Origin of the sequence: Variovorax boronicumulans, assembly GCF_009811375.1 — a bacterium.
GTDB lineage: Bacteria > Pseudomonadota > Gammaproteobacteria > Burkholderiales > Burkholderiaceae_C > Variovorax > Variovorax boronicumulans.
Window position 1 is genome coordinate 226,635 of the sequence record NZ_BKDH01000003.1, and the last position, 56,171, is coordinate 282,805.

The following is a 56,171-nucleotide window of genomic DNA, read 5'->3' on the forward strand; positions in this document are numbered from 1 at the left end:
CGCGTGTAGCCCAGCTTCTCGCCGTGCTGCGCCAGCGACAGCGAGTTGCGGAACGACTGCGCGGCATCGCTGCCTTCGGTGATCGGGGAAAGGTCGAGGATCGAAAGCGGAATCATGGCGCGATCATGGCGCGAACCGCCCGATGCCGTCACGCGCGGGGCTATTCGGTTTGGTATAGCGTCGCGACGCTCGCGAAATCGCGCCCGTGCTGCGTCACATGGACCTGGAAGGGCACGCTCTCGCCCGGCGCGATGGCCGGCAGGTTCTCGATCAGCTTGAAGCCGGTCAGCTGGTCGTTGCGGTCGCGCAGGCTCACCCACAGCCGCACCTTGGCCGCGATGGCCGTGCCGGGGTTCTTCACCGTGCCCGTGACCTCCACGCTCTTGTAGGTGAAGCGCTGGCTGAAGTTGAGCAGCACGCTGCCGGTGCCGGCCTGGGTGCCCGTCACCTGCACCTCCAGCGGCTTGCGCGGGCCGGGCAATGCGGCGCGGCGCATCGGCTTCCACTCGACGCGGGTCTGCGTGATGCGGTCCACGGCCTTGGGCTCCAGCAGGACCGGAAAGCGCTCGCCCGGGTACAGATAGGCCAGCGCATCGAGGCGCGTGGTGCCGTCGGCCGTGCTGCCGCCGAAGCGCGAGATCACGGCGCCGGGCGCAATGGCGATGGCGTCGGTGCTGCGGTTCACCAGCTCGGTCATGAACAGCGGCCGCTGGATCGTGCTGCGCCCTGCCACCAGTGGCAGCAGTTCGAGCTGCCGCGGGTCGAAGCGCTCGCTGTCGTCGGCCAGCAGGTCTTCGGTGCCCAGCCGCAGGTCGGGGTGGAAGGCCTCCGGCGCGCCGGCGGTGCGGATCACGCGGTCGGCGCTCAGCACCGTGGTGCGCGCGCCCGAGGGCGTGTCCGTGCGGTAGCCGATGCGGTAGTCCCAGGCCGCGATGGCGGCGCCGCGGCCGAAGCGGCTGAGGTCGACATCGATCGCCGTGCGTGCGCCGGGCGCCAGCTCGGACCCCGGCGCATGGCCGCGACCGACGCCGATCACCTGGCCCGCGTCGTCGTACAGCGTGACCAGCGCCTCGATGCTGCCGAACGCCGGCGCACCGGGCGCACCCGCATGCACGAGGCGCCCGACCAGGCGCACGCGCTCGCCCTGCTGCACCAGCCGCACGCGCGAGAACGCCAGGCGCGGCCCCTCGGCGGCGCTGCGCGGTTCGGACAGCTTCTCGACCGTCACGTCCTGCCGCGTGACGTTCTGGCCCGAGGGCAGGTCGACCAGCATCGGCGCGGACTCGCCGGGCATCAGCACGTCGATCGGCAGGGATTCGCTGCGCTCGTTCAGCCGCGTGTCGCCGTCGTGGAACACCACCTTCAGGCCGGGCCGTTCGAGCGGCCGGCCGGTCTCGTTGCGCGCCAGCACCAGGAGCTTCGGCCGCTCGCCGACCAGCACCTGGCGCGGCTCGGAGAGCTTCAGGCCGTCGGTCGCGATGGTGCGCTCGACGATCGCGCGCGCCACCGAAGGCGTATCGCTGCGCTTGCCGGAGCCGAACAGCAGCATCGCGACCTGGACGGCCACCGCCACGCCGAGAAAGCCGATCACGACGAAGCCGATCGTGCGCACCATCTGCTTCTGGCGCAGCGCCTGTTCGGCCGCGATCTGCTGGCCGGCGTGGTGCTTGACCTGCTGCAGCACGCGCTCGAGGCGGTCGGACACGTCGTCTTCCACCAGCGACATCGAGCCGCAGTGCGAACAGGTGTATTCGTTCAGGCCGGTGCGGCGCAGCGCGCTGCTGCCGCACTCGCCGCATTTGAGGGTCTGCAGGTCGATGCTCATGTGTTTTCTTTTTTGTCTTACCAGCCGAACACGTCGACGACGTTTTCGGCTGCTGCGGCACTGCCCAGCAGCGGCACGAGGCGCTCGACCAGGCGCGCGCGGTGCACCGGGTCGACCTCGCAGTCGTCCTCGTCGGTGAAGATGGCGTCGCCCGCTTCGTCCCACACCTGGCCGATGGTGCCCAGGCAGGCGGCCATCTCGAAGATGTCGGCAAAGAGCGGCTCGTCTTCCTCCCAGGCGCCCGTGCCGTGCATCGCGAACTGGATCGCGCCGGTGCGCAGGTCGAAGATGAACGGATCGGCGCCCTGGTCGGCCACCACCAGCCAATGCGCGGGCCAGTCGGCGATGCGCTCGCCGGTGATGCCGTGCCAGCGGTAGCCCGCCTGCAGCTGCCACAGGCGCGAGAGCGCGGGAATGCTGAACGGGTTGCCCGTGGTCGGCACCGTGAGGCCCGCGTAGCCCACGCGCTCGTTGACCCACTCGCCGAGCGGGCCGACCTGTTCGTAGAAGGTAGCGAGGGCGGCGGGCAGCGCCAGCTCGCCGTGCCAGTGCTCGGCGGCGGATTGCGGCGCCAGCGCGCCATGGGAAGCCAGGGCCGCGCGGGCCTGTTCGATCGATGCCACGAGGTTGTTCTCCGTTCAGGTCAGGCGGGCGGCTTGCTGCAATGCGGTGCGCAGTGCGTCGATGTCGCCGGGTGCGACCTCGTGCACGCCCGGCACGCCGGCCAGGCCGCAGGCCGTCGATGCCACCACGGGCACGCCGGCCGCCACGGCGCGCAGCAATGCGCGCGGGGCGTGCTCGACGTGCGCGGGCAGCACGACGACGCTCGCACCGGCCAGCACGTCGCCTTGCCAGTTCATGTGTTCAATGGGTTCGATGCCCTGCCAGAGCCGCGCGTCGTCCGATGGCGCGCCCAGCACGCGCAGGCGGCACGGCCAGCCTTGCAGCGCGGCGGCGAGCTCGCGCGCGCCCTTGCGTGCCAGCGCGCTGGCGGCGAACACGACGAGCGGCGGCTCTTCGCGCTTGCTGTGCGCGGCCTTCACCTGCGGCAGCGCCCAGTCGAGCCGCTGCAGCGTGGCCTGCGGCGCGTACGTCGCCATGGCCTGTGCCACTGCAGCATGCGGCGTGACGACGACCGCCGCGCGCGCGAGCGCCAGCGCTTCGTCGCGCACCAGCGATGCATCGGCGCGGAAGTCGCGCAAGGTGGCGTCGCCAGGCCAGCGCTGCGACGCGGCATCGAGCTTCTTTTCAATGTCGGCCATCGGCAGTGCGCTGGCCAGCACGGTGATGCGGCGCCCGTCGAGCACGCCGAGGCGCTGCAGATGCGGCAGCAGCGATTGCTCGACCACCAGATGCGTGTGCGCAGGTACCAGCCGCGCGGCGAAGGCCTGCGCGAGCCAGCGCTGGCCGTCGATCAGGCTGGCCTGGCGCCGGCCCGCCTGCCGCGCCCAGAGCCGCTGCCACACAGCGCGGCGCAGGCTCGCGGCCCAAGGCGTGGTCACCGCTGCGTTCGTCGCGGGCTCGCGATGCCAACCCACAGCAGGCACGCGCCAGAACGCGAGCCGCAGCGGCACGGGCTGCATGCGCTGCGCCTGCGGATGCGCCTCGCGCAGGTGGCGCGCGAACTCCGGCGTCCAGCCATCGACGAGCACGGCGGTGCGCCCTGCGGCGCCGACATCGACCGGCGGACGGTGGCGAAAGCACGCCGTCTGGTCGCAGCTCAGGCAGCCGCGCGCCAGCGGCAACGCGGTAGGCGTGTCGTCGTTCGTGCGCCGCAGCGTGACGGGCTCGGCCGGCACCGCCCGCGGCGTGCGCGCGCGGATGCGCACCACGAGCTCCGTATCAGTCAGCGCCACTTCGAGCCGCCAGGCGTGCCGGGCGCGCAGCTTCACGTCGACGTAGTTCCAGAACACCGTCGCATCGACGGCATCGCTGTCCGGCGCATCGGCCTGCTCGATGCGCGCCGTGTGGCCGTGGCGCTCGACCAGCTCGAAGCCCGCGCGCACGGCCACGGTGGCCAGTGCGTTCGACAGCTGGCACAGCCCGCCGGCCAGCGTCGGCACCACGCAACCGCCGCGCACCTCGCGCCCGACCACGAAGCCGCGCCCGGCGCCCGGTCGCCCCAGCTGGCGCCAGAAGCTCAGCACCTCGCCGGCCGGCACCTCGATGGCGTCGAAGGCCGGCCGCGCCACGCGCAGGTTGTGCACCTTGCCGGCGACCAGCGGAAATTCGTCGGCCCGGCCGTCGGACCACAAGGGGGTTCGGTGCTGCGCGAGCACCGGCGCATCGGCCAGTGCATGTTGGCCTGTGGGCCAGCGCCGGGCCGAGGGCCGCAGGGTTTCGCGCAGGGCATGGGCCGTGGCGAGCAGCCGCGAGCGCAGCCAGAAGTCGATCGCGTCGATGCGGCGCGGCGGCTGCCAGGCCTGCGCACTCACGCGGTGGGGCCTCGCTTGCGCCATTGGCCGAGGTCGGCTTCGATGCGCTCGTTGATGTTGCCGCTCCATTGCGCGCCGAAGCCGGCGTCGCGCAGCAGCTCGACGATGCGGCGACCGACCACGACGGTGTTGGCTTCGCGCTGCGCGATCTCGGGGATCATGCCGCCGCTGAAGGCGAGGTACAGGCGGCCGGAGCGCACGGCGCCGTCCAGGTCCTGTGCGTGATAGAAGCAGCAGCCGCGGATGCCCGACTCGAGCCGGCCCGCCGCGCGCCACTGCTCGCGCACGTCGTCGTGCCCGTCGGACAGCGTGTTGCCGGCGCGGTGCAGGGCGATGATCTTTTCGCTGCGCAGCTGCGCGAACACGGCCTCGAGCCGGTCGTACTCGGTCTGCGCGGGCCACTGCGCCTCGGCGGCGCGCTTGGCGGCGCAGGCGCGCGTGGTTTCGGCCTTGATCCAGGCGCGGTCCTCGGGCGTGAGCTCATCCGGATCGAGGTACTCGTCGGTGATCATCCAGCCGATGTCGGCATCGGCATGGAAGCCGCTCCACACCAGGTCGTGGATGCGTCCGCGCGTGTCTTCGGGGTCGAGAGTGAGGGCCATGCGTAGTGGGTCGTCGCTTGGTTGGCGACGGATCGTGCTTTCATTTTTCGCGGTCGGAACGACGCTCGATTCTCGCGTGTCCGCACCACGGCGATGCGTTAATGCGAAAGCATGCGCTCTGGCGGCCATCCCTCCCGCGCCCAAATCATGAGGGATGCGCAAGGCCAAGGCAATGTGACTTTCGGCCAAGAATTCACGGTCATGGCCCATGAAAAAAGCCGGCCCTGCGTTGGCAGGGCCGGCTTTTCATGAGGACCTGGAACCTTCGCCGATCCCGTCGGCGAAGCATTCGGGCTGTTGCTTACAGCGGCAGTGCGTCGCCGTGGGCAGCAGCGCGGGCTGCGGCGCGAACCGCAGCGCGGTCGACGGTGCTGGCGACGATCGGGGCCACGCCCGACGAAGCGCCTTCGGCGTACGGGTCGGCGCTGTGTGCGGCGACGACAGCGTCGGCACGCACGGCGGCGCGGCTGGCGGTCGACACGATCACTTGCGCGGGGCCTGCGTTGGCGCCGGTGGCGTAGGGGTTGGCGCTGTGCGCGGCCACGACGGCTTGGGCGGCGACGTCGGCGCGGCTGGCGGCCGAGGTCAGTTGATGCACGCCTTCATAGCTTTCGGCATGGGCGGCGCCGGCAACGGCCATCAGGGCAACAGCAACGGCGGAGAGGATCTTCGAGGCGGTCATTTGGATTTCTTCCTTCTTCAATTCAGTTCAAGTTCTTGCTTTGGATGTCGAACCGGTCTTGGGTGGGTCACCGCCCCTCTGTTCTTTTTCGGAGGGCGGCCACCTCGCTCGGGGCCCTGTTCACCCAGATCAGCTTTGAGGGCTGGTCCGTGAGATGAATTGTGCGCCTCGATCTAGGTAAAAACCCGTAGCAAAACGAACCGCGGTGTTCACGGATTCGAAACAATTGAAGGCCGTGGGCGCGCCTCAGGCGTTCGCGACCGCACTGCCGAAGAGCGCCAACGCCGGAGCGATCCGCTCGGCGGGCGTGTTGCCGAAGCCGAAGACGAAGCCGGTGCGGACCTGCTCGCTCAGGCAGTAGGCGGAGATCGCGGGCACGTCGATGCGGTGCGCCAGCAGCGCCTGGGAAACCGCCGCATCGTCGATCGGCGTGCGCGAGATGGCCGACAGATGCAGCCCCGAGCCGGTGGTCGACAGCTCGAAATCGCGCCCCACCAGCGTCCTGAAGCAGTGCTCCATGAGCTGCGCGCGTTCGCGATAGCGCACGCCCATGCGCCGGATGTGGGCCGCCAGCTGCCCGCTCGCCATGAAGTCGGCCACCACGCCCTGGGTCGGCATGGACGCCTTGAACGAGAAGATCTGCGTGGCGCAGGCGAAGGCGTCCGCCAGGTCGGGCGGGACCACCAGGTAGGCCAGGTTGAGCGCGGGCGAGATGGAACGGTTGAAGTTCCCGATGTAGATGACCCGCCCTCCGTGGTCCAGCGCCGCCAGCGGAGGCAGCGGCCTGCCCCGGAAATGGAAGGCGTTGTTGAAGTCGTACTCGATCACCCAGGCGTTGCGCTCGTGCGCCCACTGCAGGAGCGAGAGGCGCCGCTCCAGCGGCATCGTGCTGCCGAAGGGGAACTGGTTGGTGGGCGACGCCACGATCAGCCGCGCGTCGGGCGCATGGCTGTCGAACCGGCTGCTGTCCAGGCCCTGCAGGTCGATGGGCACGGGCACCAGGTCCGCGCCGAAGCCCATCAAGGCGGCAAGCCGGGTGATGTAGCCGGGGTCTTCCACGATGATGCGATCGCCGTGGTCGGTCAGCACCTGGCCTGCCAGCACGAAGCCCTGCGTCGTGCCGTCGACCACGAGCACCTGGTCCGGCAGGCAGGAAATGCCGTGTGCCTCGCCCACATAGTCCGCGATCTGCTGGCGCAGTTCGGGCAGCCCCATCGGCGCGCCGTAGCCCAGCTCCGCGGCCGGCGCCGAGCGCCAGTACTGCGACGAGACCTTGGCGAACTGCTCGAACGGCAGCTGGTCGAGCGCGGGAACGGTCGGGCTGAGGTCGAACGTGGCATTGCGCTCGGGCGGCAGCGCCAGTTCGGACATCGCCTGCGCGCGCCGCGAGATGTGCCGGGGCGCCGGCGCGGCGACGGGGGCGTTCGACGGCGCTCCGGCCGGCGCGCTGCGCTCCTCGGGCAGCATGGCGGCAATGTAGGTGCCCGCCCCGACGCGGCCGCTGACATAGCCCTCGGCCAGCAGCCGTTCGTAGACCAGGACCACGGTGTTGCGCGACACGCCGAGTTCCGCGGCCAGCTGACGGGTGGGCGGCAGCCGCGAGTTCTTGGAGATCCGGCCCTGCACGATGGCCTGGCGGATCTGCTCGAACACCTGGACGTGCAGCGGATCGGAGCCGCTGCGGTCCAGCGAGAGCGAACTCCAGGTCGGGTAGTTGAAGTGCCGCGGCATACGAGATCTCCATGCCGCCCGTGCCGGACAGGCTGCGGCGGCCTTCGAATATACGGCCCGGTCGCCCGCGCTAGGCGCCCGCAAGCATGCGCAGGACCTCCTCGTGGCGGCGGGGGTTGCCCGATGCGACCAGCCGATTGCCGGAGTAGATCGTGAGCGGGCGCCCCTCCCAATCGGTGATGACGCCGCCGGCGCCCTCGATCACCGGCACCAGCGCGCAGTAGTCGACCTCGCGGTGGCGGCCGCAGTCGATGCCGATGTCGATCGTTCCGTTGGCGATGCAGCCGTACGCATAGCAACTCGATCCGTACACGCACCACTTGGCGGCGCTGCGCAGCGTCTCGAACGCCTCGCGCTCGCGCGGACCGAAGGGCTCCGGGTTGCTGCACGACACCAGCGCGTCGGCCAGCGACGGGCATTCGCGGCTGCGGATGCGCTGGCCATTGAAGGTGGACGGCTGGCCCTGCGCCCCGGCCCATCGGTCGTTGGTGATCGGATGGTCGATCACGCCGATGATCGGCGTGCCGTGGCGCGCCAGCGAAATCAGCGTCCCGTAGATGGGAATGCCCGTGATGAAGGCCTTGGTGCCGTCGATCGGGTCGAGCACCCAGACGTACTCGGCATCGAGATCCTGGCCCTCGAACTCCTCGCCGAGGATGCCGTGCGAGGGATAGCGGTGGCGGATCAGCGTGCGCAGCGTCTGCTCGACATGCTTGTCCACGACGGTGACGGGGCTGTCGTCCTCCTTGGACTCGAAGCCCCTGCGGCTGTACAGGTTCTCGCGCAGGATGGCGCCGCTGGCGTCGGCCAGCCCATGGGCGAAGGCGAGGAATTCGGCCATCGCCGACTCGGGAACGGAAGAAGTGGACACGCGGTCTCCTGGATCAAGTGGGCATGGGCCCGGTGCCGTGCTGCGCCGGCAAGTGGCGAAGATGGCGAGACATGCGGTGCTCCAGCCGCCGCACCAGGTGGTTGGCGGCGAACGCGAAGGCAAGGTAGATCAACCCGGCCGCAATGAAGATCTCGTAGGGGGCGAAGGTGCGCGCCACCAGGGTGTTGGCCACGCCCGTCAGCTCCGACAGCGTGATGGCGCTGGCCAGCGAGGTGCGCTTGATCGTCTTGATCACCTCGTTGCCGTAGGCTGGCAGCGCCAGCAGCATCGCCCGCGGCAGGATGACGTGGCGGTACAGCGCACCGAAGGACAGCCCGAAAGCCTGGCCGGCCTCGACCTCTCCGTGCGGCACCGCCTGGATCGCCCCGCGGAAGATGTGCACGGCGTAGGCCGTCGTGTTCAGCACGAAGGTGATGACGGCGCACCAGTACGGCTTGCGCAGGTAGGGCCAGGCCCAGCTGTCGCGCACCGCATCGATCTGGGCAATGCCGTAGTACACGATGAAGATCTGCACCAGCAGCGGCGTTCCCCGGAAGACCTGCGAGAACACCTCGACGGGCCAGCGCAGCCACCAGGCCTTCTGGACGCGCACGATGGCCAGCGGCACCGCCAGCAGCGTCGCGAGCACCATCGTGATCGCGAAGAGTTCCAGCGTGAGCAGCGCGCCCTGCCAGAGCACCGGAAGGCTCTCGACAATGAGTTCGACATCCATGGTCAGGCCGTCCTTTCGCCGCGGGAACCGCGGCGCTCGAGCTGATGCAGCACGAGCGAACTCAGCACGGTCAGCGTGAGGTAGATGGCGCCGGCACTGAGGTAGAAGAACAGGGCGCGGCGCGTGTCGCTGGTGGCCAGTTCGGAGGCCTTCATCAGCTCGCTGAGCCCCACGATGGAGATCAGCGAGGTGTCCTTGAGCGTCGAGATCCAGATGTTGCCCAGGCCCGGCAGCGCCAGCCGCAGCATCTGCGGGCACTGGATCACGAAGAAGATCTGCAGGGTGCCCATGCCCACGGCCATGCCGGCCTCCACCTGCCCGCGGGGAATGGCCGTGAGCGCGCCGCGGAACACCTCCGAGGCGTAGCCGCCGAAGATCAGTGCCAGTGCAAACACACCCGCCGGATACGGCGGGATCTCGACCATGCCCGCGTCGGGCCTGACCAGCGCGAGCAGCCGGCTCAAGACCACCGTGCTGCCGAAGTACACCATCAGGATCAGCAGCAGTTGCGGGATGCCCCGTATCGCCGTGATGTAGGCCTCGGCCAGCCAGCGCACCGCCTTGAAGCGGGACAGGCAGGCCGCCGCGCCCAGAAGCCCCAGCGCGATGCCGAACACCGACGACACCAGCGCCACCTCCACGGTCGTCCAGGCGCCTTGCGCGATGGTCGGCCCCCAGCCGTTGAACATGTCCATGGTGTCGTCAGCAATCAGTGAGCGGATTCGGTGGCGCGACGGCGTCAGTGCCAGACCGCGGGCAGCACACTGAAGCTCCAGTACTTCTGGTTGATCGCCTTGAAGGTCCCGTCGGCAAACATGCCCTTGAGCGCCGCGTTGATCTCGTCGCGCAGCGCCGTGGCCCCCTTGGGTAAGCCGACGGCCACGCCTTCGCCCAGGTACTTGGGCGCCTCGATCTCGGGGCTGACGAACTCGTAGTTGCGCCCTTCCGGCTTCTCCAGGAAGTCGGTGCGAACCTTCATGGGACTCACGAGCATGAGGTCGATGCGGCCGGCCACGAGGTCCAGCAGCATGTTCTCGGCCGAGTCGTAGCGCGTGATCTCGACGCCGGAGAACTCGCCCGCAAGGTAGCTGTCGTTCGTGGTGGCCCGCTGCACGCCCACCACCTTGCCCTTGAGCGCACCGGCGTTGGGCGTGTGGTCGGGCTTCATCGGGAGCAGCCCCCCGTTCTTGCGGCCCACGAAGCGCGCCGTGGAGGCCCGGTAGGGAACGGAGAAGTCGATGCTCTTCTTGCGCGCCTCGGTGATCGACAGGCTCGACGTGACGACGTCGATCTTCCTGGAAAGCAGCGCGGGAATCAGGCCGTCGAACCCCAGGCAGACGAACTGCACGTTGGCGTTCATCCGCCGCCCGATCTCGCGGGCGATGTCGATCTCGAAGCCCTTCAGCTCGCCCGACGCATCGCGGTAGTTGAAGGGCGGATAGGTGCACTGCACCCCGGCCTTGATCTCGCGGCCCATGGCGGCGACGGAGCACGCGGCCAGCAGGCCTGCGAACAACCATTTCTTCATTTCGTCTCCAGTTCTTGGTTCGTGATGTCGTGGCTACAGAACGCTGTCGAGGAACTTGCGGCAACGCTCGCTGCGCGGGTTGCCGAACACGTCGGCAGGCGCCCCGCGTTCCTCGATCTTTCCCTTGTGCAGGAAGGCGACCTCGGTCGAGACCTCGCGTGCGAACGCCATCTCGTGGGTGACCATCACCATGGTGCGCCCCTCCTCGGCCAGCAGGCGGATCACCTTCAGCACCTCGCCCACGAGCTCGGGGTCGAGCGCGGACGTGGGCTCGTCGAACAGCAGCAGCTTGGGCTCCATGGCCAGCGCGCGGGCGATCGCGCAGCGCTGCTGCTGGCCGCCCGAGATGTGGGCCGGGTAGTGCCGCAGCCGATCGCCGAGCCCGACCTTCGCCAGCAGTGCTTCGGCCCGTTCCGTCGCTTCGCGGCGCGACAGCCCCAGCACCTTCATGGGCGGCATGGCCACGTTCTCCAACACGGTCATGTGGCTCCACAGGTTGAAGTTCTGGAACACCATGCCGATGCCCGCGCGCAACCGGTTCACCTGGCTCTTGCTGGCAGGGCTCGCCTGCCCTGCCGACGACCGGCGCATGCGGATCTCCTCGCCATCGATGGCGACGGTGCCGGCGTCGGGAACTTCGAGCAGGTTGAGGCAGCGCAGGAAGGTGCTCTTGCCCGAGCCGCTGGCGCCGATCAGCGTGACCACGTCGTGCTCGTGGGCGCACAGGTCGATGCCGCGCAGCACGTCCAGTGCGCCGAAGCGTTTCTCGATGCCGGTGGCAGACACGATCTGCCTGCCCTGTTGTCGTTGGGGGTCGCTCAAGTGAGTTCCTTTTGAACGGTGCTGGCGCTTCGCCTAGAAGGTCCCGGGATAGGCCCCGCCGTCGAGCAGCAGATTCTGTGCGTTGATGTAGCCGGCATGGGCACTGCACAGGAAGGCGCAGGCGCGGCCGAACTCCATCGGATCGCCGAAGCGCGCGGCCGGGCTGCGGCCCTGCCATTCGGTCTGCTCGGCCTCGAACGAACGCCCCGACCCGGCCGCGGCAGCCTCCACCGTGGCGCGCAGGCGATCGGTGGCGAACGAGCCGGGCAGCAGGTTGTTGATGGTGACGTTGCGATGCGCCGTGCGCCGCGCCAGGCCCGCCACGAAACCGGTGAGCCCGCTGCGCGCGCCGTTGGACAGGCCCAGGATGTCGATGGGCGCCTTCACCGAGGACGAGGTGATGTTGACGATGCGGCCGAAGCCGCGCGCCATCATGCCGTCCACCGTCGCCTTGATCAGCTCGATGGGCGTCAGCATGTTGGCGTTGAGCGCCACCATCCAGTCGTCGCACGTCCATTGGCGGAAGTCGCCCGGCTTGGGGCCTGCGGCATTGGTCACCAGGATGTCCGGCGCGGGGCAGGCCTCGAGGACGAGCGCCCGCCCCTGCACCGTGGTGACGTCGGCGGCCACCGTGCGCACGTGCACGCCGGTGGCCTCGCGAATTTCGTCAGCGGTGGCCTCGAGCGCTTGTGCGCCGCGCGCCACGATGGTGAGCGATGCGCCGTCTTCCGCCAGCGCGAACGCGCACGCCCGGCCCAGCCCCTTGCTCGCGGCGCACACCAGCGCCGTCTTGCCCTTGATTCCCAGATCCATGGAGACCTCTTGCCTCAGATGAAGTTCGCGGCGACCGTGCCGAAGCGGTCGAACGAGGAATGCACCCGCATGCCCTGCGAGGCGCGGTACTGCCGCGTGAAGGACCCGGACATCACCTGCATCCCCGCCTCCAGCGCCAGGCCGAATTCGGCCAGCTTGTTCGCCAGCCACAGCACCGAGAGCAGCCCGCCGCCCTGCATGACCGCCGAGCCGGAGGCCGTCTCGCTGACGGCGCCATCGACCTGCACCGTCACGTTGGCGCCAGCCAGGTCGCGGTTGTCTGCCGTCAGCGGCACGGCCGCCCCCGTCACATAGGCCTTCTGCTGCGCGTTGTCCGCCATGGCCAGCGCCAGGTTGCCGGCGAACGGACCGCGGACCTCCACGATCTCCAGGGCCGGCGCCGCATGCGTCACGGCGGCTGCGACTTCCTCCAGGCTCACGCCGGGTCCGCGCAGCGTCTTGCCGATGGACAGGCACAGCTCGTTCTCGAAGCCGGGCGCGATCAGTTCGGAAAAACGATAGGCCTGGCCGCTCGCATGCCGGCCGCTTTCCAGCAGATAGCCGAAGCAGGGCTCGTGCACCTGCTGCTGCACGCGCATGGCCTCGGCGGTGAGGCCGACCTTCCAGCCCGTCTGCCGCTCGCCCCTGGCCAGGCGCTTGTGCAACAGGGCCAGCTGCACTTCGTAGCCCTGCTGCAGGGAGAACTTCCCGGCCCATTCCGACGGCATGTGGCGTCCGTCCTCCATGGCTTGCCAAAGGGCGCCCGCAATGTCTTGGGTGTTCATCGCATCCTCATCGTGTGGTTGGGTGGTGTTCCAGGTAGGCGGCCAGGCGGCGAACGCCGTCGTCCAGGCGCGGCGTGCCGCTCGCGTAGCACCAGCGCAGGTAGCCTTCGCCCTCGGGGCCGAAGGCCACGCCGGGCGCCAGCCCCAGCCCGGCCTCGGCCACGAGCTGCTTGCAGAACGCGAGGCTGTCCGTCACGCCTTCGACACGGAAGAAGGTGTACATCGCGCCCCGCGCGGGCGCGGCGAGCTCGACCCCCGGCACGCTCCCCAGGCGCGCCGCCAGGTGGTCCCTGCCCTGGCGCAGCCGCTCGACGGTGCGGGCAATGGCATCTTCCCCGCGCGCCAGGGCGACCACCCCCGCCGCCTGGACGAAGGGCGGCGCGCAGGTGCTGCTGTACTCGATCAGCTTGCCAATGTCGCCCAGCATCGCCGGCGGCACGACGATCCAGCCCAGGCGCCATCCGGTCATGCGCCAGGCCTTGGAAAAGGAATTGCAGCTGATGACCCGGTCCTCGGGCGTCGCGATGTCCAGGAAGGACGGCGCGCACGGCGCATCGAAGCTGATGCGCTGGTAGACATCGTCGCTGACGATCCAGATGCCCAGGCGCCGGCAGTGCGCGAGAATGGTCTCCTGCGACTCGCGCGAGAGCGTCCAGCCCGTCGGGTTGTTGGGCGCGTTCAGCAGCAGCGCGCGGGTGCCCGGCCGAAGCGCCTCCAGAAGGCGCTGCTCGTCGAGCACCCACCCCGCCGCGGTGAACTGCAATGCGACGGTCTCGACGTGCGCGCCCAGCACCTTGGGCATCTCGACCAGGTTGGGCCACAACGGCGTCACGGCCACGACCCGGTCGCCGGGGTTCAGCAGCGCCTGCAGGGCCAGCATCAGCGCATGCGTGCCCGAACTCGTCACCGCCACCCGTTCGACGCCGATCGGGCCATGCCAGCGCGACAGGTAGCGGGCGATCTCCTCGCGCAACGCGGGCTCGCCCAGCGTCTGGACGTAGAAGGTGCGCCTGTTCTCGAGGGCTGCGATCGCAGCGCCGCAGATCTCGTCCGGCGTCTCCTCGTCGGGCTCGCCGAACCAGAAAGGCAGGATGTCCTTGCGGTCCATGCCCGCATTAGCGACCTCGCGGATCTTCGAGGACCGCAGGGCCTGGACTTCGGCGCGTGCGACGGTCGATGGCGGGCAGTGGGAGGCGGCGCTCTGCATGTCGTGCTTGTCTCGGTGTTCTATGGCCTGCATGCTCCGACGCCGCACGGTGCGGGACAAGGACCAATTCCGTGCGCCGGGGCGGACCAATCGCGGCGGACCGGCCGACGGCGATGCGCGCGCCCCCCTGCGGCCACCCCGACGTCCGCAGACAGCGTGGCCGTGCGACGCCCTGCTTCTTCGCGACGGCCGACCATCTCCGGCGATGCGCTGCTGAACGGCGCTATTCAGCAGAACGGCCGGAGCCAATGGGTTGATTGCCGCCGGGAATTGCCCCTCTGAACACAGTCATTGCCGTCGAAAAGGGGCTCCCGTCAAACGCTTCCCCTGCGCTCAACGGCCAGACGAACAAAGAGGCTGCATTTCCTTGGCAAAACAGCACTTTCCCGGGCACGACCGCCCATGGAGAGAGTTCGAAATAAAAAGGGCAAAAAAAAGGCCTGCCTTCGAAAAGGCAGGCCTTCATTGAAACGCTCAAGGAGCCGGTTTCAGAACGGAATGTCGTCGTCCATGTCGTCGAAGCCCGACGACGACTTGGCCGGCGCCTGGCGCGGCGCCGGTGCCGGGGCACGCGGTGCGGCTGCGGGAGCACGCGGGGCGTAACCGCCACCGCCACCGCCGCCGCCGCCACCACCACCACCTTGCGAGTAACCACCGCCGCCGCCCCCGCCTTGCGAGTAGCCGCCGTCGTCTTCCGGACCGCCCGACGGGCCGCCCTGGCCCTGGCGGCTGCCCAGCATCTGCATCTGGTCGGCGCGGATTTCGGTGGTGTATTTTTCGATGCCGTCCTTGTCGGTCCACTTGCGCGTGCGCAGCGAGCCTTCGACGTACACCTGCGAGCCCTTGCGCAGGTACTGGCCGGCGATTTCGGCCAGGCGGCCGTTGAACACGATGCGGTGCCATTCGGTGGCCTCGCGCATCTCACCGCTTTGCTTGTCTTTCCAGCGATCGGTGGTGGCCACGGTGACGTTTGCGACCTGATCGCCGCTCGGGAATGTCCGCATTTCGGGGTCGCGCCCCAGGTTGCCGACGACGATGACTTTATTGACCGATGCCATATGCACTGCCCCTGATAAGTAGATGAAGGAGGAGGTTGAGAGGAACCCTCCATTCTGCCTGAGCCGAAATCGGCCCGGCGCCGGCCAGCCTGGGCGGGGGCGTCCGCCGCCGTCCATCCCCTGGTCATGACAGGCGGAGCCGGCGCCTCTATCATGTCCGGTTGCCCTCGGACGACCGCACCCCTTGAATTCACCCACCACTGAAGACACCCCGGAGCGTGACGCCTACCTTGGCGCCCTGCTCGCCCAGCAGCGCATCAGCATCCGCGGCGCGCGCACCCACAACCTGAAGAACGTCGATCTCGACATCCCGCGCAACAAGCTGGTGGTGATCACCGGCCTGTCGGGCTCGGGCAAGTCGAGCCTGGCGTTCGATACGCTGTATGCCGAGGGGCAGCGGCGCTACGTGGAAAGCCTCTCGGCCTATGCGCGGCAGTTCCTGCAGCTCATGGACAAGCCCGACGTCGACGTGATCGAGGGCCTGTCGCCCGCCATCAGCATCGAGCAGAAGGCCACCAGCCACAACCCGCGCTCCACCGTGGGCACGGTGACCGAGATTCACGACTACCTGCGTCTCTTGTACGCCCGCGCCGGCACGCCCTTCTGCCCCGACCACCACCTGCCGCTGCAGGCGCAGACGGTGTCGCAGATGGTCGACGCGGTGCTGGCCCTGCCCGACGAGCCCCGGCTGATGATCCTGGCGCCCGTGGCGCGCGAGAAAAAAGGCGAGTTCCTCGAGCTCTTCACCGAGATGCAGGCGGCCGGCTACGTGCGCTTTCGCGTCGACGGGCAGACCTACGAATACAACGACCTGCCCAAGCTCAAGAAGACCGAGAAGCACGACATCGATGTGGTCATCGACCGCCTGCGCGCGCGCCCCGACATGCAGCAGCGCCTGGCCGAGAGCTTCGAGGCCGCGCTGCGCCTGGCGGAGGGCCGCGCCATTGCGCTGGAGCTGGGTGCAAAGCCGGAAGGCAGCGCCGATGGCGCTGCGGGCGCGCCCGACAAGGAGCACCTGTTCAACGCCAAGTTCGCCTGCCCGATCTGCCACTACTCGCTGTCGGAGCTCGAGCCGCGCCTGTTCTCGTTCAACTCGCCCGTGGGCGCCTGCCCGAGCTGCGACGGCCTGGGCCACCGCGAGGTGTTCGACCCGGTGCGCGTGGTGGCGTTTCCGTCGCTGTCGATCGCCAGCGGCGCCATCAAGGGCTGGGACCGCCGCAACGGCTACTACTTCAGCATGGTCGAGAGCGTCGCCAAGCACTACAAGTTCGACGTCGACGCGCCCTTCGAGTCGCTGCCGGCCTCGGTGCAGCAGACGCTGCTGCACGGCTCGGGCGGCGAAGAGATCAAGTTCAACTACACCATGGAGTCGGGCAACTTCGCGGGCAAGAAGCTCACGAAGAAGCACCCCTTCGAGGGGATCATCCCGAACATGACGCGGCGCTACCGCGAGACCGATTCGGTGATGGTGCGCGAAGACCTCGCGCGCTTTCGCAACCAGCAGCCCTGCCCCGACTGCGGCGGCTCGCGGCTGCGGCGCGAAGCGCGCAACGTGTTCCTGGTCGACGACGCCGGGCACGTGGGCGCGAACGGCGGCGAGCCGCCGCGCATGGCCATTTTTGAACTCAGCCACCTCACGCTGCGCGACGCCTACGCCTGGTTCAGCACGCTCAAGCTGCGCGGTGCCAAGGCCGACATCGCCGACAAGGTGGTGCGCGAGATCGGCCTGCGCCTGAAATTCCTCAACGACGTGGGCCTCAATTACCTGAGCCTGGACCGCAGCGCCGAGACGCTCTCGGGCGGCGAGGCGCAGCGCATTCGCCTCGCGTCGCAGATCGGCTCGGGCCTCACGGGCGTGATGTACGTGCTCGACGAGCCCAGCATCGGCCTGCACCAGCGCGACAACGACCGCCTCATCGGCACGCTCAAACACCTGCGCGACATCGGCAACAGCGTGATCGTGGTCGAGCACGACGAGGACATGATCCACGCCGCCGACCACGTGATCGACATGGGCCCGGGCGCCGGTGTGCACGGCGGGCGCGTGATGGCGCAGGGCACGTATGCCCAGGTGTCGGCCAACCCCGAGTCGCTCACCGGCCAGTACCTCTCGGGCGTGAAGAAGATCGAGGTGCCCAAGCACCGCACCGCCTGGCTGCCGGCCGTGAAGAAGCCGGCCTTCAACGAAGGCAAGAAGCCCTCGCGCTTTCCGCAGAGCCCCGCGGCCGAACGCCGCGCCGCGCGCGAGGCGGCGCACCTGGCCTCGCAGACCGACCTGCAAGAAATCCGCGTCGTCGGCGCCACCGGCAACAACCTGAAGAACGTGAGCGTGGCCTTCCCCGTGGGCCTCTTGACCTGCGTGACCGGCGTGTCGGGCTCGGGCAAGTCGACGCTGGTGAACGACACGCTCTACACCGCCGTGGCGCGCACGCTGTACCGCGCGCACGAAGAGCCGGCCGCGCACGAGTCGGTGGAAGGCATCGAGTACTTCGACAAGGTCATCAACGTCGACCAGTCGCCCATCGGCCGCACGCCGCGCAGCAACCCGGCCACCTACACGGGCCTGTTCACGCCCATCCGCGAGCTGATGGCCGAGACCAACACCGCGCGCGAACGCGGCTACGGCCCGGGCCGCTTCAGCTTCAACGTGGCCGGTGGCCGCTGCGAGGCCTGCCAGGGCGATGGCGTGGTGAAGGTCGAGATGCACTTCCTGCCCGACGTGTACGTGCCCTGCGAGGTCTGCCACGGCCAGCGCTACAACCGCGAGACGCTCGAGGTCCAGTACAAGGGCCGGAACATCGCGCAGATCCTCGAGATGACGGTCGAGGTGGCGCACGAGTTCCTGAAGGCCGTGCCGACCATCGAGCGCAAGCTGCGCACGCTGCTGGACGTGGGCCTCAGCTACATCAAGCTCGGCCAGTCGGCCACCACGCTGTCGGGCGGCGAGGCGCAGCGCGTGAAGCTCGCGCTCGAACTCAGCAAGCGCGACACGGGCCGCACGCTCTACATCCTCGACGAACCGACCACCGGCCTGCACTTCGCCGACATCGAACTGCTGCTGAAGGTGCTGCACCAGCTGCGCGACGCGGGCAACACCATCGTCGTCATCGAGCACAACCTGGACGTCATCAAGACCGCCGACTGGCTCATCGACATGGGCCCCGAGGGCGGTGCCGGCGGCGGCACGGTGGTGGGCGAAGGCACGCCGGAAGACATCGCGGCGAACGAGGCGAGCCACACGGGGCGCTACCTCAAGCGCCTGCTGTAGCCGCGCCGCCAGCACGAATGCGCGGGCCGCGCCACAATCGCGGCCCATGCCTTCCTTCACGCCGCGCCAGTTCGTTCTTCTTGTTCTCCTCACCCTCGCGTGGGGTTTCAACTGGCCGGTGATGAAGCTCGGCGTGGCCGACTACCCGCCGCTGGCTTTCCGCGCGATTTCGATCTGGCTGGGCGTGCCCGTGCTGGCGATCGCGCTGGTGGTGATGAAGGTGCCGTTCCGCGTGCCGCGCAGCGCGTGGCCCGAGCTGGTGTGGCTGGGCGCGACCAACATGTTCGTCTGGCACGCCTGCATCATCCTCGCGGTGAAGGCACTCTCGGGCGGGCGCGCCGCAATCCTGGGCTACACGATGCCGGTGTTCTCCGCCGTCATCGGCGCGCTGCTGTTCTCGGCCGTGCTCACGCGCCGCGCATGGACCGGCGTGGGTGCCTGCGCCATCGGCGTCGGGCTGCTGCTGTGGCACGAGCTCACCGACTTCGCCGGCCGCCCCGGCTACGTGGCACTGGCACTGGTGGCTGCGGCCACCTGGGCGCTGGGCACGCAGCTGCTGCGCCACACGCGCATCGGGCTGCCCACGCTCACGCTCTCGTTCTGGATGACGGCCATGACGGCCGTGGTGATGACGGTGCTGTCGCTCCTCTTTGAGCGCGACCAGTGGCGCTCGCCGGGCGCCGTGACCTGGGGATCGATCGCCTACAACGCGGTGCTGATCTTCGGCTTCGCGCACGCGGCCTGGTTCTACCTGGCGCGCGGCCTGCCGCCGGTGGCCTCGACCCTGAGCGTGATGTTCATCCCCGTGCTCGGCGTGTTCAGCGGCGCCGTGTGGCTCGGCGAGGTCGTGCACTGGCAGGACTGGGTGGCGGTGGCGCTGATGATGGTCGCCATCGCCTCGGTGCTCTTGCCTTCACGCAGCAGCAGCAGCGCGAAGGCCTGAACTCAGGTCGTCGTCTGCACGTGCAGGCGGCTGGTCTTGCAGCGGTGCAGCGCGCGGTAGTGCTCCAGCGGCCGGCCGTTGGCACCGTAGGCGATCGACTCGATGCGCAGCAGCGGCTCGGGCTGCGGCAGGTCGAGCAGGCGGCAGGTTTCCGCGTCGGGCAGCACGGCGTCGATCCAGCGTTCGGCGCGCACCAGCCGCACGCCGTACTGGCGGCGCAGCACGTCGTACAGCGAGCGGTCGTCCAGCCGCGTGCGGTGCAGGCCCGGCGCGAGGTCGGCCGGCACGGCCGTCTCGACCAGGAGGCGCAGTTCGCCATCGACGCTGCGCAGGCGCTTGAGGCCGACCACCTGCGCGTCTTCGGTGAGGCCGAGCGCGGCGGCTTCCTGCGCGGTGGCGGCGCGCAGCTCCTGCACGAGGATCTGCGTGCGCACCGAGCGGCCCTTGCGTTCCATCTCGTCGGAAAAGCCCAGCACGGTGGAGACGAAGTCTTCGTCGCGCTCGCGTGCCGACACGAAGGCGCCGCGGCCCTTGATCTTGTAGATGAGGTTGTTGCGCACCAGGTCGGCCAGCGCCTCGCGCACCACGATGCGCGAGATGCCGAACTGCTCGCCCAGCTCGGCCTCGGACGGCAGCTTGGCGCCGATGGGCAGCACGCCCTGCAGGATCTGCAGCCGGATGGCGTCGCGGAACTGCGCCCACAGCGGCGATTCGGAGTTGCGGTCGAGCGAGGTCGTCGACACGGTGTCGGGGGCGGTGGAAAGGGTCACGTTAGGTCGGGCCGAGGACGGGGCTGGCCATCAATGATGCATCGAAAGCGGAAGACGCCGGCTCGTGGGCCGCCACCGGCTGCAGGCGCACGCCGTGCCGCTCGCGCAATGCGGCGGCGCAGGCGCTGAGTTCCTGGTGCGCGCGGGCCGCGTCCCAGCCGAGGGCTTCGGCGGCCACGCCGGCGATCTCGGCGAGCGCGTCGTCGGTGACCAGCCCGCGGATCGCCAGCAGCGTGCGGCGGATCACGAGGTCGTCCAGGTGCACGACGCCGGTCTCCATGCACAGGTACGAGAGCTCGGCCGCCGAGTACTCGGGCGCGTGGCGCAGCGGCGTATCGCCCGAGGCCGCGAGGCGCTGCGCCAGCGGCAGCGCCTTCGAGCCGTAGCGGCGCAGCAGGCCCAGCGCGCGCGCGCGGCCCAGGCCCGAGCCGGCCGTCATCTTGTCGATGAAGCGCTCGATGGCGGCCGCGTCGGCCGGCAGCTCGGCGCCGCCGCCGATGGGCAGCGACTCGGTCGAGGCGGTGCGCGAGCGGCCCAGGTGGCGCAGCACGTGGTCGGTGGCTTCTTCGGCCAGGGCGCGGAAGGTGGTCCATTTGCCGCCCACGAGGCCGACGATGGGCACGTCGCGCGTGGCGCTCGGCGGATCGACCACCACCGAGTGGTCGCGCGAGATCTGGCCCGGCTTGTCGGCGTCGGAGCGCGCGAGCGGGCGCACGCCGACGTAGGTGTAGATCACATGCTGGCGGTCGAAGGCCATGTTCGGGAACACCTCGCGCAGCACGTCGATGAGGTAGTCGATCTCGGCCGGCTCGGTGACGATCTGGTCGGGGTCTTCCACCGGGATGTCGGTGGAGCCCACCAGCACGCGGTCGAGGAAGGGGTAGACGATGCACACGCGCCCGTCCACCGCCTCGAAGTAGGCCATGCGGCCTTCGAGCGCGTCGCGCAGTGCCGGGTGGTCGAGCACGAGGTGCGAGCCCTTGGTGCCCATCACGCGCGGGCCGGCGCCGCCGAGCACGGCCGCGCTGCGGTCGAGCCAGGCGCCGGTGGCGTTCACCACGGTGTCGGCCGTGACGCGCACCAGCGCACCGGTGATCTCGTCGCGCAGCGTGAGGATGTTGCCCGCGCAGCCCGTCACGCGGCAGTAGTTGGCGGCGGCCGAGCGCGGCTGGTCGCGGCAGGCGTCGCCGATGAGCTCGAGGATCAGCCACTCGGGATGGCTGATCCAGGCGTCGAAGAAGGTGGCGGTCCAGCGGATGGCGGCGCGGAACAGGCGGCGATCGTTGGTGGGCACGCGGCTGATGCGGTGGCCCGGCATCACGCGCTGGCGACGGCCCAGCAGGTCGTACAGGCGCAGGCCCGCGGCCACGGCCAGCAGGCCGCGCGTGCGCTGCGGCGGCGTGCGGCCGAAGAACTTGAGCGCGCTGCTCAGCAGCCCGCCGAAGAAGCTCGACAGCGGCACCACGGTCTTCAGCGGCTGCACCAGGTGCGGCGCGTTGCGCAGCAGCAGGTTGCGCTCGCGCGTGGCCTCGGCCACCAGCGAGAAGCTGCCGTTTTCCAGGTAGCGCAGGCCGCCGTGGATCATGCGCGAGGGCGCACTGCTGGCGCCCGCGCCGAAGTCGCCCTTGTCGACGATGAGGCAATCGACGCGTTGCAGCGACAGGTCGCGGAACACGCCCACGCCGTTGATGCCGGCGCCGACGATCACCGTCGAAAAGTGGCGGCCCTCCAGCGAAGCCGGACGGACAAAAGGCAGTTGCCACGCGCTCATGACGCACCGCCCGAAAGATGGTTGAAGACAGGAGACATGCGATCGATCAGTTCGTTGAATTCGGCGTTGAAATCGGCATGGGCCCGCGCGTCGCGCGCGTCGGGTTCGATGAGCTCGCAGGGCGCGCGCAGCGGGCTGGCGGGGCCCGCGTCGTCGAGGTCCTGCGACATCGCGGCATAGAGGGCGGCGCCGCGCGCGCCGGTTTCGTCGTCGGCGCAGCGCTCGACCGGATGGCCCAGCAGCGCCGCGAGCAGGCGCACCAGGCGCGCATCGCTGGCACCGCCGCCCAGCACGCTGGAGGCCGACACCGGCAGGCCCTGCGACGCGAGGCGCGCGGTGTGGCGCGCATGCAGCGCGGCCACGGCATCGACCACGGCGCGCGCCATGTCGGCGGGCGTGTGGTGGCTCTTCAACCCGACGAAGCCGGCCGTGATGCCGCCTCCGCCGTTGATGAAGGGCAGGAAGCGCAGCCCGTTCGCACCGAGCGGCACGCCCATGGCCAGGTCGACCACGGCGCGCGCGTCGGGCAGCCCGAGCGCGCCGGCCAGCCACGCGATGTTGGCCATCGACGAGGGGCTGTTCTCCATGTACAGGCGCTCGCGGGTGCGGCCGAAGTTGACGAGCGCGGCGACCTCGGGCTGGGGGTCGATCACCGGGCCGATGACGGCGTTGACGCACCACGTGCCCAGCACCGACACGGCGCGGCCGCGGTCTTCGGCGCCAATGGCGGTCATCGAGGCGAGCAGGTCGATGGCGCCCATCGCCACCGGAATGCCGGCGGGCAGGCCGCACAGCGCCGCCTCGGCGGCGCGCAGCCGGCCCATCGTCTGGCCACTGGGCACCAGCGGGCCGAAGGCGCGCGGCCCGAGGCCGTCGATGCCCGCGACCTCGAAGGCCAGGGGCGACCAGTCGCCGATGGCCAGCGAGAGCAGGCCGGCGGTGCTGGCGTCGCTCGCGTCGGTGGCGATCTCGCCGGTCAGCAGGAAGCCGAGGTAGTCCTTGGCAAACAGCAGGCGGTGCAGTTCGCCGCGCTGCACGGCGTCGGCGCCCAGCAGCTCGGCCGCGATCACCGTGGGCTGGCCGGGCCAGGGGCGGCAGCCGACGTCCGCGAACAGCCGGTCGCCGTGGCGTGCCGAGAGGCCGAGCGCGCGCGCATCGGCGCGCTGGTCGGTGGAGGCGACGGCGCGGCCGCCCACGAGTTCGTTGTGTGCATCGAGGGCGTACAGGCCCGCACCGTGGCCGGTGCAGCCGATGGCGCACACGTCCGCCGCGCGCGGGCCGAGCTGGCGCGCCACGTCGCCGAGCACGTGGGTCAACCCCGCGCGGATCGCCGCCGCGCCCACCTCGCACCCGCCGCCGGGCAGCCGCGCATGCCGCAGGGGCAGGCGCGACACGGCCAGGCTGCGCCCGCTCCCCGCGTCCAGGGCCAGCGCCTTCAGGCTGCTCGAGCCCATGTCGATGCCGATCAGTATTTTGGTCTTCATGTCATAACAGCTTCGGCGGAAAAAAAGACTGTCACCAGTAGCGTTTCCCCTAGTTATCGGGTGAAACGGCCCGCCATTACATTCTAGCCTGTCATAACAACTGTCGTGACACCACGGTCCACAGGCTCGCCACCCAAAGGCGGGCCGAAAGCTCTGCCAGTCAACGTGAGGAGACAAAGAATGAGGCGTAATTTCCTGAAGTCCGCAGCCGCCGCCGGTATCGGCCTGGCCGGTGCGAGCGCATTTGCGCAGCAGCAGTCCGCAGCCCCTGCGGCAGGTGCCGGCCTGCGCGGCAATGCCAGCGACGTCTACGTGATGAACGTGATGGTCTCGGGCGTCGAGTACTGGTTCCCGGTCTACGAAATGATGAAGCAGCTCGGCCGCACGCTGGGCGTTCGCACCCGCTACACCGGCACGCCGGAGTACGACGTGAACAAGCAGCTCGCATCGTTCGAACAGGAACTGGCGCGCAAGCCCGCCGGCATCCTGCTGCACCCGATGAACCCCGATCCGTTCATCGAACCCATCAACCGCGCCGCCGCGATGGGCATCCCGGTCGTGACCTTCGCGGCCGACTCGCCCAACTCCAAGCGCACCTCGTTCATCACCTCCGACAACGACCGCGAAGGCAACCAGGCCGCCGACGCCATCGCCGCGTCGCTCAACGGCAAGGGCGAGTACGCCGTGCTCGAGAACCCGGGCCAGGACAACCACGACCGCCGCATCGCCGCCTTCGTCAACCGTATGAAGGCCAAGCACCCGGGCATGAAGCTGGTCGGCCGCGCCGCCAGCAACCAGGACCCGAACAAGGCCTACCAGGCCGTACTGAGCCTGGCGCAGGCCAACCCGAACCTGGGCGCGCTCTTCATGCCCGAGGCCAACTCGGCGCTCGGCGCGGCGCAGGCCAAGGTCGAGACCAAGAAGAACATCAAGGTGATGTGCTGCGACGTCAACGCCAAGATCCTGGACATGATCAAGTCGGGCGACGTGTTCGGTGCCATCAACCCGAACCAGGGCATGCAGGGCTACATGGGCATGATGATGCTGTTCCTGGCCAAGAACCCCGGCCTCATCGACCCGATGAACGACGCCAAGCGCAACGGCACCAACCCGATGTCGGTGCCCTTCCTGGACAACGGCCTGGCCGTGGTCAGCAAGGCCAACGCCGACGACTTCTACTGGGACAAGTACCTTGCCCGCCGTGGCACCAAGGGAATCGGCGAGTGAGCACCCCTGCCGCATTGCTTGAACTGCGCGGCATCGCGAAGCGCTTCGGCGCTTCGCGCGCGCTCTCGGGCGTGGACTTCTCGCTGCAGGCCGGCGAGATCCACGCCCTGTGCGGCGAGAACGGCGCGGGGAAGTCGACGCTGATGAACATCATCGACGGCATCCACCAGCCCGACGAAGGCGAGATCGTGCTGTGCGGCCAGAAGGTCGTCATCGACGGCCCCGCCCACGCCATGCGCCTGGGCATCGGCCTGGTGCACCAGGAAATCGCCCTGTGCGCCGACGCCACCGTGGCCGAGAACATCTTCATGCCGGAAATCAACGCCGGCAAGCAGGCGTGGATGAACTTCTCCGCGCTGAACACGCGCGCCGCGACAGTGCTGGCGCGCCTGGGCCAGGACATCGACCCGGCCGCGCTGGTGCGCGACCTGAGCATTTCGAGCCAGCAGCTGGTGGAGATCGCCAAGGCGCTCACGCTCGATTGCAAGGTGCTCATCCTCGACGAGCCCACCGCCGCCCTCACCGACAACGAATCGGCCGCGCTCTTCCGGGTGCTGCACGACCTCAAGGCGCAGGGCATCGGCATCATCTACATCAGCCATCGCATGGCCGAGATCTTCACGCACTGCGACCGCGCCACCGTGTTGCGCGACGGGCGCAACGTGCACAGCGGCCCGCTCGAAAGCATGACACCCGACGAGCTGGTGCGCCGCATGGTCGGGCGCGACCTGGGCAACTACTACCCGCCCAAGCAAGCCGGCGCTGCCGCCGATGCGAACGCCGGCCCCGTGCTCGAAGTCGACGGCATCGCCGACGACGAGCGCGTGCACGGCATCTCCTTCACGCTCCAGCGCGGCGAGATCCTCGGCATCGCCGGGCTCATGGGCGCCGGGCGCAGCGAGCTGGCCGAGACCGTGTGCGGCCTGCGCCCCGCGCGGCGCGGCGCCGTGCGCCTGAACGGCAAGACGCTGGCCATCCGCAAGTACAGCGACGCGCTGCGCGAAGGCATCGCCTACCTCAGCGAAGACCGCAAGGCGGCCGGCGTGTTCCTCGACCTGCCGATCGCGCAGAACATCTCGTCGATGGCGCTGCGCCGCGTCAGCTCGGCCCTGGGCCTGCTGCAGCGTGCCACCGAGCACCGGCTCGCGGTGCAGCTGGGCGCCAAGCTCAACCTGAAGTCGGACGGCGTGGCGATCGAGGTGTCGAGCCTGTCGGGCGGCAACCAGCAGAAGGTGGCGATCGCCAAGCTGCTGGCCACGCAGCCCGCGGTGCTGCTGATGGACGAGCCCACGCGCGGCGTGGACGTGGGCGCGAAATCCGAGATCCACCACATCCTGCGCGACCTGGCCGACCAGGGCGTGGGCGTGGTGGTGATCTCTTCCGAACTGCCCGAGATCATCGGCCTGTGCGACCGCGCACTGGTGATCCGCGAAGGGCGATTGGCGGGCGAACTGGCCCATGACGAGATGACGGAGGAAGCCCTGCTGCGGCTGGCCTCCGGACTTTGCGAACCCGAAGAGGCAATGGCATGAACTTTCCGACCAGAATCGACGCAGGCGCCGCGGCCACGGCCACGGCCGGCTCCCTGCAACCCCGCCGAACAGGAGACCCCGTGAAGCAGGCCAACAAGCTCACGAGCATGCGCGAGGCCGGGCTGGTGCTGATCATCGTGGCGCTGTGCGTCGCGATGAGCTTCGCATCGCCCTACTTCCTCACCTGGGACAACGTGCGCGCGATGCTGCTGTCCTTCTCCATCGAAGGCATCGTGGTGGTGGGCATGACCATCCTGCTCATCGTCGGCGGCATCGACCTGTCGGTGGGCTCGGTGGTGTGCTTCGCGATGGTGGTGACCGGCAAGCTCTTTCTCATGGGCATGGACCCGTGGCTCGCGAGCCTGGTGGCCATCGGTGCCAGCGGCCTCATCGGCGCCATGATCGGCGGCTGCGTCACGCGCATCGGGCTGAACCACTTCATCGCCTCGCTGGCCTTCATGGTGATCGTGCGCGGCCTGTGCCTGGCGCTCACGCAGGGCACGCCGCAGTCGCTGTTCTCGCTGCCGGCCGAGTTCAAGTTCATCGGCCAGGGCACGCTGTTCGGCGTGCCGGCCGTGATCCTGATCTTCCTGGCCATCGTGATCGTGAGCGACTTCGTGCTGCGCCGCTCCACCCTGCTGCGCCGCGTGTTCTACACCGGCAGCAACGAGAAGGCCGCGCTGTACGCCGGCATCCGCGTGGGCCGCGTGAAGTTCTGGGTCACGGTGCTGTGCTCAGCCTCGGCGGGCCTGGCCGGCGTGATCTACACGGCGCGCTTCGGCGCCGCCACGCCGACCTTCGGCATGGGCATGGAACTCAACGTGATTGCCGCGGCCGTGATCGGCGGCGCCAGCCTCAAGGGCGGCTCGGGCACCGTGCTCGGCGCCGTGCTCGGCCTGGCCCTGCTGTCGGTGGTGACCAGCTCGCTGATCCTGCTCGACGTGTCGCCTTACTGGCAGGACGTGATCAAGGGCCTGATCCTGCTCGCGGCCGTGACCATCGACCACATCCTGAACACCCGAAAGACCAAGCGATGAGCAACGCAACGCAGATGAAGAAGACCACCCTGGGCCCCTCGGGCATCGAAAGCTCGGCCATCGGCCTGGGCACCTGGGCCATGGGCGGATGGATGTGGGGCGGCGGCGACAACGCCGCCGCCGTGATCGCCATCCAGGCCTCGCTCGATGCGGGCGTGAACCTGATCGACACCGCACCGGCCTACGGCCTGGGCCGCTCCGAGAGCATCGTCGGCACCGCGCTCAAGGGCCGCCGCCACGAGGCCGTGATCGCCACCAAGTGCGGACTGGTGTGGCACACGCAGCAGGGCACGCACTTCTTCGAGGAAGACGGGCATCCGGTGTACCGCTACCTCGGGCGCGACTCGATCTTCCACGAATGCGAAGAGAGCCTGAAGCGCCTGCAGACCGACTACATCGACCTGTACATCACGCACTGGCAGGACCACACGACGCCCGTGGCCGAGACCATGGACGCGCTGCTGGCCCTCAAGAAGCAGGGAAAGATCCGCGCCATCGGCGTGAGCAACGCGACGCCCGAGATTCTTTCGGAATACCTGAAGCACGGCCCGGTCGATGCGGCGCAGGAGCTCTACAGCCTCATCGACCGCGGCATCGAGACCACGCTGGCGCCGCTGTGCGCCGAGCACAACGTGGCGGTGCTGGGCTACTCGTCGCTGGCGCTGGGCCTGCTCGCCGGCCCGATCGACCCCGCGCGCGAGTTCAAGGGCGACGACCAGCGCGCCACCAACCCGCGTTTCAGCGAAGCCAACCGCGCGAAGCTCAAGGCCTTCTTCGACACGCTGGAGCCGCTGCGCACGCACCTGGGCTGCTCGTTCGGCCAGATGATGATCGCCTGGACCGTGGCCCGCGGCACCGTCTCGGTGGCGTTGTGCGGTGCGCGCGTGCGCCAGCAGGCGATCGAGAACGCCGGCGCCGGCGCGGTCGTGCTCGACAGCGAAGCCCTGCAGCTCATCGACGCTGCGGCCAAGCGCCACCTGGACGCGCTCGCCTGAGCGCGCGCGTTTCTTTCCTTCCTTTTTCCTCAACACGGAGTTCTTCCTTCATGTCGAAAGACAAGACCGCGCGGCTCAACCGCCTGCTGCACAACGGCCGCTGCCTGGACATCGCCCTGGACCACGGCGTGTGCAACGAACCCACCTTCCTGGACGGCCTGGAGGACATGCCCGGCGTGATCGACAAGCTCGTGGCTGCGAAGCCCGATGCGATCCAGCTCAACTACGGGCAGTCCGACCTGCTGCAGGACCGGCCCGGGCGCGATCGCCCCGCGCTGGTGATGCGCCTGGACATGGGCAACCCCTACAACGCCGTGCACCACCGCGTGATGTGGGCCGTGCTGCAAAACCAGGACGACCCCGTGCTGCCCGCCGTGCAGCGGGACGCGGCCTGCGTGGTCGTCAACCTGTTCATGCTGCCCGACGAGCCCGACCTGTTCCGCCAGTGCGTGCAGAACATCGCCCGCGTGCGCGCCGACTGCGACCGCTACGGCATGCCGCTCATGATCGAGCCGCTCGTGATGCAGGCGCCCACGGCCACCAGCCGCTACATGGTGGACGGCGACGCCGAAAAGATCGTCACGCTCACGCGCCTGGCGCGCGAGATGGGCGCCGACATCGTCAAGGCCGATCCCACCACCGACGCCACCGACTTCCACCGCGTGGTGCAGGCCGCGCGTTGCCCCGTGCTCGTGCGCGGCGGCGGACGCGAAGACCTGCAGCAGGTGTTCGCGCGTTCGCGCGTGCTCCTGGACCAGGGCGCCGTCGGCATGGTGTACGGCCGCAACGTCTACCAGCACGCCAACCCCTCGGCGGTGGTGAGCGCACTGATGGCCATGATCCACGACGGTGCCAGCGCCGAAGCGGCCTGGGCCATCTACGAATCGGGCGGCGTGAAGTAACAGCGCCCAGGCGCCGGTGCCTTCCACCCGGAAGGCGCCGGCGCCAACCAGCGGGAGAGCAAGACAGAAGAAGAAGTGGACGGCGGACAACGCATGCGTTGCCCGCCGGGGGCGCGCCTGCGCGTGCGCTTTCCCTGCAAGCGACCGAGTGACTCGAGAGAACCAAGGACAAGAGGGTTCCCTGCGAACTTCAAACAACCTGGAGGCGACGATGAAGATCCGGTATTTCCTGATGGCGTTCCTGGTGCCGTGCGTCACATTGCTGACGCATGCGGCAATCACCGGGGTCAGTCCGATGACGACCCTCAACAAGATGGCCACGGCGGCTGCCGCTGTCGTGGCCGACCCGCTCCCGCTGCAGGGGCCGGGCCTGGGCAACCTCACCTACACCTCGGCGGAACTGTTCAAGCCGGTGTCGATGATCACCAGCGCCGCGCACCCGCTCGACCCGGCGCACAGCGATGCCTACGAGGCGCGCGACGTGCCCGCCACGTACCCGGGCCGCAAGGACTACGGCATGAACGCCGGCATCATGGTCAACGGCTACTTCATCACCTCCTTCGCGCCGGACAGCGGCCTCGGCCCCGGCGGCTTCCTGCTGTACGACGTGTCGAACCCGCGCCAGATCAGGCTCGTCAAGAAGATCTACGAGCCCGATGACGCGACAGGCGGCCGCACCAAGGAGTTCCGCGAGACGCATTCCTTCGGCACCGCGAAGATCGGCGGCAAGACCTACGTCGTGCTGCCCAGCATCAACGGCGTCGAGTTCTGGGACTTCACCGACATCAACGACATCAAGCAGGTGAAGAAGCTGGTGCTGCCCGGCGTCAACTCGGGCGACTACGAGAACGTGTCCTGGCAGCTGTGGTGGCAGGCGCCCTACCTGTACGTGGCCTCGGCCGGCCGGGGCATGTTCATCGTCGACGCGACGGACCCCGCGAACGCGGTGGTCGCCAACCGCGGCGCCGGCAAGCCCAACCCGGTGCCCACGGGCGAACTCGGCGGCTTCCGCCTGGGCCCGATCTTCACGATGGGCAACCACATGGTGCTGACCGCGATGGAAAGCAACGGCGGTTTCGCGAGCCTGGACATCTCCGACCCGCTCAACCCCAAGGTGCTCGATTCCATCGCCGGCGCCACGCCGTTCTATTACGCGACCTGCTTCGACGGCAAGAGCGTGCACGCCTCCGCGCGCGGCAGCGGCGCCAAGATGTACAGCTACGACCTGAGCGACCGCTCGCGCTTCGTGGCCGAGGACAACCGGCTCGTCATCGACGAGCAGCTGTATTGCGCCACGCAGGACAACTACGTCATTCAAGGCGCGCAGACCCGCATCCACAAGGTCGACGTGAGCAACCCGCTCAACCACGTGGAAGTGGGCCGCGGCAGCATCCTGCGCGAGGACGACCCGAACTTCTCGCACTCGGACAACGGCCAGGTCGCGATGTTCGGCAACCTCGTCTTCGTGGGCAACGACCACGGCTCGGGCAGCGGCTTCGTCGTGCACGCGGTGGACCCCGACACCACCAAGCCCGAAGTGAAGCAGGTCTCGCCCGCCAACGGTGCGAAGCAGCAGGCCCTCAGCTCGCGCATCGGCCTGGGCATGACCGACAACATCCTGCCGGAGAGCGTGAACAGCAACACCTTCATCGTGCGTCCGGTGGGCGGCAACACGCTGGCGGGCACCTACAGCGTGCAGCTGGGCATCGTCAACTTCCATCCCGCGCAGCCGCTGCTGCCGGGCACCAGCTATGAGGTGTTCCTGCCGGCCAACGGCGTGAAGGACTATGCGGGCAACGCCATCGGCGCCGACTACCGCTCCACCTTCAACACCGGCAACGCCAGCGACATCAACCTGATGCACCACTGGCCGCTGACGGGCAACCTGGGCGACCAGATCGGCGCCAACAACGGCACGCCCGCCACCGGCGACGCGTTCGAGAGCATCGGCCTGAACTTCGCGAACCGCACCGCGGGCGTGCCGCTGAAGAACGACACCGTGGCCAGCGCGCTGGGTGGCACGGCCTCGCTGAGCTTCTACATGAAGACCACGCAGGCCGGCGGCGCCAACTCCTGGACCGCGCCCGGCATCTTCGGTCGCGACCAGTCGGGCGGCACCGACGACGTGTTCTGGGGCTGGCTGGACACCGGCGGGCGCATCAAGCTCTCGGTGGGCAACGACGGCGGCACCACCTCCACCGCGGCCGTGAACGACGGCAACTGGCACCACGTGGTGCTCACGCGCGACGCGGCCTCGGGCGCGCAGGCGGTGTACGTCGACGGCGTGAAGACCACCTCGACCGGCCCGACCGGCACCAAGGGCCTGTCGACCAAGTTCCAGGTCATGGGCCAGATCCAGGGCAACACCGCGCTCTTCAAGGGCACGCTGGCCGAGGTGCGCGTGTACGGCCGCGTGCTCGGCCAGGCCGAGGTGGACACGCTGCGCGGCCAGGCCATCATCGGCGACCCGGGCCTGGGCGGCGGGCCCAAGCTGGTCAACGGCCAGCTGAGCTTCAACCCCGCGACGCTCGGCGCCAGCGGCGTGCAGTTCCGCTGGAACTTCGGCAACGGCACGCAGACGGCGTTCTCGAACCAGCCGAACACCAGCTACACCTACACCACCCCCGGCCACTACACGGTGACCCTGACGGTGAAGGACAGCAGCGGCCGCGAGACCTACTACACCTACAACGTGACCGTCATCGCGCCGGTCACCGCGACCGCGCCCACGCACACGACCAACATCGTGGGCGATGCGAGCCGGGTGTACTCGGTGAACCCCGACAGCGGCACGGTGGCCGCCATCGACGCGCAGACCCTCGCCAAGCTGTGGGAAGTGCGCGTGGGTGACGAGGCCAAGACGCTGGCCGTGGGCCCCGACGGCCGCATCTGGGTCGCGGTGCAGGGCGAGGACAAGCTGGTGGCGCTGAACGCCGCCGACGGCTCGCAGTCGGTATCGATCCCGCTGGCCTACGGCAGCGGCCCGTACGGCGTGGCCTTCACGCCCAACGGCGCCAAGGGCCTGCTCACGCTGGAAAGCAAGTCGGTGCTCATGAGCTTCGACCCCAGCAACGGCGCCACCACCGGTGCGCTGGCGCTCGAGGGCGGCGTGCGCGGCATCGCCGTGAGCGCCGACTCGCAGGTGGCCTACGTCACGCGCTTCAAGTCGAAGATGACGGGCGGCCAGCTGCACAAGGTGAACCTGCAATCGCTGACCGCGCTGCAGACCATCCCGCTGCCGGTGGACACCACCACCGTCGACACCGAGAGCCGCGCGCGCGGCGTGGCCAACTACCTGAGCCAGGTGGTGATCTCGCCCGACGGCTCGCGCGCCGTGCTGCCTTCAAAGAAGGACAACATCGTGCGCGGCCGCTTCCGCGACGGCAAGGACCTGCCGCACGACCAGACGGTGCGCTCCATCCTGTCGCAGGTGAATCTGCAGAGCGCCGCCGAGGTGTTCTCCGAGCAGATCGACTTCGACGACCGCGCCCCCGCGCGCGCCGCGCTGTATTCGCCGGCCGGCGACTACCTGTTCGTGGCGCAGATGGAAGGCAACCGTGTCGCCATCGTCGACAGCTACACCCGCGCGGTGCGCGGCGAGATCAACGCCAGCAGCGCCCCGCACGGCCTGTACCTGGACGCGGCGCGCAAGCGGTTGTTCGTGAACAACTTCCTGGCGCGCTCGGTGTCGGTGCACGACGTGGCGAAGGTGCTGTCGGCCGAGACCAACGCGGCGATCTTCCTGCAGAACGTGGCCACCGTGGCGCAGGAGCCGATGGCGGCCGCGGCGCTGCGTGGCAAGCAGGTGTTCTACAACGCGGCCGACCGGCGCATGAGCAAGGACAACTACATCTCCTGCGCCAGCTGCCACGCGGACGGCGGCGACGACGGCATGGTGTGGGACTTCACCCAGCGCGGCGAAGGCCTGCGCCGCACCATCAGCCTGCAGGGCCGGCGCGGCACCAGCCACGGCAAGCTGCACTGGACGGCCAACTTCGACGAAGTGCAGGACTTCGAGAACGACATCCGCAACGAGTTCGGCGGCACCGGCTTCCTGAGCAATGCCGACTGGACCGCCACGCAGGCCCCGCTGGGTGCCCCGAAGGCCGGCAAGAGCGCGCAGCTGGACGACCTGGCCGTGTACCTGGGTTCGCTCAACAAGTACATGCGCAGCCCGGCGCGAGCCGCGGACGGCAGCCTGAGCGTGGACGCGGTGCGCGGACAGACCGTGTTCAACACGGCCCAGTGCGCCACCTGCCACACGGGTGCCACCTTCCGCGACGGCCTGCGGCACGACGTGGGCACCATCCAGGCCTCGTCGGGCAAGGGCAGCAACCAGCCGCTGGCGGGCGTGGGCTTCGACACGCCGACCCTGTCGGGCACCTGGAACACCACCGCGTTCTTCCACAACGGCCAGGCGGCCACGCTGCAGGACCTGCTCGCGGGCGGCCACGGCAACGCCTCCAGCCTGCCGGCGAACGACGTGGTGGCGCTGCGTGAGTACGTGCGCTCGCAGGACACCGCCCCGGCGGTGGTCACGCGGCTGCGCTCCGACCTCAACCCGACGATGTGCGTGAACATCAAGGGCGCCTCGACCACCAGCGGCGCGACGGCGGTGCAATGGCCGTGCGGCAATGCGGGCAACGAGAAGTTCACCATGACGCCGGTCACCGGCGGCTACGTGCAGTTCATCGCCGAGCACAGCGGCCTGTGCCTGGCGCAGAACGGCACGGCGACCACGAACGCTGCGGTGGTGCAGGTGGCCTGCTCGTCGGGCAACACGGCGCAGTGGAGCCTGGTGGGCGGCACGGTGCGCAACCGCGCCTCGGGTTCGTGCCTGGACGTGCCGAACGGCTCGACCACGCAGGACACGGCGCTGATCACCTGGACCTGCAACGGCGGCAACAACCAGAACTGGACACAGCTGCCCTAAGCCCTGCGCTTCGCGCCTGAGCTCAGGCCGGCCGTTTCGACGGCCGGCCTTTTTTTCGTCTGGCGCATGACCTCCCGCGTCATGGATTCGATGCACCCGTTCTGGAACAGTGGGTCCATCGATTCATCAACCAGGAGAAAAAACCATGACCGGCTTCAACATCCTCCCGCTCGCCGTCGCCCTGCTGATCGGCATTGCCGCACTGGGTTCGTGCATCGGCATCGCGCTGGTGGGCCAGAAGTTCCTCGAAGGCACGACGCGCCAGCCCGAACTGGTCGACACGCTGCAGACCAAGTTCTTCCTGGTCGCAGGCGTGACCGACGGGGCCTTCATCATCGCAACGGGCATCGGCCTCTGGTTCGCGACGGCCAGCCCCTTCGGTTGACGTTTGCGTAACCTTTGGCGAGGGGTCGGCGTGCCGGAAGTCACGGGGTTCACTGGCACCATTCGTGCTAGTACCGTTGACACCGAATTGTTTACGGCTAAAGTATTTAACTATCAACAGTTCAGTTGTCTCAACCCTTCCCTAGCCGGAGAACCCGATGCGCCCCACGTTCCTGAAATCGCCCGCGCTGCCGCGCACCCTGATCTCGCTGCTGCTGTGCGGCGCCGCCCTCGGGGCCTCGGTGTCGGCCGTGGCCGCGCCGGTCAAGGTGGGTTTGGCCCTTGATATCTCGGGGCCTTTCGCGGCGTTGGGCGCCGAGGCGCGCGACGGCTTCGCGCTGGGCATCAAGCAGCTGAACGGCAAGCTCGGCGGGCAGGACGTGGAGTTCGTGCAGGCCGACATGGCCGGCAGCCCCGACCAGGCCAAGCAGCTGGTCGACCGCATGATCCAGCGCGACAAGATCGACATCTTCAGCGGCCCCATCGGCTCCAACGTGGCGCTGGCCGTGGGCCCGACGCTGTTCAACGCCAAGGTGCCCTACCTGTCGGCCAACGCCGGCCCGAGCCAGTTCGCCGGTGCGCAGTGCAGCCCCTACTTCTTCGGCACCGCCTACCAGAACGACCAGTTCCACGAGGCCGCCGGCAAGTTCGCACAAGACCGCGCGTTCAAGAAGATCGTGCTGATCGCCCCCAACTACCCGGCCGGCAAGGATGCGCTGGGCGGCTTCAAGCGCCAGTTCAAGGGCCAGGTGGCCGACGAGCTGTACACCAAGCTGGGCCAGATCGACTACGCCGCCGAGCTCGCGCAGCTGCGCGCGGCCAAGCCCGACTCGATCTACTTCTTCCTGCCCGGCGCGATGGGCATCAACTTCATCAAGCAGTTCGTGGGCGCGGGCCTGTCCAAGGACATCACGCTCGTGACCAGCGGCTTCTCGGCCGACGAGGACGTGATCGGTGCCGTGGGCGAGCCGATGCTCGGCCTGTTCAACACCTCGCACTGGGCGCACGACCTGGACAACGCCGCCAACAAGGCCTTCGTGGCCGCCTTCCGCAAGGAATACAACGGCCGCTACCCGTCGGTGTACGCCGCGCAGGCCTACGACGCGATCCTCGCGATGGACGCCGCCGTGAAGCAATCGGGCGGCAATGCGCAGAACCGCGAGGCCGTGGTCGCTGCCCTGAAGAAGGCCAGCTACGCCTCGACGCGCGGCACCTTCAAGTACGCCAACAACCACTTCCCCATCGAGAACTTCTACCTGCGCGTGATCGGCAAGGACGCGCAAGGCAAGGTGACGAACAAGCTGATCAACACGGTTCTCACGAACTACGGAGACAGCTACGCCGCCAAGTGCAACATGAAGTGATGCGGCTCGTCTTTCCATGAGCGGCATCCTCGTCCTCGAGCAATTGCTCAACGGCATCGGCTACGGCCTGATGCTCTTTCTTCTGGCGGCGGGCCTCACGCTGGTGTTCGGCATCATGGACGTGCTGAACCTGGCGCACGGCTCGCTGTTCATGGCCGGCGCCTACGTGGCGGCCGAGGCGCACACGCGCACCGGCTCGTTCGCCGCCGCCATCGTGGTGGCGGTGCTCGTCACCGTGGTCGTGGCGCTGCTCATCGAGGTGCTGCTGATGCGCCGCCTCTACAAGCGCGACCACCTGGCGCAGGTGCTCGCCACCTTCGGCGTGATCCTGGTGGCCGACGACATCGTCAAGATGATCTGGGGCCCCTCGCCCGTGATGGCGCCCACGCCGGCCGCGCTCTCGGGCCCGGTCGAGCTGATGGACGGCCTGCCCTACCCCTCGTACCGCCTCGTGGTGCTCGCGGGCGGCCTGCTGATGGCGCTGGCGCTGTACGTGCTGGTGAACCACACGCGCATCGGCATGCGGGTGCGCGCGGGTGCGTCCGACCGGCCGATGGCCGAGCTGATGGGCGTGCGCGTGGGCCGCATCTTCAACGGCGTGTTCCTGCTCGGCGCGGCTTTGGCCGCGCTGGCCGGCGCGCTCATGGGCCCGATCGTCGCGGTGCAGGTGGGCATGGGCGAGGCCATCCTGATCCCGGCGCTGGTGGTGCTGGTGATCGGCGGCATCGGCTCGGTGCGCGGTGCCTTCGTGGCCGCGCTGCTGGTCGGCGTGGTCGACACCATCGGCCGCGCCTTCGTGCCGATGCTGCTGCGCGCCACGCTGCCGCCCGCCACGGCGGCCGACCTGGGGCCGCTGTTCGCCGAGGTGGCGATGTACGCGCTCATGGTCGTCGTCCTGATCTTCCGGCCCTCCGGCCTCTTCTCCGCCCGCGCATGAAACCCTCGTCACGCACCTTCGGCCTCGGGCTGCTCCTCGTGGCGCTCGCGGCCTTTCCGCTGGTCGCGCCGCTGTTCGGGCTCGACTTCTACATCGGCTTCGTGCGGCGCGTGCTCGTCGTCGCGCTGGCCGCCGCGAGCCTGAACTTCATCCTCGGCTTCGGCGGCATGGTGGCGCTCGGGCATGCGGGCTTCATCGGCATGGGCGCCTACACGGTGGTGGCGCTCAGCGACGCCGGCGTGATGTCGGCCTGGCTCCTGTGGCCGCTGGCCGCGCTGGTGGCGGGCCTCGTGGCCGCGCTGATCGGCACGGTGGCGCTGCGCACGCGCGGCGTGTACTTCATCATGACCACGCTGGCTTTTGCGCAGATGCTGTACTTCGTCGTCGTGTCGCTGCGCAAGTACGGCGGCGACGACGGCTACACGCTCATGTCGCGCCCCACGCTGCTGCCGGGCCTGGACCTGGGCAACGAATCGACCTTCTACTGGGTGGTGCTCGTGGTGGTCGCGCTCGCGCTGTGGTGGCTGCACCGCGCCACGCAGGCGCGCTTCGGCCATGCGCTGATGGGCATCCGTGACAACGAGACGCGCATGCGCGCGCTGGGCTACCCGGTGTTCCGGCTGCAGCTCGTCGCCTTCGCCATCGCGGGCGCGATCGCCGGGCTGGCCGGCGCGCTGCTGGCCGGCGGCAACGGCTTCGTGAGCCCGGCGACCATGCACTGGACGCAGTCGGCCACGCTGGTGGTGATGGTCGTCATCGGCGGCCTGGGCCGCAGCTGGGGCGGGCCGGTGGGCGCCGTGGTCTGGCTGGTGCTCGAGGAAGCGCTCAAGCAGCACACCGAACACTGGCACATGCCGCTGGGCCTGCTGCTGATCGCCGTCGCCCTCTGGGCCCCGCGCGGCCTGGCCGCACTGTCGACGAAACGCCGCACGGTCGCAGCAGCAGCGGCTTCCGCTGCAACGGCCGCAGGGAGCGCCAAGCCATGAGCCTTTTCAGAATCGAAGGGTTGGTCAAGCGCTTCGGCGGCCTGCTGGCGACCGACCACGTGAGCCTCACGGTGGAGCGCGGCGAAGTGCATGCGCTCATCGGTCCCAACGGCGCGGGCAAGACCACGCTGGTGAACCTCATCACCGGCCTGCTGGAGGCCGACGCGGGCCGGCTGATGCTCGACGGACAGGACATCACGGCCTACAAGGACCACCAGCGCGTGGCCGCCGGCATGTCGCGCTGCTTCCAGGTGACGCGCGTGTTCGCCAAGGAAACGGTGCACGACAACCTGATGCTCGCGGCGCAGGCCCATGCGGGCAGCAGCCTGCGCTTCCTGGCACCGCGTGCGAACGAACGCGACCTCGTCGACCGCGCCCACGCGCTGGCCGACCGCGTGGGCCTGGGCAGCGAACGCCACCGCATCGCGGGCACGCTGCCGCACGGCGCGCAGCGCGCGCTCGACGTGGCGCTGGCATTGGCCGCCGAACCCAAGCTGCTGCTGCTCGACGAGCCGATGGCCGGCATGGGCCCCGACGAGTCGGCGCGCATGGTCGATCTGATCGAATCGCTGCGCGAATCGATGGCCATCCTGCTCATCGAGCACGACATGGACGCCGTGTTCCGCCTCGCCAACCGGCTCACGGTGCTGGTGCAGGGCAAGGTGCTGATGAGCGGCACAGCCGATGAAGTGCGGGGCCACCCCGATGTGCAAGCCGTGTACCTCGGCACCGAAGCAGAAGGACACGCATGAGCACGACGACCACGACATCCACCCTGCTCGAGGCCACCGCCATCGAGGCCGGCTACGGCGCCAGCCAGGTGCTGTTCGGCATCGACGTGCGCGTCGGCGCGGGCGAAGTGATGGCGCTGCTGGGCCGCAACGGCATGGGCAAGAGCACGCTGCTGAAGGTGCTGACCGGCACGATCGCGCCGATGCGCGGCGGCGTGCAGTTCTGCGGCGCAGCCATCGGCGGCCACCGGCCCGACGCCATCGCGCGGCGCGGCATGGCCATCGTGCCCGAGGGGCGCCACGTGTTCCCCAACCTCAGCGTGGACGAGCACCTGCGCGCCTTCGCACGGCCCCGGCCCGGCAGCGCGCCGCGTTGGACCGTGGAGGCGCTGTACAAGCTCTTTCCGCGCCTGTCGGAACGCAAGGCCAACGCGGGCAACCAGCTCTCGGGCGGCGAGCAGCAGATGCTGGCCATTGCGCGCGCACTGTCGACACACCCGCGCCTGCTGATCCTCGACGAAGCCACCGAGGGCCTGGCCCCGGTGATCCGCGAGGAGATCTGGCACTGCATCGCCACGCTGAAGTCGGAGGGCGAGGCGATCCTGGTGGTCGACAAGTACGTGCAGCGCCTGCTGCCGCTGGCCGACCGCCACGTGATCCTCGAACGCGGGCGTGTGGTGTGGCAGGGCGACTCGGCCGCGCTCGACGCCGACCGGTCGCTGTGGACGCGCTACCTGGGCGTGTGAGTCTTCGCTCGTTCGTCCGCTAGCGCGGACGGCACGCCAGGAAGTTGGCCCACGTCACGTCGTCGCGGCCGATCCACTGGCTGTCCCATTTCAGGTCAAGGCCCGCCGCCGCCAGCGCGTCGGCGAACGCGTCTTTCGACCAGTACACGGTCTGGTAGTCGCCGAGGGTCTCGCCTTCGCCGATGCGCATGGCCGCGAGAAAAACCCCGCCGGGCGCGAGCGCGTCGAACACCTTGCGCAGCACCGGCGCGATCTGCGCGCGATCGACATGGATCAGCACGCACATCGCCAGGACCGCGTCGTAAGGCCCGCCCAGCGCATCCGTGACGACATTGAGCAGCTCGCCCTTCTTGCCGCGCTCGGCCTGCAGGTCGAGAAACGCCTGGACCGCATCGGTGCGCCTCACGACCCCGCCCAGGGATTCGACGAAGTCGGCGTCCTGCCCCGACCCGGAACCGATCTCGAGCACGCTGCCACCGGCGGGCACGCGCTGCATCATGCGGCGCACCGCGTCCTCGATCTCGGGCGGCCGGTGGCCCGCGACGATCGCGTTGTAGTCGCGCGCGGACGCTTCGTAGGACGCAAGGGTGCGGTCCATGTGCTTGCGCACCGGGGCGGGGACGGTCATGAGCGCCGTGGCCGGGTTCAGACCGAGCGCGTGATGCCGCCGTCCACGCGCAGGTTCTGCCCGGTGATGTAGCCCGCGCCCTCGGAGGCCAGGAAGCCGATGGTGGCGGCGATCTCGGCGCTGCGGCCGTAGCGGCCCATCGGGATGCGCTCGCGGAACACTTCTTTCTCGGGCAGGCTGTCGATGAAGCCGGGCAGCACGTTGTTCATGCGCACGTTGTGCTTGGCGTACTGGTCGGCGAAGAGCTTGGTGAAGGCCGCGAGGCCGGCGCGGAACACGCCCGAGGTCGGGAACACCGGGTCAGGCTCGAAGGCCGCGAAGGTCGAGATGTTGATGATCGCGCCGCCGCCCTGCTTCACCATGTGCGGCGCCACGAGGCGCGCGGGGCGCACGGCGCTCAGGAAGTAGACGTCCATGCCGCGGTGCCAGTCGTCGTCGCTGATCTCCAGGATCGGCGCGCGCGGGCCGTGGCCGGCGCTGTTCACGAGCACGTCGATGCGGCCCCATTCGGCCATGACCTTGTCCACGAGGCGCTGGATGTCGTCGTTCGACTGGTTGGAGCCGGTGACGCCGATGCCGCCGAGTTCCTGCGCCAGCGCCTCGCCCTTGCCCGACGAGGACAGGATGGCGACGCGAAAACCGTCGTCCGCGAGCTTGCGCGCCGCCGCGGCGCCCATGCCGCTGCCGCCGGCGGTGACGATGGCTACTTTCTGATCTGACATGGTGGGTTCCTCCTTCGGATGAAACCCCGTAGCCTACCCCTCGATGTCCCAGCGCGCTTTCACGGGGAAAGGCGCGCTGTCCTGCAGGGTGAAGCGCTTCAGGTCTTCCTCGAACTCGGCCTGCGGCATCAGCGAGGGCACCTGCTCGGGCCTGGCGCGCGGGCCCGTCTTGAAAGGCCGCGACACCAGCGGCTGCCGGCTCAGCGCCTGCAGGTAGGCGGCGGTTTCCGTGTCGTCCATGAAAGCCGTGACGGTGGCCACGTCGGCCGCGATGCGCTCGGCCATCTCGGGCTCGGACAGTTCCCAGTCGCCGAGGTAGCTCAGGTCCACAAAGGCTTCCAGGAATTTCGCGCAGACGAAATCGGCGAACGAGCCGTGGCCGACGCTGCTTTCCTCGTCGTCGTGCCACACGAAGGCCACGCCCACGGCGCCGCCATCCAGCGGCACGAGGCAGTAGGCGTCGCCCGCGCCCGATTGCGCAAAGGGCAGGAAGCGACGGCCGTCCTGCCACTTGGCGTCGAGCCACTCATCGAGGTCGTTGGCCGCCTGCTCGGCGTCCAGCCACTCGAAGTCGGGGAAGCCGACCAGATCAGGCGGCCCGCTGGCGAGGAGCTGTTGCAGCAGCGGGGGAATTTCGATGCCGGTGCGGCGCGAGAGATCGTCGAACGTCATCGCTCAGGCCGTCGGCAACGTGGCCTGCATCGACGGCCGGTGGTTGAACACGGCGAACCACTTCGCGCTGTTCGGCGCCTGGGCGCGCCAGTCCACCGAGGGAAAGCGGAAGTCCATGTAGCCCAGCGCGCAGCCGAAGGCGATGGTGCCGATGTCGACGCGATCGCCGAACGACGGCGCCGCCGCTTCCAGCCATTCGAGGCCGGTGCGCACCTTGTCGAGCTGGCCGTCGGTCCAGTCGCTCCAGCGCAGCGCCTCGGGGCGCAGCATGGTCTCGTAGCGCGCGAGCAGCGCGGCGCCGGTCATGCCGTCGGCCAATGACAGCTCGGTCAGGCGCGCCCAGCGCGCAGGCCCGCTGGCCGGGAACAGGCCGCCGGCGTACGCAGTGTCGAGGTACTCGCAGATCACGCGGCTGTCGAACAGCGCCTGGCCGTCGTCGGTGAGAAAGGTCGGCACCTGGCCCAGCGGGTTGGTCGGCAGGATGCGGGCGTCGCGCTTCACCGGTCCAGCCGCGCTGGGCAGCTTCTCGATGCGGTCGGCCACGCCCAGCTCGTGGGCCACGACCATGCACTTGCGCACGAAGGGAGACGCGGGAGAGAAGAAGATCTTCATGGCCGGAGCGATCGAATGAGTGAATGGGTGTTGAAAGAAGAGGCAGGCCGTTCAGCCCGTGATCGGCGTGCGCGGCGATCCCGGCTTGCGGATGCGCAGCATGCCCTCTTGCGCCGCCGAGGCCACGAGGCGGCCGTCGCGCGTGTAGAGGCTGCCGCGGCACAGGCCGCGCGCGCCGCCCGCGCTGGGCGAGTCGACCACGTAGAGCAGCCAGTCGTCGAAACGGAAATCGCGGTGGAACCACATCGCGTGGTCCAGGCTGGCGGGGCGCACCTGGCCGCTCATGAAGCTCAGGCCGTGCGGCAGCATCGCGGCGCGCAGCAGGCCGTGGTCGGAGGCGTAGGCCAGCAGCGCGCGGTGCACCGTCAGGTCGTCGGGCAGCGGCGCGATGGCGCGCATCCAGATGGCGCTCTGGTTCTCGGTGGGGCGCACCTCGGGCCGCAGCAGGTCTTCGGGGTCGACGCGCCGGTACTCGATGCCGTGCGGCTGGATGGCCTTGGAGCGCCAGGGTTCGGGCAGGCGGTCGCCGAGCGCGATGCGCTGGTCGAGCTCGCTGGTCAGGCCCTCGGGGCCTTCGACGGCGGGCATGGGGAACTGGTGCTCGACGCCCTCGTCCACGGTCTGGAACGAGGCCGACATCTCGAAAATGATGCGGTCCTGCTGGCGCGCCACCACATGGCGCGTGGTGAAGCTGCGGCCGTCGCGCACGCGGTCGACGCTGTACTCGATGGGCGCGTGCTCGCCGGGCAGCAGGAAGTAGGCGTGCATCGAATGCACCGGGCGCTCGGCGCCCACCGTGAGGCTGGCGGCCATGAGCGACTGGCCGAGCACCTGGCCGCCGAAGACGGCGGGCGTGCCGATGTCCTCGCTCTGGGCCAGGAAGCGGTCGCCGCCCAGCGGTTCGAGCTGCATGAGGGCGACGAGGTCGGCAACGAGGCGGGCGGCAAGGACGGGTTCGGGGGTCATCGGGGGAAGGGATTCGGCGCAGAAAAGCAATCCACGACGATAGCAAAGGCCGGGCCCGCGCGCTGTCGCGGCCCGGTCAGCGGCGCCCGGCGGGCCTACTTGAAGAAGCAGATGTCCAGCATCAGGCGCAGGCTGCAGCCGTGGTCGGTGCCGCCATCCACCATGCGCACCGGCACGCCGCCCAGCAGCATCGCGCCGTCGGCGCCGTACGCCAGCGGCGAACGCGCGGCCTGGGTGAAGGGGCCGCTGAGCGTTTCCTGCTCGACGTACTTCAGGTACTGGCGGCGCGAAAAATCGACCGTGTCGGCCGACTTCAGCGCCACCGCCGCGTACCGCTTGCCGTAGACCGTGCCGAAGTAGCGCAGCACCGGTCCGGTGCGGTCGCCGTACTTCACCTCGGCCTTCGCGAAGCCGGTCTGGACGAGGAAGTTGCGGTCTTCGGGGGTCAGGTCGGCGTCGAAGGCCATCAGCACGTACTGGCCTTCGAAGCTCTGGTTGCGCGCCACCTTCAGTTCGCCGATGAGCGCGGGCGTGACCTTGGTGCGGCCGTCCCAGCGCAGCAGCGCGGCCACGGACGGGTCGCCGTCGAACACGTAGTGGTAGTTCTCGCCGGCGATGGCGACCTTGCGGCCGTCCTTGGCCGCGACGAAGCTCAGCACGCGGTCCTTGCCGTGGACGGGGTCGCCCTCGGGGGTGCTGGCACAGCCCACCTGCAGCAGGCCGAAGGCGGCGCAGGCCAGCGCCAGGAAGAGCCGACGCGCGGGGGTCGACAGCGAAGAAGAAAGAGGCACGGTGTGTCCGGGGTTCGAGTTCATCCAGCCCCGGACTCTAGCGCCGCGCCGCGCTCAACGGTCCAAGTCGACGCCGTCGGCCAGCAGCTTTTTCTGCAGCGCCGCCACGTCGATCGCCGCGAAGCGCCCGCTGCCCAGCGAGGCCGCCGCCGTGCCCGCCGCCTGCCCCATGACGAAGCAGCCGCCGCTGGCGCGCGCGGCCGACTGGCCCTCGTGCGTCATCGAGGCGCAGCGCCCGGCCACCAGCAGGTTGTCGAGCGTCTGCGGCACCAGCATGCGCCACGGCAGGTGGTTGTAGGCGTTGGCTTCGTCGCGCGGGAAGGCCCACTCGATGCGGCCGTCGGCGTGCATTTCCATCGGCCAGGCGTTCAGGCCGATGGTGTCGTCGAAGGTGGCCGAGCCGAGGATGTCCTCGCGGCCCAGCGCATACAGGCCCTGGATGCGCCGCGTCTCGCGGATGCCGACCTGCGGCGCGATCTCCACGATGGCCGACGGCGCGAAGCCCGGCACCTCGGCCTGCAGGAACTTGAAGTACGCAGCGATCTGGCGCCGGCCTTCGAGCTCGCCGTCGCTGAGCTCGCGCGCATCGACGCCGTTCATCGCGCGGCCTTCGGCGTTGCGGATCTGCGTGACGTTGGCGCGCCATTCGCGCGGGTCCTTGTTGGGCCGCAGGATCGCGCCTTCGCGTGGAAAGCTGTACTTGCCCGGGTGCTGCTGCTCGGCGCGCGCCATGAAGCCGTTGATGGCCGAGAACTCGCCCACCGCTTCCAGCGCGGCCGGCGCGTCGACCTGGCCGATGCGGAACATGGTGGTCGGGAACAGCCCGCTGCCGTGGCCGTCGCCCACTTCGAAAGGCACGCCCGCGAAGGCGGCCACGTCGGCGTCGCCGCTGGCGTCGATGAAGGCATTGGCGCGGATCGCCTGGCGGCCCGACTTGGTTTCGACCACCAGCGCGGCAATGCGCGCGCCGTCGTGCAGCACCGCCGCGGCATACGCGTGGAACAGCATCTGCACGCCGGCTGCTTCGAGCAGCTGGTCGGCGGCCAGCTTGTAGGCCGAGGTGTCGTACGAGCGCACGCAGATGCGCCCGCCCATGCCGTTCTGCGGCGCGTTCATGCCGTTGAAGCCGGCGATGCGATCGATGAGGTCGTCGACCACGCCGCGCACCAGCTGCGTCATCTCGCCGCGGCGCTTGCCGTACAGGCCCGCGAAGTTGGTCACGCCGCCCGCGGTGCCCATGCCGCCGAGAAAACCGTAGCGCTCCACCAGCAGCGTGCGCGCGCCGTGGCGCGCGGCGCTCACGGCGGCGGCAATGCCGGCGGGACCGCCGCCGACCACGACCACGTCGAAGTCGCCGAACACCGGCAGTGCGCGTGCCGGTTCGGTCAGGGTGTGTTGTTGCTGCGTCGTCGCCATCACTGGAGCTTGATGCCGCGGGTCGAAATGATCTTGCTCATGATCGCCGCCTCTTCCTTCACGCGCGTGCGCATGCCGTCGGGCGAGGTGCCCACGGCCTGCCAGCCTTGCTCGAAGAGCTTGCGGCGCACGTCGGGGTCTTTCATGACGATCTCGATCTCGCGGCTGATGCGCGCCTGCGCGGGCTTCGACAGGCTGGCCGGGCCGAGCAGCGCCACCCACACCTCGAGGCTGAAGTCCTTCACGCCGGCATCGGCCAGCGGGGCGATCTCGGGCACCAGCGCGCTGCGTCCGCCCGTGAGGCCCACGGCCTTGAGCTTGCCGGCGCGGATCTGCGGCATGGCCACGCCCGGCGGGATCAGGCCCATCTGCACCTGGTCGCCCAGCATGCCGGTGACAACCTGCGGGTTGCCCTGGTAGGGCACGTGCTCGGGCTTGAAGCCGTTCACGCGGCTCTTGAGAAGTTCCATGCCCAGGTGGCCGACCGAGCCCACGCCCACCGAGCCGTAGTTCCACTTGTCGCCGGCCTGGCGCGCGGCGTCGAAGAACGCGGTGCCCGAGGGCAGGCTGTTCTGCGCCACGAGCACCAGGGGCGCGGTGGCGATGAGCGACAGGTACGTGAAGTCCTTCGCCGGGTCGTACGGCAGCTTGGGGTACAGCATCTTCGACGACGTGAGGTTGCCGTTGATGACGATGCCCAGCGTGTGGTCGTCGGTGGCCTTGGCCACCTGGTCGGCCGCGATGTTGCCCGAGGCGCCGGCCTTGTTGTCCACCACGACCGGCTGGCCCAGCGCGCGGGACAGCGGCTCGGCGATGGTGCGCGCCGCGATGTCGGGCGTGGAGCCGCCCGGGAAACCCACCAGCAGGCGGATCGGCTTGGTCGGCCACGCGGGGGTGTCGGCGCTGGCGGACAGCGGCAGCGCCGCGGTGGCGGCCAGGCCGCAGGCGATCAGGAGGGCTCTCTTGGTGGCTTGCATGGAAAAAGACAGTTAAAAGGTAAACAAAAATGCAAAGAGAGCCAGCTTAACTGGCGCGCCGAGCCCTGGGCAAGGCGCACCCTCGTCAGTCGAGGCTGATGTTGCCCCGGCGCACCAGCTCCCCGTACACCTTCGACTTGGCCTCGGCGTTGCGCTCGATCTCCTCGGGCGACCAGGCCAGCGGCTCGAAGGCGAAGGTGTCGAAGCGGGCGCGGATGTCGGGGTCCGCAATCACCTTGGCCACGTCGGCGTTGATCTTGGCCTTCACGGCCGCCGACACGCCCTTGGGCGCCAGCAGCGACACGAAGGAGTTGACCTCCAGCGAGGCCGGGCCGCCGGCCTCGGCCATGGTCGGCACGTCGGGCATCTGCGGGATGCGCTTGGGCGCGGCCACGGCGATGTAGCGCAGCTTGCCGGCCTTGTAGATGCCCTGGCTCGACGGGATGCTCGCGAAAGCCCACGGCACCTCGCCGGTGCCCACGTTGGAATACAGCTGCGACACCTCGCGGTACGGCGCGTGCCGCATGCGGATGCCCGTGAGCGCTTCGAGCTGCTGCGCGCCCAGGTGGCCCGGGCTGCCGACGCCCCACGAACCGTAGACCACGCCCTCGGGATTGGCCTTGGCGGCGGCGATCAGGTCGCCCATGGTCTTCCACTTCGACTCGGTGCCCACGGCCACGAAGAAGGGCGTGCGGAACAGCGAGGCGACCGGATCGAAGTGCTGCAAGGTCACGAAGTTGCGCGACTTGTACAGGTGCGGCAGCGCGGCGATGTGCTCGCTGTCCAGCTGCAGCAGCGTGTAGCCGTCGGGCGCGGCGCGACGCGCCTGGTCGATGGCGATGAAGCCGCCGCCACCGGGCCGGTTGTCGACCACCACGCGCTGGTTCCACAGACGCGAGAGCTTGTCGGACACGAGCCGCAGCACCGCGTCGGGGCCGCTGCCGGCCGCGAACGGGGTGATCAGCGTCACCGGCTTGCTCGGGTAGTCGCTGCCCTGCGCCCAGGCGCCGGAGGCGGCGGTCAGGGCCAGGACGGCGGTCGTCAGCAATGCGCGTGGAAAGTTCATGGGTTGTCTCCTGGGCCTTCGGCCTCGTGGGTGGGGGTATCGCAGAAAAACCGTGTCAGCGCGGCGCGGGCGCCTCGCCCAGGCAGTGCTCGGGTCGCCAGGCGTACAGCCATTCGACCGCATCGTAGAAGCGTTCGGGCGTGCGCCCGGTCCACAGGCTGTTGCGCACGAGGCGCTCCACGCCCTGGGCGTGGTACAGCCGCCCCATCTCGCGCACCGACAGCACGACGCGCGCGCAGCGTGCGATGCGGGCCTGTTCGTAGCGCTGGAAGGCGGCGGTCATGTCGAAGTCGCAGGCCTTCACGGCCTCGCCGAGCGTCACGGCGTCTTCGAGCGCCATGCAGGCGCCCTGCGCGAGGTACTGCATCATGGGATGCGCCGCGTCGCCCAGCAGCGTCGCCGGTCCGTCGCTCCAGCGCTCGACCGGGTCGCGGTCGGCGGTGCTCCAGCGGCGCCACGAGGTCGGGCGGTCAAGCAGCTGGCGCGGGCGGGCGTGCACGCCCTCGAAGTACGACAGCACCTCTTCTTTGCTGCCGTCGGTGACGCCCCACTCTTCGGCGTCGCGGCTGTGGAAGGTGACGACCAGGTTGTACTGCTCGCCGTGGCGCAGCGGGTAGTGCACGAGGTGGCAGTTGGGGCCGGCCCAGACCACGGGGGCGTTCCATTGCAGGTCGGCGGGCATGTCGGCCGCGGGCACGACGGCGCGGTAGACCACATGGCCCGAGACGCGCGGCGCGTCGCCGATGAGCTTGGCGCGCACCACCGACTTCACGCCGTCGCAGCCGACGATGGCGTCGGCCTGGAAACGGCGGCCGTCGCGCGTGACGGCCGTGACACCGTGCGCGCCGATGTCGATCGCCTCGACCTGCGCCGAAGTGTGGAAGCGGATCAGCGGATGCTGCTTCACTGCCTCGTGGATCGCGCCGTGCAGGTCGGCGCGGTGGCTCACGGCATACGGATTGCCGAAGCGCGCGCGGAAGGCCTCGCCGACGGGCACCGAGGCGACTTCGCTGCAGTCGACCGCGTCCATCATCACGAGCCGGTCGGTGAACACCGAACTGCGGCGCACGGCCTCGCCCACGCCCAGCGCGTCGAGCGCGGCGAAGGCGTTGGGGCCGAGCTGCAGGCCGGCGCCGATCTCGCCGATGACGGCGCTCTGTTCGAGCAGGTCGATGGCCACGCCCAGGCGTGCGAGCGCGAGCGCGGCCGCCATGCCGCCGATGCCGCCGCCGACGAGCAGCACGGAGGGAGGATGCTTCGAGAAGGTCATGCGCGGGCCGGGGCGCTCAGTCGATACGGACCGTGAGCGAGGGCAGACGCTCGATGCTGACCTTGATCGTCTGGCCCGGCTTCACCGCGCCCACGCCTTCGGGCGTGCCCGTGAAGATCAGGTCGCCGGGCTGCAGCGCGAACAGCGTCGACAGGTTGGCGATGACCTCGTTCACCGACCAGATCAGGTGCGTGATGTCGCTGTTCTGGCGCACCTGGCCGTCGACCTCGAGCGTGATGGCGCCGGCGTTGATCTCGCCCACGTCGGCCAGCGTGCGCAGCGGCGCGATGGGGGCCGAGAAGTCGAAGGCCTTGCCGATCTCCCAGGGGCGGCCGGCTTCGCGCATCTTCATCTGCAGGTCGCGGCGCGTCATGTCCAGGCCCACGGCGTAGCTGTGGATGTGGCTGGCGGCCTGGTCGACCGGGATGTCCTTGCCACCCTTGCCGATGGCGACCACCAGCTCGGCTTCGTAGTGGTAGTTGCTCGTGAGCGGCGGGTACGGCACGGCACCGGTGGCGCCTTCGGCCACGGGCACGACCGAGGCGTCGTCGTTGGGCTTGCAGAAGAAGAACGGCGGTTCGCGGTCGGGGTCGAAGCCCATCTCGCGCGCATGCGCGGCGTAGTTGCGGCCCACGCAGTAGACGCGGCGCACGGGGAACTGCCGGTCGGAGCCGACGATGGGCAGGCCGACGATGGAAGGGGGCGTGAAGACGAAGGACATGGAAGCTCCTGCCGCGGGGGACGGCACATCAAACGAACAAGAAAAGGAAAGAAGAAGGTCGCCGCGCTTTCAGGCGTCTTCGAGGAAGGCTTCGCGCAGGATGCCCATGGCCTGCTGCACGGGGCGGTCGGAAAAGCTGAAGAGCACGGTGTCTTCGTTCGGCGACGACAGGCGCAGCGGCGCCCACGAGGGCACGACGAAGGTGTCGCGCGGGCCGAAGTCGAAACGCTGGCCGGCGATTTCGGCCGTGCCGTGGCCTTCGACCACGCTGTAGACGGTGCCGTCGGTGGCGCGGTGCGCCTGGCCTGCGAAGCCCTTGGGCAGCAGCTGCAGCTGGGTCGAGATGGTCGGCATCGGTGAGCCGCCCGTCAGCGGGTTGATGTAGCGCAGCTTGTGGCCGAGCCAGGCGTCGGGCGCCTCCTGCTTCTGCAATTGCGCCAGCGCCTCGCGGCTGCGCAGGTAGGGATAGTTGAAGATCGGCGAGGTGGCCGAGGTGTGGTCGTGCCGCACCGGCACCATGTTGTGGCCGAAGCGCGCCAGGCTGTGGCCTTCGGGGCGCGCCACGTGCTGCACCTTGGCATCGTCGTTCTCGGCGAAGCCGGCGTCGAAGAAGCGCAGCATGGGAATGTCGAGGCCGTCGAGCCAGACCACCGGCTCGGTCACGCCTTCGATGCCTTCGTTGCCATGGTCGTGCCAGGCCCACGAAGGCGTGATGATGAAGTCGCCGGGGTGCATCGTCGTGCGCTCGCCGCCCACGGTGGTGTAGGCACCCTTGCCGTCCACGATGAAGCGCAGCGCCGACTGCACGTGGCGGTGCGACGGTGCCACCTCGCCCGGCATGATGAGCTGCAGACCGGCGTAGATCGACTGCGTGATCGACGCGTTGCCGGGCAACGCCGGGTTTTCGAGCACCAGCACGCGGCGCACGGCCTCTTCGGCGGTGATGAGGTCGGCCGATTCCATGAGCAGCGGGCGGATCTCGTCGTAGCGCCACAGCGCGGGCACGCACGGGCTCTTGGGTTCGCGCGGCACCAGCACGTGCAGCGACTCCCACAGCGGCGAGAGGTTGAGCGGACGGATGCGGGCGTAGTAGTCGCGGCGCTCGGCGGCGTTGGCCGGTGCGCTGGCGGCATGGGAAGAAGCGGGGTTCATGGGGTCGGTGTCTCCGTTGGCGGCATTGTTGACCCGCACCACTATTTCCTCAAGACCGCGTGCCAATACACGGAATTCGAAATTTCGATAATGGTGCCTTTCGCCTTCAGGGCTCCGTCCCGCCTCACCCCATGTCCAAGCTCGATCTCGAATGGCTCGCCGTGTTCGACGAGGTCTACAAGACCGGCAACGTCACCAAGGCGGCCGAGCGCCTGGGCATGGCGCAGGCGGCGGCCAGCACGGCGCTGAACAAGCTGCGCGCGCACTTCGACGACCGCCTGTTCACCCGCACCGCGCAGGGCATGCAGCCCACGCCGCACGCCGAGCGCATCTATCCGAACCTGCGCGAGGCGCTGGCGCAGCTCGCGCAGGCCCAGGGCAACCGCAGCAGCTTCGAGCCGGCGCATGCGCAGCGGCGCTTTCGCATCTGCATGACCGACATCAGCGAGGTGGTGCTGCTGCCCGGCCTGCTCGACCACCTGCGCCATGCGGCGCCGGGCGTGCACATCGAAACCGAGATCATCTCCACCCACAGCGGCCGCCGGCTGCAGGACGGCGACGTCGACCTGGCCGTGGGCTTCATGCCGCAGCTGGACGCGGGCTTCTACCAGCAGGTGCTGTTCATGCAGAACTTCGTCTGCCTGGCGGCGCAGAACCACCCGCGCATCGGCGCCAAGCTCACGCGCAAACGCTTCGAGGAAGAGGCGCACGCGGTGGTGTCCAGCTCGGGCACGGGGCACGCCATCGTCGACACCACCATCGCGCGCCTAGGCCTCAAGCGCAACGTGGTGGTGCGGCTGTCGAGCTTTTTGAGCGTGGCGCGCATCGTGGCCCACACCGAGCTGATCGTGGTGGTGCCGCGCATCCTGGGCAACGTACTGGCCACGCAGGAGCCGGTGAAGGTGCTGGCGCCGCCCTTCACGCTGCCGGCCTATGCGGTCAAGCAGCACTGGCACGAGCGCTTTCATGCCGACCCGGGCAACGCCTGGCTGCGCCGCACGCTGGCCCAGCTGTTCAGCGGCAGCTGAACGGCACCAAAGGGCGCCCGGGCGCTCGCATAATCGCGGCTCCCCACCCACAGCCCACAGAAAAAAGGCGCCCCATGTCTTCCATCACCCTCCGATTCCTGGCCGAACCCAGCACCGTCAACTTCGGCGGCAAGGTCCACGGCGGCACGGTCATGAAGTGGATCGACGAGGCCGGCTACGCCTGCGCCACCAGCTGGGCCAAGCGCTACTGCGTCACCGCCTTCATCGGCAGCATCCGCTTTCACCGGCCGATCATGATCGGCGACCTGGTCGAGGTCGAGGCCCGCCTGGCCTACACCGGCAAGACCAGCATGAACATCTCGGTCGAGGTGCGCAGCGGCGACATGAAGGGCGGCGTGATGGAAAAGACCACCGAATGCCTGATCGTGTTCGTCTCGGTCGACTCGCACGGCCGGCCGCTGCCGGTGGAAGCCTTCGTGCCCGGCACGCCCGGCGAAATGGCACTGGCCGAGCGCGCCAAGGCGCACCTGGACGCCAGCCGCGCCGCCGGCGGCACGCCCTGATTCCGGGCGCGGGGATAGGCGGCGCGCCCTAACCACGGCGCGCCCGGACGGCTAGAGTCGTGCGATTGCATCCCAAGGAACACACCGCATGGCCACCTCCCGAGACGACGACAGCAACGACAAGACCGACCGCATCAAGGACTCGGCCCAGCAGATCTGGCTGGCCGGCCTCGGCGCCTTCGCCAAGATGCAGCAAGAGGGCAGCAAGGCCTTCGAGGCGCTGGTCAAGGACGGCGCCGGCATGCAGAAGAAGACCCAGCAGGCCGCTGAAGAAACGCTGGCCCAGGCCCAGCAGCGCATGGCCGGCTTCGCCAGCGAGTTCGGCACCAAGGCCGCCGGCCAGTGGGGCAAGCTCGAGAACATCTTCGAAGACCGCGTGGCGCGCGCGCTCGAAAAGCTCGGCGTGCCCTCGGCCGCCGACATGGCCGCGCTGCAGGCGCGCGTCGAGGCGCTCGAAGCCCAACTCAAGCAGCGCGATGCCAAGACCTCGCCCGTGCGCGCCTCGCGCAAGGCCGCACCGGCCCCCGCCGCCAAGAAGACCCTGCGCCGCACCAAGGCCGGCTGACATCGTTCTGTAATTGCGGCACTGCACAAAAATTCAGCGCCGCAAAACATGTCCCGCACCGTTCATGGTGCAGCGCACATGCGCTAGAGTGCCCCCAAGACCAAGAGAAACCACGGGGGCACCGACATGGCAAAGAAGGCGCCACGCCGCACTGCGCAACGCATCCTCGAAGCCGCATTGGATTTGTTCAACCGCTTCGGGGAACCGAACGTGTCGACCACGCTGGTGGCCGGCGAGCTGAACATCAGCCCCGGCAATCTCTACTACCACTACCCCGCCAAGGAAGAGCTGATCAACAAGCTCTACGAAGGCTACGAAGCCGAGCTCAACGAGCTGCTGCACGCCAGCGAAGGCGTGCACGACGTGGAGGACGCCTGGTTCTTCATGCACAGCCTCTTCGAGCTGATCTGGCGCTACCGCTTCCTGTACCGCGACCTCAACGACCTGCTGAGCAAGAACCGGCACCTGGAGACCCAGTTCCAGCTCGTGCTCAAGAACAAGGCACGCGCCATCCGCCAGCTGATCGCCGGCCTGAGCCGCGCCGGCCACCTGGACATCGACGCGCACGAGGTCGACACGCTGGCCCAGAGCATGGTCGTGGTGCTGACCTACTGGCTCAGCTACGAGTACGTGCGCAACCCGCGCCAGGCGCTGGAGCCCGCACATGCGCAGGGCGCGCTGATGCGCGGCGGCCACCACACGCTGCACCTGCTCGCGCCCTACCTCGCACGCGACCAGCGCCGCCACCTGCTCGCGCTGAGCAATGCCTACAACGGCGAAAGCGCCGCCAGCAACCCCAGCCCCGTGCCACCGACGGTCGATATGGCGGCCTAGAACATCCATGCCCCACTCCGATTTCAAACCGCTCTCGCTGCTGTCCGCCGGCCCTGCCGCGGCCACGGCCACCGCCGGCACCGAACCCTGGACGCCCCTTCCCTACCCCGACGTGCCCCGCTACGACGCGCGCAGCCTGCTCGCCCACTGGCAGCGCCTGCACGCCGGCCACGCACTGCCGCCGCCCGCGCGCGACGCGCCGCTGGCCGAAGGCTGGGCGCTGTACCACAGCGGCGAGTTCGAACGCGCCGCCGCCCTCGGCTTGCGCCACGGCCCCGACGGCCTGGCGCTCGCCAACCAGGCGACCGCGATCTACGCCAACTACCTGGAACCGCGCGAGGCCGTGCGGCTCGCCATGTTCCGCCAGGTGATCGAGCGCGCCGGCGCGCAGGTCGCGGCCGAGCCCGACAACTGCCAGGCGCTCTACTGGCAGGCCTACGCGCTGGGCCGCTACAGCCAGGGCATCAGCGTGGCGCGCGCCCTGGCGCAGGGCTTGGGCACCAAGCTCAAGGGCGCGCTGGAGCACGTGATCGAGCTGCAGCCGGAGCACGGCGACGCGCACCTCGCGCTGGCCGCCTTCCACGCCGAGGTGATCGACAAGGTCGGCGCGCTGGTCGGGCGCATGACCTACGGCGTGCGCGCCGAAACCTCGATCGAGCTGTTCGAGCGCGGGCTGGCGCTGCACCCGCAGTCGGCGGCCGGAATGATGGAGTACGCGCGTGCGCTGCTGATGCTGCACGGCGAGTCGCGCCTCGGCGAGGCGAACGGGCTGTACGAGAAGGCGGCCGCGCTGACGCCGGCGGATGCGCGGGAGCGGTTGGATGTGGAGCTGGCGCGCGCAGGGCTGACGGACTGAAAGGCCGGAACGCTTGCTATTGGTACCACTTGGTACCAATCCATTTAAGATGCGCGGTTTCTGACCTTCTTCCCGACCGCCATGTCCGACCTCAACGCCCAATTCGAAGCCGCCCAGGCCAACTCCAAGCTGCTGGCCGAGCGCCCCGACAACCCGACGCTGCTGAAGATCTACGCCCTGTTCAAGCAGGCGACCGAAGGCGACAACGCCGCCAAGAAGCCCAGCTTCAGCGACATCGTCGCGCGCGCCAAGTGGGACGCGTGGACCGCCCAGAAGGGCGCCACGGCCGACGAGGCCAAGCAGAAGTACATCGACCTGATCGAATCCCTGCGCGCCTGACCGGCCGCGTCGATCAACCGACGATCCCGCGTTCCTGCAACGCGGCGATCTGCCCGGCGCTCAACCCGATCTCCTCCAGCACCGCCTGCGTGTCCGCCCCCAGCGCCGGCGCATTGCGCCGGTGGCCGGCCGGCGTGAGCGACAGCTTGGGCACGAAGCCGGGCACCGCGAGCGCGCTGCCGTCGGGCATCTTCACCTCCTGCAGCATGCCGCGCGCGGCGTAGTGCGGGTCGGCCGCGATGTCGGCGATGGTGTAGATGCGCCCGGCGGGCACGTGCGCCGCATCGAGCGCGGCCAGCACCTCGGTCACCGTGCGCTGCGCGGCCCAGTCGCCGATGGCGGCATCGAGCATCCCGACCTGCGCCACGCGCCCCGTGTTGCCGGCCAGCGCCGGGTCGGCCGCGAGGTCCGGCCGGCCGATGCAGGCCATGAGCCGCTTGAAGATGCTGTCGCCGTTGCCCGCGACGATGGCGTAGCCGCCGTCCGCGCAGCGGTAGGCGTTGGTGGGCGCAATGCCCGGCAGCGCGCTGCCGGCGGCCTCGCGCACCGCGCCGAATTCGGCGTACTCGGGCAGCAGGCTTTCCATGCAGTTGAAGACCGCCTCGTACAACGCGACGTCGACCACCTGGCCCCGGCCCTTCGGGAATTCGGCGCTCACGGTGGCGTGGCGGTGCTGCATGGCCATCAGCACGCCGATCACGCCGTGCAGCGAGGCCAGCGTGTCGCCGATCGACACGCCCACGCGCACCGGCACGCGGCCCGGTTCGCCCGTGAGGTGGCGCAGCCCGCCCATGGCCTCGGCCACCACGCCGAAGCCGGGCCGGTCGCGGTAGGGGCCGGTCTGGCCGTAGCCGCTGATGCGCAGCATCACGAGCGCGGGGTTGGCGGCCAGCAGCGCGTCGGGCCCCAGGCCCCAGCCTTCCATCGCGCCAGGGCGGAAGTTCTCGACCAGCACGTCGGCCTCGGCCGCAAGCTGGCGCACGATGGCCTGCGCCTCGGGCTGGCGCAGGTCCAGCGCCAGCGAGCGCTTGTTGCGCGACTGCACCTGCCACCAGACAGAGGTGCCGTCCTTCAGCAGCCGCCAGGTGCGCAGCGGGTCGCCCGCGCCGGGCGGCTCGATCTTGACCACGTCGGCGCCGAAGTCGGCCAGCGTGCGCGCCGCGAAGGGGCCGGCGATCAGTTGCCCGAGTTCGACGACCTTGAGGCCGGCCAGCGGACCCGCGGCCGGAGGGGAAAGAGAGCTTTGCGTCATGGCTTGCGAGTGTGCCGTGCCGCCCCGGATACCGCGTCGGGCCGGGAAAACACCTATGAAATCTTGACACGGCGCGAAGCGGCTCTTTTGCACCGCAGCAATTGCGCTCCGGCATGCGCCACGCCCCGAGGAGAAAGGGGTTTGCTGCAGCGCAGCGCGTCGTCGCGCCCTTCACTACCAGGCAGGACCGCGACTCAAAAAAGTATCAGTTGCGCACCCCAACGCTGGTTGTTGGCATCCGGAGCGATTCGTACAGTCCGCCTCACCCCCAACCCGGGGGCCATACACAGAGGAAAGACCGCCGGCCATGCAACCCGATCTGGAAATCGTCGAAGTCCAAGGTGACGAATCGTTCACCGCCTGGGCGCACGGCTATCCGTATCGCACGGTGCGCTGGCACTTCCACCCCGAGTACGAGATCCAGCTGATCGTCGAGACCCAGGGCGTGTACTTCGTGGGCGACCACGTCGGCCACTTCGAGCCGGGCAACCTCGTGTTCATGGGCCCCGACCTGCCGCACAACTGGATCAGCGACGTGCCCGCCGGCCAGAGCGTCGAGCGCCGCGGTATCGTGATCCAGTTTCCGGCCGCGCTGGTGCGCAACATGGCGGCCACCTTCCCCGAGTTCCGCCGCATCGAGCCGCTGCTGGCCGAGTCGGCCTCGGGCCTGCTCTTTTC

The 56,171-nt window shown here is 69.3% G+C and carries 53 protein-coding genes (2 of these 53 cut by a window edge); 21 read left to right on the plus strand and 32 right to left on the minus strand.

Going from position 1 to position 56,171, the window contains the following annotated elements:
- From VHAB30_RS23730 to ssb, 16 genes are all read right to left on the minus strand, one after another.
- Nucleotides 1–116: the 5' portion of an LLM class flavin-dependent oxidoreductase gene (locus VHAB30_RS23730; protein WP_159278800.1), read on the minus strand. Its footprint begins 877 nt before the window's first position; the window shows 116 of its 993 coding nt (coding positions 1–116); its start codon is at nt 114–116; its stop codon lies beyond the left edge, outside the window.
- Nucleotides 117–160: 44 nt separating this feature from the next.
- Entirely contained in the window at nt 161–1,825 is a 1,665-nt protein-coding gene (locus VHAB30_RS23735; protein ID WP_159278801.1) for an FxLYD domain-containing protein, read from the minus strand.
- 17 nt (nt 1,826–1,842) lie between these two features.
- Nucleotides 1,843–2,448: a hypothetical protein gene (locus VHAB30_RS23740; RefSeq protein WP_095950683.1), complete on the minus strand. Its 606-nt coding sequence runs from the start codon at nt 2,446–2,448 to the stop codon at nt 1,843–1,845.
- Nucleotides 2,449–2,463: 15 nt separating this feature from the next.
- Nucleotides 2,464–4,260: a VanW family protein gene (locus VHAB30_RS23745; protein WP_235926905.1), complete on the minus strand. Its 1,797-nt coding sequence runs from the start codon at nt 4,258–4,260 to the stop codon at nt 2,464–2,466.
- Nucleotides 4,257–4,862, minus strand: a complete 606-nt coding sequence (locus VHAB30_RS23750; protein ID WP_159278803.1) for a DUF6891 domain-containing protein — start codon at nt 4,860–4,862, stop codon at nt 4,257–4,259. Before VHAB30_RS23750 ends, VHAB30_RS23745 begins: the two co-directional genes overlap by 4 nt.
- Nucleotides 4,863–5,163: 301 nt before the next feature.
- Nucleotides 5,164–5,544, minus strand: coding sequence for a helicase SNF2 (locus VHAB30_RS23755; protein ID WP_159278804.1), 381 nt, complete (start codon nt 5,542–5,544; stop codon nt 5,164–5,166).
- A gap of 246 nt (nt 5,545–5,790) precedes the next feature.
- A complete protein-coding gene (pdxR, locus tag VHAB30_RS23760) occupies nt 5,791–7,275 on the minus strand; it encodes a MocR-like pyridoxine biosynthesis transcription factor PdxR (protein WP_159278805.1) in 1,485 nt (494 codons plus the stop codon).
- A 70-nt stretch (nt 7,276–7,345) separates the two neighbouring features.
- Nucleotides 7,346–8,146: an inositol monophosphatase family protein gene (locus VHAB30_RS23765; protein WP_206167823.1), complete on the minus strand. Its 801-nt coding sequence runs from the start codon at nt 8,144–8,146 to the stop codon at nt 7,346–7,348.
- A 13-nt stretch (nt 8,147–8,159) separates the two neighbouring features.
- Nucleotides 8,160–8,879 (minus strand): ABC transporter permease, encoded by a 720-nt coding sequence (locus VHAB30_RS23770; RefSeq protein ID WP_062480468.1) that lies wholly within the window; start codon nt 8,877–8,879, stop codon nt 8,160–8,162.
- Between the two features lie 2 nt (nt 8,880–8,881).
- Entirely contained in the window at nt 8,882–9,574 is a 693-nt protein-coding gene (locus VHAB30_RS23775) for an ABC transporter permease (protein WP_159278806.1), read from the minus strand.
- Nucleotides 9,575–9,618: 44 nt separating this feature from the next.
- Nucleotides 9,619–10,407 carry a transporter substrate-binding domain-containing protein gene (locus VHAB30_RS23780; protein WP_159278807.1) on the minus strand — a complete coding sequence of 263 codons (789 nt, stop codon included), beginning with the start codon at nt 10,405–10,407 and terminating at the stop codon, nt 9,619–9,621.
- Between the two features lie 33 nt (nt 10,408–10,440).
- Entirely contained in the window at nt 10,441–11,229 is a 789-nt protein-coding gene (locus VHAB30_RS23785; protein WP_070063414.1) for an ABC transporter ATP-binding protein, read from the minus strand.
- A 33-nt stretch (nt 11,230–11,262) separates the two neighbouring features.
- Nucleotides 11,263–12,042 carry an SDR family oxidoreductase gene (locus VHAB30_RS23790; RefSeq protein ID WP_159278808.1) on the minus strand — a complete coding sequence of 260 codons (780 nt, stop codon included), beginning with the start codon at nt 12,040–12,042 and terminating at the stop codon, nt 11,263–11,265.
- A 14-nt stretch (nt 12,043–12,056) separates the two neighbouring features.
- Entirely contained in the window at nt 12,057–12,827 is a 771-nt protein-coding gene (locus tag VHAB30_RS23795) for a 2-keto-4-pentenoate hydratase (protein WP_159278809.1), read from the minus strand.
- 7 nt (nt 12,828–12,834) lie between these two features.
- Entirely contained in the window at nt 12,835–14,034 is a 1,200-nt protein-coding gene (locus VHAB30_RS23800; protein ID WP_159278940.1) for a pyridoxal phosphate-dependent aminotransferase, read from the minus strand.
- 488 nt (nt 14,035–14,522) lie between these two features.
- On the minus strand, nt 14,523–15,092 hold the full coding sequence (gene ssb / locus VHAB30_RS23805) for a single-stranded DNA-binding protein (protein ID WP_070063418.1): 570 nt from the start codon (nt 15,090–15,092) through the stop codon (nt 14,523–14,525).
- Nucleotides 15,093–15,276: 184 nt separating this feature from the next.
- On the opposite strand from ssb, the gene uvrA reads away from it, so the two are divergent.
- Entirely contained in the window at nt 15,277–18,360 is a 3,084-nt protein-coding gene (uvrA, locus tag VHAB30_RS23810; protein ID WP_174250277.1) for an excinuclease ABC subunit UvrA, read from the plus strand.
- A 46-nt stretch (nt 18,361–18,406) separates the two neighbouring features.
- Nucleotides 18,407–19,303 (plus strand): DMT family transporter, encoded by an 897-nt coding sequence (locus VHAB30_RS23815; protein WP_095743280.1) that lies wholly within the window; start codon nt 18,407–18,409, stop codon nt 19,301–19,303.
- A gap of 2 nt (nt 19,304–19,305) precedes the next feature.
- Here the strand turns inward: VHAB30_RS23815 and VHAB30_RS23820 are convergent, their stop codons facing one another.
- From VHAB30_RS23820 to VHAB30_RS23830, 3 genes are read right to left on the minus strand one after another with little or no spacing between them, the layout of a single operon-like run.
- Entirely contained in the window at nt 19,306–20,073 is a 768-nt protein-coding gene (locus tag VHAB30_RS23820; protein ID WP_172438465.1) for a GntR family transcriptional regulator, read from the minus strand.
- 1 nt (nt 20,074) lies between these two features.
- A complete protein-coding gene (locus VHAB30_RS23825) occupies nt 20,075–21,844 on the minus strand; it encodes a glycerol-3-phosphate dehydrogenase/oxidase (RefSeq protein WP_159278810.1) in 1,770 nt (589 codons plus the stop codon).
- Complete coding sequence (locus VHAB30_RS23830) at nt 21,841–23,328, minus strand: FGGY family carbohydrate kinase (protein WP_159278811.1); 1,488 nt, start codon at nt 23,326–23,328, stop codon at nt 21,841–21,843. Before VHAB30_RS23830 ends, VHAB30_RS23825 begins: the two co-directional genes overlap by 4 nt.
- 180 nt (nt 23,329–23,508) lie before the next feature.
- Here VHAB30_RS23830 and VHAB30_RS23835 point away from each other — a divergent pair, with 180 nt between their 5' ends.
- The 12 genes from VHAB30_RS23835 (at nt 23,509) to VHAB30_RS23890 (ending at nt 39,102) form a co-directional block, all read left to right on the plus strand.
- A complete protein-coding gene (locus VHAB30_RS23835; RefSeq protein ID WP_062476030.1) occupies nt 23,509–24,555 on the plus strand; it encodes a substrate-binding domain-containing protein in 1,047 nt (348 codons plus the stop codon).
- Nucleotides 24,552–26,087 carry a sugar ABC transporter ATP-binding protein gene (locus VHAB30_RS23840; protein WP_159278812.1) on the plus strand — a complete coding sequence of 512 codons (1,536 nt, stop codon included), beginning with the start codon at nt 24,552–24,554 and terminating at the stop codon, nt 26,085–26,087. Before VHAB30_RS23835 ends, VHAB30_RS23840 begins: the two co-directional genes overlap by 4 nt.
- Complete coding sequence (locus tag VHAB30_RS23845; RefSeq protein ID WP_070063424.1) at nt 26,084–27,124, plus strand: ABC transporter permease; 1,041 nt, start codon at nt 26,084–26,086, stop codon at nt 27,122–27,124. Before VHAB30_RS23840 ends, VHAB30_RS23845 begins: the two co-directional genes overlap by 4 nt.
- Nucleotides 27,121–28,119, plus strand: a complete 999-nt coding sequence (locus tag VHAB30_RS23850; protein ID WP_095950694.1) for an aldo/keto reductase — start codon at nt 27,121–27,123, stop codon at nt 28,117–28,119. Before VHAB30_RS23845 ends, VHAB30_RS23850 begins: the two co-directional genes overlap by 4 nt.
- A 50-nt stretch (nt 28,120–28,169) precedes the next feature.
- Nucleotides 28,170–29,021 (plus strand): class I fructose-bisphosphate aldolase, encoded by an 852-nt coding sequence (locus tag VHAB30_RS23855; RefSeq protein ID WP_095950695.1) that lies wholly within the window; start codon nt 28,170–28,172, stop codon nt 29,019–29,021.
- Between the two features lie 211 nt (nt 29,022–29,232).
- Nucleotides 29,233–33,954: an RICIN domain-containing protein gene (locus tag VHAB30_RS23860; RefSeq protein ID WP_159278813.1), complete on the plus strand. Its 4,722-nt coding sequence runs from the start codon at nt 29,233–29,235 to the stop codon at nt 33,952–33,954.
- Nucleotides 33,955–34,099: 145 nt separating this feature from the next.
- Nucleotides 34,100–34,339 carry a F0F1 ATP synthase subunit C gene (atpE, locus tag VHAB30_RS23865; RefSeq protein ID WP_062476044.1) on the plus strand — a complete coding sequence of 80 codons (240 nt, stop codon included), beginning with the start codon at nt 34,100–34,102 and terminating at the stop codon, nt 34,337–34,339.
- 157 nt (nt 34,340–34,496) lie between these two features.
- Complete coding sequence (locus VHAB30_RS23870; RefSeq protein WP_159278814.1) at nt 34,497–35,702, plus strand: ABC transporter substrate-binding protein; 1,206 nt, start codon at nt 34,497–34,499, stop codon at nt 35,700–35,702.
- A 16-nt stretch (nt 35,703–35,718) separates the two neighbouring features.
- Nucleotides 35,719–36,639, plus strand: coding sequence for a branched-chain amino acid ABC transporter permease (locus VHAB30_RS23875; protein ID WP_062476050.1), 921 nt, complete (start codon nt 35,719–35,721; stop codon nt 36,637–36,639).
- Nucleotides 36,636–37,625: a branched-chain amino acid ABC transporter permease gene (locus VHAB30_RS23880; RefSeq protein WP_062476052.1), complete on the plus strand. Its 990-nt coding sequence runs from the start codon at nt 36,636–36,638 to the stop codon at nt 37,623–37,625. Before VHAB30_RS23875 ends, VHAB30_RS23880 begins: the two co-directional genes overlap by 4 nt.
- The gene (locus VHAB30_RS23885) at nt 37,622–38,377 is read left to right on the plus strand and encodes an ABC transporter ATP-binding protein (protein ID WP_062476055.1); all 756 of its coding nucleotides are present in this window, start codon (nt 37,622–37,624) and stop codon (nt 38,375–38,377) included. The genes VHAB30_RS23880 and VHAB30_RS23885 overlap by 4 nt, the downstream gene beginning before the upstream one ends.
- Nucleotides 38,374–39,102, plus strand: coding sequence for an ABC transporter ATP-binding protein (locus tag VHAB30_RS23890; protein WP_062476058.1), 729 nt, complete (start codon nt 38,374–38,376; stop codon nt 39,100–39,102). Before VHAB30_RS23885 ends, VHAB30_RS23890 begins: the two co-directional genes overlap by 4 nt.
- A 19-nt stretch (nt 39,103–39,121) precedes the next feature.
- On the opposite strand, the gene VHAB30_RS23895 is transcribed toward VHAB30_RS23890, so the two are convergent.
- The 12 genes from VHAB30_RS23895 to gtdA form a co-directional block, all read right to left on the minus strand.
- Nucleotides 39,122–39,730, minus strand: a complete 609-nt coding sequence (locus tag VHAB30_RS23895; RefSeq protein ID WP_159278815.1) for a class I SAM-dependent methyltransferase — start codon at nt 39,728–39,730, stop codon at nt 39,122–39,124.
- 17 nt (nt 39,731–39,747) lie between these two features.
- Nucleotides 39,748–40,452, minus strand: coding sequence for an SDR family oxidoreductase (locus VHAB30_RS23900; protein ID WP_159278816.1), 705 nt, complete (start codon nt 40,450–40,452; stop codon nt 39,748–39,750).
- A gap of 33 nt (nt 40,453–40,485) precedes the next feature.
- Entirely contained in the window at nt 40,486–41,124 is a 639-nt protein-coding gene (locus tag VHAB30_RS23905; protein WP_159278817.1) for an SMI1/KNR4 family protein, read from the minus strand.
- Nucleotides 41,125–41,127: 3 nt separating this feature from the next.
- Complete coding sequence (locus VHAB30_RS23910) at nt 41,128–41,736, minus strand: glutathione S-transferase (protein ID WP_159273557.1); 609 nt, start codon at nt 41,734–41,736, stop codon at nt 41,128–41,130.
- 51 nt (nt 41,737–41,787) lie between these two features.
- The gene (locus tag VHAB30_RS23915; protein ID WP_062476073.1) at nt 41,788–42,702 is read right to left on the minus strand and encodes an acyl-CoA thioesterase; all 915 of its coding nucleotides are present in this window, start codon (nt 42,700–42,702) and stop codon (nt 41,788–41,790) included.
- Nucleotides 42,703–42,797: 95 nt separating this feature from the next.
- On the minus strand, nt 42,798–43,493 hold the full coding sequence (locus VHAB30_RS23920) for a hypothetical protein (RefSeq protein WP_235926906.1): 696 nt from the start codon (nt 43,491–43,493) through the stop codon (nt 42,798–42,800).
- A 54-nt stretch (nt 43,494–43,547) separates the two neighbouring features.
- Nucleotides 43,548–44,909, minus strand: a complete 1,362-nt coding sequence (locus VHAB30_RS23925) for an FAD-dependent oxidoreductase (RefSeq protein WP_062476078.1) — start codon at nt 44,907–44,909, stop codon at nt 43,548–43,550.
- Nucleotides 44,909–45,886 carry a Bug family tripartite tricarboxylate transporter substrate binding protein gene (locus tag VHAB30_RS23930; RefSeq protein WP_062476081.1) on the minus strand — a complete coding sequence of 326 codons (978 nt, stop codon included), beginning with the start codon at nt 45,884–45,886 and terminating at the stop codon, nt 44,909–44,911. Before VHAB30_RS23930 ends, VHAB30_RS23925 begins: the two co-directional genes overlap by 1 nt.
- Nucleotides 45,887–45,971: 85 nt before the next feature.
- Nucleotides 45,972–46,952, minus strand: a complete 981-nt coding sequence (locus VHAB30_RS23935) for a Bug family tripartite tricarboxylate transporter substrate binding protein (protein ID WP_159278818.1) — start codon at nt 46,950–46,952, stop codon at nt 45,972–45,974.
- Nucleotides 46,953–47,007: 55 nt separating this feature from the next.
- Nucleotides 47,008–48,222 carry a 3-hydroxybenzoate 6-monooxygenase gene (locus VHAB30_RS23940; protein WP_159278819.1) on the minus strand — a complete coding sequence of 405 codons (1,215 nt, stop codon included), beginning with the start codon at nt 48,220–48,222 and terminating at the stop codon, nt 47,008–47,010.
- A gap of 16 nt (nt 48,223–48,238) precedes the next feature.
- Entirely contained in the window at nt 48,239–48,943 is a 705-nt protein-coding gene (locus VHAB30_RS23945; protein ID WP_159278820.1) for a fumarylacetoacetate hydrolase family protein, read from the minus strand.
- Between the two features lie 69 nt (nt 48,944–49,012).
- Nucleotides 49,013–50,095, minus strand: coding sequence for a gentisate 1,2-dioxygenase (gtdA, locus tag VHAB30_RS23950; RefSeq protein WP_095950736.1), 1,083 nt, complete (start codon nt 50,093–50,095; stop codon nt 49,013–49,015).
- A 131-nt stretch (nt 50,096–50,226) separates the two neighbouring features.
- Between gtdA and VHAB30_RS23955 the strand changes: the two genes are divergently transcribed.
- From VHAB30_RS23955 to VHAB30_RS23980, 6 genes are all read left to right on the plus strand, one after another.
- A complete protein-coding gene (locus tag VHAB30_RS23955; RefSeq protein ID WP_099794666.1) occupies nt 50,227–51,123 on the plus strand; it encodes a LysR family transcriptional regulator in 897 nt (298 codons plus the stop codon).
- Nucleotides 51,124–51,197: 74 nt separating this feature from the next.
- Entirely contained in the window at nt 51,198–51,647 is a 450-nt protein-coding gene (locus VHAB30_RS23960; RefSeq protein ID WP_062476095.1) for an acyl-CoA thioesterase, read from the plus strand.
- Nucleotides 51,648–51,735: 88 nt separating this feature from the next.
- Nucleotides 51,736–52,212: a phasin family protein gene (locus tag VHAB30_RS23965; RefSeq protein WP_159278821.1), complete on the plus strand. Its 477-nt coding sequence runs from the start codon at nt 51,736–51,738 to the stop codon at nt 52,210–52,212.
- A gap of 126 nt (nt 52,213–52,338) precedes the next feature.
- Nucleotides 52,339–53,046: a TetR/AcrR family transcriptional regulator gene (locus VHAB30_RS23970; RefSeq protein ID WP_070063441.1), complete on the plus strand. Its 708-nt coding sequence runs from the start codon at nt 52,339–52,341 to the stop codon at nt 53,044–53,046.
- 7 nt (nt 53,047–53,053) lie between these two features.
- On the plus strand, nt 53,054–53,902 hold the full coding sequence (locus VHAB30_RS23975) for a tetratricopeptide repeat protein (RefSeq protein WP_174250278.1): 849 nt from the start codon (nt 53,054–53,056) through the stop codon (nt 53,900–53,902).
- Between the two features lie 81 nt (nt 53,903–53,983).
- Complete coding sequence (locus VHAB30_RS23980) at nt 53,984–54,241, plus strand: acyl-CoA-binding protein (RefSeq protein ID WP_159278822.1); 258 nt, start codon at nt 53,984–53,986, stop codon at nt 54,239–54,241.
- A 13-nt stretch (nt 54,242–54,254) separates the two neighbouring features.
- Here the strand turns inward: VHAB30_RS23980 and VHAB30_RS23985 are convergent, their stop codons facing one another.
- Nucleotides 54,255–55,493, minus strand: coding sequence for a CaiB/BaiF CoA transferase family protein (locus VHAB30_RS23985; RefSeq protein WP_095743259.1), 1,239 nt, complete (start codon nt 55,491–55,493; stop codon nt 54,255–54,257).
- 307 nt (nt 55,494–55,800) lie between these two features.
- On the opposite strand from VHAB30_RS23985, the gene VHAB30_RS23990 reads away from it, so the two are divergent.
- A protein-coding gene (locus VHAB30_RS23990) for a helix-turn-helix domain-containing protein (RefSeq protein WP_062476111.1) crosses the window boundary here: on the plus strand, nt 55,801–56,171 show its start. Its footprint extends 523 nt past the window's final position; the window shows 371 of its 894 coding nt (coding positions 1–371); the start codon lies at nt 55,801–55,803; its stop codon lies off the right edge, out of view.

What these genes read in the sequence shown, in the direction of transcription:
- VHAB30_RS23940 (WP_159278819.1), bottom strand. Translation starts at nt 48,222, where the DNA reads ATGACCTTCTCGAAGCATCCTCCCTCCGTGCTGCTCGTCGGCGGCGGC.
- VHAB30_RS23845 (WP_070063424.1), top strand. Translation starts at nt 26,084, where the DNA reads ATGAACTTTCCGACCAGAATCGACGCAGGCGCCGCGGCCACGGCCACG.
- atpE (WP_062476044.1), top strand. Translation starts at nt 34,100, where the DNA reads ATGACCGGCTTCAACATCCTCCCGCTCGCCGTCGCCCTGCTGATCGGC.
- VHAB30_RS23930 (WP_062476081.1), bottom strand. Translation starts at nt 45,886, where the DNA reads ATGCAAGCCACCAAGAGAGCCCTCCTGATCGCCTGCGGCCTGGCCGCC.
- VHAB30_RS23975 (WP_174250278.1), top strand. Translation starts at nt 53,054, where the DNA reads ATGCCCCACTCCGATTTCAAACCGCTCTCGCTGCTGTCCGCCGGCCCT.
- VHAB30_RS23870 (WP_159278814.1), top strand. Translation starts at nt 34,497, where the DNA reads ATGCGCCCCACGTTCCTGAAATCGCCCGCGCTGCCGCGCACCCTGATC.
- VHAB30_RS23925 (WP_062476078.1), bottom strand. Translation starts at nt 44,909, where the DNA reads ATGGCGACGACGCAGCAACAACACACCCTGACCGAACCGGCACGCGCA.
- VHAB30_RS23780 (WP_159278807.1), bottom strand. Translation starts at nt 10,407, where the DNA reads ATGAAGAAATGGTTGTTCGCAGGCCTGCTGGCCGCGTGCTCCGTCGCC.
- VHAB30_RS23960 (WP_062476095.1), top strand. Translation starts at nt 51,198, where the DNA reads ATGTCTTCCATCACCCTCCGATTCCTGGCCGAACCCAGCACCGTCAAC.
- VHAB30_RS23855 (WP_095950695.1), top strand. Translation starts at nt 28,170, where the DNA reads ATGTCGAAAGACAAGACCGCGCGGCTCAACCGCCTGCTGCACAACGGC.
- VHAB30_RS23815 (WP_095743280.1), top strand. Translation starts at nt 18,407, where the DNA reads ATGCCTTCCTTCACGCCGCGCCAGTTCGTTCTTCTTGTTCTCCTCACC.
- pdxR (WP_159278805.1), bottom strand. Translation starts at nt 7,275, where the DNA reads ATGCCGCGGCACTTCAACTACCCGACCTGGAGTTCGCTCTCGCTGGAC.
- VHAB30_RS23900 (WP_159278816.1), bottom strand. Translation starts at nt 40,452, where the DNA reads ATGTCAGATCAGAAAGTAGCCATCGTCACCGCCGGCGGCAGCGGCATG.
- VHAB30_RS23935 (WP_159278818.1), bottom strand. Translation starts at nt 46,952, where the DNA reads ATGAACTTTCCACGCGCATTGCTGACGACCGCCGTCCTGGCCCTGACC.
- VHAB30_RS23965 (WP_159278821.1), top strand. Translation starts at nt 51,736, where the DNA reads ATGGCCACCTCCCGAGACGACGACAGCAACGACAAGACCGACCGCATC.
- VHAB30_RS23795 (WP_159278809.1), bottom strand. Translation starts at nt 12,827, where the DNA reads ATGAACACCCAAGACATTGCGGGCGCCCTTTGGCAAGCCATGGAGGAC.
- VHAB30_RS23895 (WP_159278815.1), bottom strand. Translation starts at nt 39,730, where the DNA reads ATGACCGTCCCCGCCCCGGTGCGCAAGCACATGGACCGCACCCTTGCG.
- VHAB30_RS23890 (WP_062476058.1), top strand. Translation starts at nt 38,374, where the DNA reads ATGAGCACGACGACCACGACATCCACCCTGCTCGAGGCCACCGCCATC.
- VHAB30_RS23885 (WP_062476055.1), top strand. Translation starts at nt 37,622, where the DNA reads ATGAGCCTTTTCAGAATCGAAGGGTTGGTCAAGCGCTTCGGCGGCCTG.
- VHAB30_RS23915 (WP_062476073.1), bottom strand. Translation starts at nt 42,702, where the DNA reads ATGACCCCCGAACCCGTCCTTGCCGCCCGCCTCGTTGCCGACCTCGTC.
- gtdA (WP_095950736.1), bottom strand. Translation starts at nt 50,095, where the DNA reads ATGAACCCCGCTTCTTCCCATGCCGCCAGCGCACCGGCCAACGCCGCC.
- VHAB30_RS23860 (WP_159278813.1), top strand. Translation starts at nt 29,233, where the DNA reads ATGAAGATCCGGTATTTCCTGATGGCGTTCCTGGTGCCGTGCGTCACA.
- ssb (WP_070063418.1), bottom strand. Translation starts at nt 15,092, where the DNA reads ATGGCATCGGTCAATAAAGTCATCGTCGTCGGCAACCTGGGGCGCGAC.
- VHAB30_RS23910 (WP_159273557.1), bottom strand. Translation starts at nt 41,736, where the DNA reads ATGAAGATCTTCTTCTCTCCCGCGTCTCCCTTCGTGCGCAAGTGCATG.
- VHAB30_RS23770 (WP_062480468.1), bottom strand. Translation starts at nt 8,879, where the DNA reads ATGGATGTCGAACTCATTGTCGAGAGCCTTCCGGTGCTCTGGCAGGGC.
- VHAB30_RS23750 (WP_159278803.1), bottom strand. Translation starts at nt 4,862, where the DNA reads ATGGCCCTCACTCTCGACCCCGAAGACACGCGCGGACGCATCCACGAC.
- VHAB30_RS23835 (WP_062476030.1), top strand. Translation starts at nt 23,509, where the DNA reads ATGAGGCGTAATTTCCTGAAGTCCGCAGCCGCCGCCGGTATCGGCCTG.
- VHAB30_RS23800 (WP_159278940.1), bottom strand. Translation starts at nt 14,034, where the DNA reads ATGCAGAGCGCCGCCTCCCACTGCCCGCCATCGACCGTCGCACGCGCC.
- VHAB30_RS23825 (WP_159278810.1), bottom strand. Translation starts at nt 21,844, where the DNA reads ATGAGCGCGTGGCAACTGCCTTTTGTCCGTCCGGCTTCGCTGGAGGGC.
- VHAB30_RS23970 (WP_070063441.1), top strand. Translation starts at nt 52,339, where the DNA reads ATGGCAAAGAAGGCGCCACGCCGCACTGCGCAACGCATCCTCGAAGCC.
- VHAB30_RS23775 (WP_159278806.1), bottom strand. Translation starts at nt 9,574, where the DNA reads ATGGACATGTTCAACGGCTGGGGGCCGACCATCGCGCAAGGCGCCTGG.
- VHAB30_RS23755 (WP_159278804.1), bottom strand. Translation starts at nt 5,544, where the DNA reads ATGACCGCCTCGAAGATCCTCTCCGCCGTTGCTGTTGCCCTGATGGCC.
- VHAB30_RS23955 (WP_099794666.1), top strand. Translation starts at nt 50,227, where the DNA reads ATGTCCAAGCTCGATCTCGAATGGCTCGCCGTGTTCGACGAGGTCTAC.
- VHAB30_RS23850 (WP_095950694.1), top strand. Translation starts at nt 27,121, where the DNA reads ATGAGCAACGCAACGCAGATGAAGAAGACCACCCTGGGCCCCTCGGGC.
- VHAB30_RS23735 (WP_159278801.1), bottom strand. Translation starts at nt 1,825, where the DNA reads ATGAGCATCGACCTGCAGACCCTCAAATGCGGCGAGTGCGGCAGCAGC.
- VHAB30_RS23980 (WP_159278822.1), top strand. Translation starts at nt 53,984, where the DNA reads ATGTCCGACCTCAACGCCCAATTCGAAGCCGCCCAGGCCAACTCCAAG.
- VHAB30_RS23905 (WP_159278817.1), bottom strand. Translation starts at nt 41,124, where the DNA reads ATGACGTTCGACGATCTCTCGCGCCGCACCGGCATCGAAATTCCCCCG.
- VHAB30_RS23880 (WP_062476052.1), top strand. Translation starts at nt 36,636, where the DNA reads ATGAAACCCTCGTCACGCACCTTCGGCCTCGGGCTGCTCCTCGTGGCG.
- VHAB30_RS23830 (WP_159278811.1), bottom strand. Translation starts at nt 23,328, where the DNA reads ATGAAGACCAAAATACTGATCGGCATCGACATGGGCTCGAGCAGCCTG.
- VHAB30_RS23945 (WP_159278820.1), bottom strand. Translation starts at nt 48,943, where the DNA reads ATGTCCTTCGTCTTCACGCCCCCTTCCATCGTCGGCCTGCCCATCGTC.
- VHAB30_RS23985 (WP_095743259.1), bottom strand. Translation starts at nt 55,493, where the DNA reads ATGACGCAAAGCTCTCTTTCCCCTCCGGCCGCGGGTCCGCTGGCCGGC.
- VHAB30_RS23790 (WP_159278808.1), bottom strand. Translation starts at nt 12,042, where the DNA reads ATGGATCTGGGAATCAAGGGCAAGACGGCGCTGGTGTGCGCCGCGAGC.
- VHAB30_RS23875 (WP_062476050.1), top strand. Translation starts at nt 35,719, where the DNA reads ATGAGCGGCATCCTCGTCCTCGAGCAATTGCTCAACGGCATCGGCTAC.